Origin of the sequence: Collinsella aerofaciens (assembly GCF_040910185.1) — a bacterium.
Taxonomy (GTDB): Bacteria; Actinomycetota; Coriobacteriia; order Coriobacteriales; family Coriobacteriaceae; genus Collinsella; species Collinsella aerofaciens_BF.
This window is the reverse complement of record NZ_JBDGBA010000015.1, coordinates 1-50,202: the sequence shown is the minus strand read 5'-3', so window position 1 is coordinate 50,202 and position 50,202 is coordinate 1. Positions and strand designations below refer to the sequence as shown.

The following is a 50,202-nucleotide window of genomic DNA, read 5'->3' as shown; positions in this document are numbered from 1 at the left end:
CTTGCGCATTCAGCGAAATGCAGGGTATGGACGGCCGGTCCGGGTCCAGCCCCGTAATCCGGCATAGTTTTGAAATGATACTAATTCACTAGCAGGAAAACTAGGTCGTTCTAGCGCCTTGTCGCCGGCTAATTTCCGAGTTCCAACCAGTTGCACAGAACATTTGCTCGCAGTCGCGTCTCGGCGCGCTTCATTGCCTCGGATTTGGCTTTATATCGAATCCCCAAACGACTGCAGACGCTTTTGACTATGGCGTCTAGCTGTTTTTTGTCGTTAAGCATATCGTGGGTTACCAGGAACACATCGAAACCCATGCTCTGGAGCGCAGTCATGCGCTCCGCATCTTGGTCAAGTACCGCGCCTGACCCATGGATGACCTCACCTTGGATTTCGATAATTGCTGCCTTCATTAGGATTGGGTTTACAATCACGATGTCACCGTAGCAAACCTTTTGACCTGCGATGCTTTGGGCTTCCTCGGATAGAGGGGTTAAATCGTTGAGGTATACGTATCTGAATCCTGAACCACCTAGACTTCGAGAACGACTTAGAAGCAGGACCCCCGCGACCTCGAGTGGAGATGCAGCAATGCCGATAACCTGCTGAGCGGCATCATAAAACTGCTTTCCCCACATTTGACTTTTGACCTTTTCGGCGAATCGATGCAAGTCGCTCAGTTCGATGAGTGGCTTTCTCATCCAAAGCGAAGTACCTTTGAGTTTCGTAACCTCTCTTCCATCCTCGTGATTGTTCGTTTGGCCTTCATTTGCTGGGACCTTTACGGTTGTGCGGGCATAAACTCGTTTCCAAGGAATCTCGTCTTCGCCTTCTCCAAGTTCGAACAGATTCTGCGTGCTGGAATTGCGATTCTCCTTTAACGCGATTTTTAACTGCATTTCGACAGCGGGGGTCGGCTCGAAAACAGAAAACCAGCCGCAAAGTTCGTACATAGCCAGTACGAGATCTATTTGGGACACAAAGCGTGTCATAGTAAATAACGTGTTAAGCGGATTGGTGACGCTAAAGCCTAAATGAGTGTCGGTTGTTGTGCCGGTATCCGAAGCCCCTTCCCAGCGAATAGTGGAGCGCAATCCCGAGTGGTGATTACAACAACCTGGCGAAGCAACAGCGATAATCGGGGTCTTGAGGATATCGGTTACGAAAGGGGCTTGGGCTAGGGCTCGCCAGCCGTCTTCTGGGCTTGGCAGTCGCGGGTAGAGGTTGCGCGCTTGGGGCGGGCAGCGCCAGTAGCGGAATGCGGTGTTTGCGCAGACGATCTCGTCCATATGGCCTCCCCTGGTTTCGACCGTAGGCCGTGCGGATTGCGGGCATGGCCGATTATCTACGTGGCCGTCATGCGGGTAAGTACGGGAAACTGACCAAACGCTGACCAAATAATGGACGGGATGTGTTGAAAGGTTGTAACGAGGCGAGAACGTGCTGGTACGAGCTGTGAGCCAGTGGTCTCTGTCTCCACATTTGCGCGCGGATCACATGGGGAATTCAATGAAAATCCGCATGCGTTTTATACAAAACATGCAATGGCGTCAGCAAAAAGGGTGCGAAAAAAATGACGCCTTATACGACTACGATTCGTTTTGGAGTCAGCCTTGGTGTCAAAAAGAAAAAGGCCAGAGGCTTAACACCTCTGACCTGTGCTTTAGATGGTGGGCGATACAAGATTCGAACTTGTGACCCCATCCGTGTGAAGGATATGCTCTACCCCTGAGCCAATCGCCCGTCGCCTTTCGGCAAAAGAGATACTAACATAGCCACGCGCGGTTTACCAAGAACTTTTTACCCTCGATTTTAAATTCGTGGGAGCAAACCGTGCAACCGCAATCAGGGTACGCGATAAACCACCAGTTCAACAGCCCTTTATCGCTTGATCCACGAAGTCTCAGGGCGGCAGATGAGTCGCGCGTTGTTGTAGGCCATGTCGAGCGTGAGGCAGGTGCGCGCGGCGTAGAAACCGTCCTCGCGTTGGATGGTCAGCGCCAGCTCGGGCTTGTCGCCGGTCAGGCACAGCGGTAGGAGTAGCTGGATCCGGCCGCCGTAGAACTGCGGCACCGCGAGCGTATAGTTGGCTGCGGCGCGGCGGGCGGCCTCGACGACGGCGCTCTCAAAAGCGCGCGCAGCAGCAGCGAGTTGTCCTCCCCCATCAGGCTGGCGGGGATGCGCGTAAGGTTCTCCTCGTCGCCCAGAATGTGGTCGATGTTGGAGCGGATGGGCAGTCGGTAGTCAAAGACCAGCTCGGAGGGGTCCTCGGCAAAGCGCACGCGGCACGGCAGGTACTCAAACGAGACCAGCATGGGGTCGCTCTCCTTAAAGAAGCCCTTCAAAAACCAGCGCTGGCGCGCGTCGGGCTTGGTGTTGGGCTCAAACAGGCCGTAGATGGTCTCGTAGCGACGCGTGTACAGGCCGGTATTGAACAGGCAGCGGTCATTGTCGAACACCAGCGGCAGGTTGGACGGCCCGGTTTGGTCCAAGTCACGCTCGGTCAGGAACACCGCGCGGCTAAACGAAAACGACAGGTAGTTTTTGAGGATGCGGTTGCCGGGACCCCAGTCCTCGGGGTCGGCGAGGTCGACCAGGCGGTCGTAGCAGGGCTCGGGGCAAAACGCGAAGTCGTACACATTACTGCACAGGGTGCTAGGGAGTTCCATGTGGTGTCCAATCAATTCATTAACCGGCGTGCGGATGCTTAGATTCTATACGAGCGACAGATCGTCCGTGCCCGCAACGAATCCGCAGCGCAGCTCTTCGGCTAGCTCGCTGTTCGTGCGGCGACTGGAAACGAGGTCCTGGATCCAGGCGTAGTACTGGTTGTCTTTTGGTTCGGGGCTGTCAGACAGCACGACCGGAGTGCCTGCGAACCTTAAGACGGACAACGCAAAGACAAGGCTGGTGCGTTTGTTGCCGTCCTCAAAGATGTGGTCCTTGACCATGTGATCGGCCACATAAGTGACCTGGTCAAAGATGTCTGCGAAGCGATCGGCCGGCGATTGGCCGAATATCGTACAGAATGCACCTGCAAGCACGGACTCGACGCGTCCAAGCTCAAGCGCGGCACGGTCGCCCGTGGCGTCGGTTGTATAGCAGCGCCCGACCGTCATCAGCGTGCTGTGCAGGCGCATCACGGCCGCGGCCATATCTTCGAGCGAACCGGCATCATCGAGCACGAGCGGGGCGAACGGATGAGCGCTCCGCTGCATAGCCGCCATCATGAGTTCTCCAAGAGCCTGAGCGCGTTGGGCATGTTCGAAATGGTCAGCCGAATAGCTTCGTCGATTGACGTGGCGCCGCCGAGCAAAATCGGTGATGCTGAATTTGCCACGTGCGCAGTTGAATGATCTTCTTGAGCAACGCAATCAGCACCGTCATCTTGTTGAACATAGCTCCAAGGCATGTCTGACTCCTCTATAGCTTTACAGACGAAATAGCCTGCGAGTCGTACTCCAGAGCAATCGGTTGCCATACGAGGTCTTCGATGGTGCAGTTTAGGGTGTCTGCAAGCGCCAATGCCGAGGAAACCGAGGCACGGCGTAGGTCGAGCTGGTTCTGCTCGTAGAGTTGTATGGCGCGAAGCTTAACCCCCGATTGGGCGGCGAGCTGTTTTTGCGTTAGTCCGGCAGCCTTTCGTGCCGCCTTGAGGCCCTTTTTGTCTGCCTGGGCGTTGTTCCATTTTTCGATGACAATCTGGGCGAATTTATCTTCGGAGGCCTCGTGGAGCGGATGGTACGAGCCGATGATCCAATCGAGCGGAGCGACTTCGAGTAGCTTATTAAAGCCCAAGCTGCTCATCCATTGCGTATAGGCCATAACCCACCCCGCCCAATACTGAGGCGAACGGTCGAACGGATAGGTCTCCCTACATTTGACGGGGGTCAGTCCCGCATGGGCGATAATATCGCGCGCGAGCTCGTCGCCCGCCATGCCGCAGACGACGCGAGGCATACCGCGCTCAAACTGTTTCATCTCAAGAGCGTTCGACAGGATCGCCGTCAACTCGGCTGGAGTCAGCCCTTGGTCACAGAGAGCAAAATCGACCGCCTCGCCCAGCGTTCTCATTGCATCCTCGAGATACATCTCACTGTAGGCGTGGGTCATCGCCCGTCATCCCCTCTCGAATGATATCGACGATACGTATTCCCTCAAACGGGTTTTCGGCAAGGAGCTCCCGATACTGCGCCCTTGCCGCTTCATCTCGTTCCTTGGCCAATGGACCATACAGAGCTTGCTGCGCACGTTCAAATCCAGCAAAACGAATGCTCTTAAACGCACGCTCGCTTTTGAGCACAATCTGCTCCCCCAGGTTACCGAGCCTCATAGATCGTCCAAGCTGATCGACGGTGATCGTATTGTTTACAAAAGCTCTGGCATAGCTAAAGTACGAGTCGTCCGCACGCCACCCCCTTATTACGTCGCAAGTGCTCGTCTGAGGTAGAAAGTGATCATGGAGATATTCGCACGCCCCCGCGGCAATGGCGGTATCTTTGCGAAAAGAACGATGCTCAACGAGCAACGCTATCCAATGCAGGACGCAATATTGCGGCGATAGCAAGTCGAGAACTTTGAGATCGGCTATATCGAGTTCATAGCGATTCGCAAAGCCATCGGCATCGCGCGAGCATGCCCATTCCCTTGCAAGGTCGAGGCTCTCTGTGCAATAGAATCCCTGTCCATAGTCGTTATGGATTTTCCCCAGGCCAAGTTGGGGAGTCTCAATGATTTTCTGAGAACCATGCCATAGTTCCACGCGAGTCTCCTAACAGGTATCGCTCTAGCGATAGTATAACATACTATCGCTAGAGCGATACCTGTATTCAAATAGCAAGAGGGTGTCTGGAACCGAGTCTGAGTTCAATACTTGCTTCTAAGGCTCGCCGAGTCCGGAAGTATGCGACAAAATTCAGACTTGCTGATCATGCCGGAGCACACTAACGCCTCGTCCTGCTTACAGAGCTTCATAGACACGCACCTCATCTTGCTCGATGCTTTTGCGGAATGCTGGGCGCATGTGCTCTGGTGGGTTGGTGACGATTTCAACCTTTCGCCCAAGTTCCCTCTCGAGCTCATGGGAGAGTTCGTAAAGCGTGCCGAACGTCATGGCGTTGCCGCAGACTAGGCGCAAGTCAATATCGCTATTGGGCGTTTGCTCGCCTCGGGAAAACGAGCCAAATAAATATGCTTCGCTGACGTCGTATTGAGCAAGCACGCGGGAGGCGGCGGTGGATATGTCGGTAGGCGTAATCATGGGTTATTTGCCGTTCAACAGTAGACGTCAGGGGGCCAGCGCCGAAACCGCCGGTCCGGCTTTTTGCCGTTCTGCAAGCTCGAAGATAAATGGGGCGTTTGATCTAACGAACTCGGTCAAAAAATCCAGATCGTCAATAGAAAATCCTTCGACATTGAACCAATTAACCGCAGGCAAGAAGCATTCTGCATGGTCAAAGCCAAGGTCAACCGGACGCTCGACGGCTACGCGAACGGTCCCGTCATCTCTTGTCTCTGAGTAGGCAAACTGAGTGCCGTCATCAAGCTGAACATAGCTCCAAAACACGTCTACCTCCTTAGTGTTTATATCCGAGTATAAAGAGCAGACTAGATGGTTTGGATGATCTTTGTAGAACGAGTTTGTCAAAAAGACGATTTTAGAATTCATGCAGACCCTCCGAAAAAGAAAATGCCTCCAACCCAAAGAGATTGAAGGCATCTTCTCAGTGGGCTTTCTTTTGATTCCGTTGGTCGCGCCCTACGACCAATTTCTGATTCAAGTATACCCAAGTTATAAAGGAAATGAGTGAGATTTCGAAAAATGAATGTGGCAGAATTAGGCAGAGTCAAATAACGAATGCCTCGTGTTATTTCTTACCCTTCGTTCGGAAGCAGAAGCTTGGTATATATCTGGAAGACAGTAAGAAGAAATAGGTCTTCCATGGTCTCGATTCTCTCGCCATCGAAACCGCCGGGGCACCCGTAGTACCTATTGTTGGCCTCGTCACAAGAGCCGTAGGTTGCCGCGTAGAATGCAACGGTCGACGCGAACCGGCAGGCCTCTATCTCGGGGCTCGATTCGAAGCAATAAGCCTTTTCTAGACAGGATATAGGAGTGAGGGAAGCGTCCTGCGACTCAAAAGCCCTAGACAGAACTTCAATGATAAAGAGGTTGTACTCGGGAGTACGGCTATCGGAGATCGGACGGTATGCGTCCAGACACTTTGGAAGATTGCCAATTCGCACGGCCGGTATTTTCTCCCCTGCGTACCTGTCGAGGCTGCGTAGGACGTATTTCCCGTCGTCATAGAAAGCCGGTTCATCTTTAGGGAAACGATCGCGGAGGGCGGCTTCGACTGCGGCGATGCAACGGACGAACAGGTCATTCTCTTTCCTGACCCGCAAGTCAAGATCACAGTATTTAAGAATCAGATTCTGCACCTCCGGCACAAGGCAGCAGAATTCCCAATACATCTTACGTGAATAATGGAAAAGATCATTGTACATGGCGGCGACAGCGCAAAGCGGAATTAAGCCTCTGTCTGTGTAATACTTCGAGATAAACTCGACCGCCTGCGCCTTATTCCCTTCGGCGTGTCTGCGTTCGTCTCTTTCGTCCTGGCGACGCTCGAATTCTTCCATGCGCTTACTCTGGCAATACTGTTTCATGCCAATGATGGCTATTACAAGTAAAGAGATAACCGCGCATATTAATTCAGCCCATTCGTTAAACTTCACAAGATGCTCCCAGAATACTTAATGATGTTGCAATTCTATATACCAAGCAATTCTACGCATGGGACGTAGACTTTGACTGCATCAGCCGGGTATACGCAAAAGAGGGGTTATACCATACTGCTCGCACTAAAAATGAACTCAGCGAATTTAAATCCGCCTTGTGCCCGACCATGATCGCCGTATTGCGGAGCTCCGTGTACTGCCGATATTGTGCTTGAGCACCGGAGCCTACATAGGTCCCGGTGCCCTTATTGTTGCTTGTGGTCTGCCCCACTTTATTGTTAATTCTTTTCTCGCGTATATTATCCCGGGTCTCGTTGTCACGATTCGGCCCATGGCTGCGTCCGTATGGCCTCTGCCTTCGATAATTGGACGCCTATACGCAAACAAACAAATAGCTATCCTTGTGGATGTTAGCGTCGGAATAATTTAGCCAAATATAGTCGGCCGAGATTGACCAATCCCGGCCGACCCATTTTAGCCAACACGCCCGCATCTATGACTTTCCTATCGCTTCCCTACATCCCCTCGGGCTGGATCCCCCTCACCTTCACCGCCTGGGGGACGGCCTCCACCGAGTAGGTGTCGAGCCCCCTGCCGCGGTAGCTCGGGCCCCGCATCACGAACACCGACGCCTTGTCGAACAGCCTGTCGAGGGCGCAGAGGAGCGTGTCGTCGCCCGTGAAGAACTCATCCCACCCGCTCGGGGCGATGTTGCTCGTGAGGACCATCGCGTTCGGCCCCTCCTTCTCGTAGCGCCTGTCGACGACATCGAAGAACAGGTCGGTGCACGGCCTGTCGTAGACGCATCTCCCCACCTCGTCAACGATGAGGCACGACGGCTTGACGAGCGAGGAGACGACCCGCGAGGTGTTTCCCCGCTGGACGGCCTTCTGGAACCTGTCCCTGAGCTCGGTCGCCTTTATGTAGTAGGTCTTGAGCCCCCGCATGCAGCACTCGCGCCCGTAGGCCTGCGCGAGGTGCGTCTTCCCTATGCCGCCGGGCCCGACGAAGGCGACGTTGCGGTGCGCGTAGAGGTCGGCCAGCGACGGGAGCTTGCCCAGCGCGGCCGCGTCCCGGCCCTGGATCCTGGAGAAGTCGAAGCCCTCGAAGGTCTTGGGCTCGCGCCTGGGCAGCCTGCTCAGCCTCAGCAGCGTCTCGATGGAGGCGAGCCTCCTCTTCTCCGCAAGGTAGGAGAAGGTGGCTGCCACGGCGGCCATCTCCCCGTCGCCGAGGTCGAGGTCCGAGGCGAGGGTCGCGAGCTCCTCCGCCCCGACGGCGATCCCGAGCCTCGACGCGGCGTCGCTCGCGAGCTCGTAGGGGCTCGCCCCCGCGCCCGCCATCATTCGGCCCTCCCGAAGTCGAACCTCTCGAAACCGGGTTTCGTCCTGGGCGGGGCGATTTGCTCGACCACGGTCCCCACCGGCTGGGTCGGCAGCTCCTCGGGCTGCGCCGGCGATGTCTCCCACTGCCCCTCGCACCAGCTGTCGGCGCCGGTGCCGACGGCGTGGGCGACGAGCTCGCGGGAGAGGTCGTCGCTGTATATGTGCACCACGCGCCCCTCCCGGTTCACCCTGCACTCGCGGCGGACGTACCAGTAGGGCACGCCGTAGCGGTGCCCCTCGAAGCTCACGAAGCCGTCGAAGGAGATCTTCCGGCGCGGGCACAGGTACCGCTCGACCTCGGCCGTGACCTCGAGCGGCCTGGTGTTCGCCGAGCACGCCGCCTCGTGCTCGCGCATCGGGACGCATGCCGCCGCGCGCCGCCAGCGGCCTCCCTGCTCGGCGCACCAGAGGGCGGCCTCCCGGTTGAGGGCGTCAAGGTCGGTGAAGGACCTTCCCGCGAGGAAGTTCCCCTTCACGAAGCGGACGAGCCTCTCCACCTTGCCCTTCGTATAGGGGTGGCGCGGCCTGCACAGCCTGGTGCGGAAGCCGACGACGCCCATGAACTCGGCGTAGTCGGCCTGCCAGACGGGCCGGCCGTCGGCATCGCGGCGGACGACCACGCTCTTCATGTTGTCGGTGAGCACGGTCGCGGGCACGCCCAGCGCCGAGAACGCGTGCAGCATCCCGATGAGGAGGTTCTCCTGGCGCGCGTTCGGGAAGAACTCGACGTGGGCGCCCCCGCAATGGTGGCAGACCATGGCGAAGCAGGCGATCCGCGCCCGCTCGCCGCCGGGGCGCTCGACCGCGACGAAGCCCCAGTCCATCTGGTAGGCCTCTCCGGGCGCCGTCCTGAAGCGCTGCCCGCGGCAGCCCTGCGGGGCCGCCTGCCGCCTCTTCGCGGGCACGAGGTCCCGGTGCGCGGCGATGTAGGTCTTCACCGTGGTGAGGCCGCCGGCGTAGCCCTGGCCGAGCAGCCGCTCGAATATCACCTGCGAGTTGGTGACGCCCTTCCGCAGGAGGTCGTCCACCAGGCCGGTGTGGCCGGCGAGCACGCCCGGCGCGGCCCTCCTCCCGCTGTTCCCGTGGGGCAGGGCCCTGAACCCGTGTGCCCTGACCGTCCTCGCACGGGAGCGGGTGAGCCCCGTCCTCCTGCAGAACTCCGCGAGGTTGCATGCCTGCGGGTCGAACCCGTCGCCCTCCTCCGCGGCCATCTCCCGGAGCGCCGCGTCTATAATCTCCTGTAGGTCATCGTGTCTCTCGTTCACCTCAATGGTCCTCCTAACGCCGGCGTGTTGGCACCACCAGCGTAGTGGCGGCGGGGAGGCACGGTGGCCATTATTCGGTGACCGGGATTGGTCAAAATAGTTTGACTATTAGCGGCTAAAATCGCCCGGCGCTAACATGGATGTCCCTTTCTTCCAAAAGGCAGCTATCTCAATAGCGACATGCGGCAGCTAGAAGCACTGCACCAAGCAGGAAACGCATCACGGAAGCGGGGGTCCAGCAGTTGTCGCCGGTCTTGGGGAGCGTCGCAGTGGTCGCGGTGGCGGCCTTGGGCCTGGAGGACGTGGACACCGTGGTCTTGGCTACTGTCGTTGTTGTCTTGGTTGTCGCGGCCGCGGGCTTCGGCGCGGGATTTGCCTTGGGCCCCGTGGTGGGCTCTCCGGCAGCGGGGTTAGCATCGGTGGGAGACTTGTCCGCGCTATCGCCGGGCACGTCGTCTCCATCGGTCTCCCCCACCGGAGGTGTGGCCGCATCGGGCTCAACCACCACATGCGGTGCCACAGCATCGGAGGCATCCACCACGCCGCTAGCACCAAAAGCCCCACCGGCAGGCATCACAAGCCGCGCGGACACAAGCGACCCGCCCGTGCACGCAACACCGCCGTCGGCACCGGTCGCATCGAGCCACGAGGCGTCGACGGAAAGCCGGCAGCCGGCCGCGCCAGCGCCAAGGCCCGCATCCTGCAGATACACTCCGTAGGCGCGCACGCCCGCTCCGGACCCGGCGCCCGCCGCAACGACGCGTCCGCCGCCGCGCACGGCCATGTCGCCTGCGATCACGCCGGCGACCGCCTCGTCAGTAATATCGGCCCCGTCCGCCCGGGCATCGACGGTGCAGCCGTCCACCGCGAGCGCCTGCGAGGCGTGGATCCCGCACTGCGAGCCCGTGGCCGTCAGGGTCCCGGTGCCGCGAAGCGCCAGGTTGCCCCACACCTCCATGCCGCACAGCGTGATGTCCGCATCGGGCGCATGCGACTCCGTCACGGAGTTCTGCCCGGCAAGCGTCAGCACCAGGTCGCCCTCGGCGCCGATGGCCCCACCCGCGTAGCCGTCAAGCTCCAGGTGGTCGGCATCGGTCCAGGCCCAGCCGGGGCCCGACGCGCCCGGCTCGCAGTACGTCGCGCCCGCGATGATGAGGCTCTCCGCGCCCGCGGCATAAGAAGGCCCGCCCAGCAAAACGCATAGGCAGGCCATGGCGGTAAACATCTTGCAGTCCCTTTTAATGAGAAGGCAAATCGCTATAACCGAGTTTGTCCGAACATCGCGTAAGGCATGAGTCAGGTCGAAGGTGTTCATTGAGACGACAGGGACAAAGATGCCTTAATAGGTCGTCTCGATCTGGGCGAACCCCTCGTACCTAGGATCGACGCACCTCGATAGAGAACGCGGGGGCGCAGTTTGCCGCATTCCGCTCATCGACAGTGTTGGGCCATCGCTTTAAGGAACCTGTCGATGAAAAGGAAGAGTCTGGTAGCGTATGGCCACACGCAGGATCTACCGGCGAGCACATTGCGCAACCTTTTGCAGAGCAAACCGCTGCCAGGGCCTGGTTTGGAGACGATATTCCAGCCTAGGATGGGAGGCAATCATCATTGCGCAGCTGAATCTCCAACAATGTTGAACAAATAGGATGTCATTTGCTTGAAATCCGGATAGCTTTGGTGGTGTCGATATTAAGGGAGCTATCGGAACAGCTCATCATGGCTGCCGGTGCGTTCAAAGAAAGCTACCTCTTCGTTTGATGACCATATGACAAGCCAGTCGCCAGAGTTTGCTACGTGACATTCGATTCGCCCTGCCCAGTTGCCGCTTAGCCGGTGCATATTATGACGTCGTTTTAATATGTCCATTGACTCGGGTGTATTCTGTAGCACCAGGTCAATTAGCTTTTGAAGCTCGGATAGATCCCATTTACGGCGCTTTGCTTTTTTCTTTAAATCGCGGGAGAAGGCTGCAGAGAACTCTGCGGTTAACGTGCTCATTGTGCCATCGCCGCAGCGATAAGATCGGCGCCATTGTCAAAACGTCCTTTTTTGCCAGATGCAAGAAACGCGTCCCCCTCGCGAATGGCCTCAAGGCTTTCGGCATTGGGCTCCTCAGGGGCAAAAGTCAACGGGATGCGATGGGTGTTGACCATTTGCTTGAAGAATGCGCGCGTCACGGACGACAAATCAAGTCCATAGTAATCAGCCACTTCTGCTGCCTCGCGTTTGAGGTCATCGTCAACCCTAATGGTTAATGTTGAGCTTGCCATTTTTAGACCCTCCAATCATGTGAGTGCAACCTTAGTATAACGCACATACAATAGTAGATTATGTAATTACAATCAATTAACTAAGCCTTTTAGTGGTACGGCACCTCATACATTGCATGCAGTAAAAAGGCAACGCTCCCTTTCGGAAAGCGTTGCCTTTAAAGCTTCTACAGGGCCTTTGTATTGCAGCTAGGCATGCCGCACGCCCCAACAGCGATATGCGGCACCTAGATGCCCCAGTCCCAACAGGAGTAGCGTAAAGGACGCGGCGATCCAGTTGCTGTCGCCGGTCTTGGGGAGTACCGCAGTGGTCGCGGTGGCAGCCTTGGGCTTGGCCGTTTTGGCGACCGTGGTCTTGGTTACTGTCGTTGTTGTCTTGGTTGTCGCGGCCGCGGGTTTCAGCGAGGGATTTGCCGTGGGCCCCGTGGTGGGCTCTCCGGCAGCGGGGCTTGAATCGGCGGGAGACTTTTCCGCCCCACCGCCCGGTACCTCGCCCCTGTCCGTCTCCCCCGCCGGAGACGTGGCTACATCGGGCTCAATCACCACATGCGGTGCCACCGCACCGGTGGCATCCACCACGCCACCAGCTCCAAATGCCCCACCAGCAGGCGCCATAAACCGCGCGGAAACAAGCGACCCGCCCGTGCACGCAACGCCGCCGTCGGCACCGGCCGCATCGAGCCACGAGGCAGCGACGGAAAGCCGGCAGCCAGCCGCGCCAGCACCAATGCCCAGATCCTGCAGATACACGCCGTAGGCGCGCACGCCCGCTCCGGACCCGGCTCCCGCGGCGACGACGCGCCCGCGGCCGCGCACGGCCATGTCGCCGTCGATGCCCGGGCGGCCACGGCCTCGTCCGTGACGTCGGCCCCGTCCGCCCGGGCATCGACGGCGCAGCCGTCCACCACGAGCGCCCGCGAGACGTGGATCGCGCACTGCGAGCCCGATGCCGCCAGGGACCCGGTGCCGCGAAGCGTCAGGTCGCCCCACACCTCCATGCCGCACTGCGTGATGTCCGCATCGGGCGCATTCGACTCCGTCACCGAGTTTTGCCCGGCGAGCGTCACGACCAGGTCGCCGTCGGCGGCGGTGGCGTCGCCCGCGTAGCCGTCAAGCTCCAGATGGCCGGCATCGGTCCAGGCCCAACCGGGGCCCGACACGCCCGGCTCGCAGTACGTCGCGCCCGCGATGAACAGGCTCTCCGCGCCCGCGGCGCAAGTTGGCCCGCCCAGCAAGACGCATAGGCAGGCCATGGCAGCGATCGCAATGTGATGACGGCTGGTGTGGGACTCGGCGGCAAACATACCCGCTCCGATCTTCGCGGGAGCCAATAGGATGTGCACCAGAAAATGCCCTGGTAGCAGCAAGTATTAGTTTAGCGAGATCAAGGCACAAACAAAGGAAATACCCCTGAACAGTGACAATAATTAGGTGTAAATCGTTTTGCCAATCGGTGAAAGGAAATTGGATATCGTCAAGATGGCAAATCAAAATACCTTAGGCTTCGGAATTTTCTAGAGATGCATTGATAGAATCGACGGCGTTGTCAAGGCGACTGGGCTCCCCCGTTGTCAAGAACGCCTCTCCTTCGCGAATAGCCTCAAGGGTCTCTGAGCCAAGCGCTCCGTAATCAAAATGGCTCGGGATGGAGTCCGTATCTTTTAAATCAGCTGCGGCTAGCTTTACGGTTTTCCATTTCCCAGTTTTCGGGTCCTTCCATATCCGAGCGGAGACAACATCATCAGCCGCAACAGCATCCACTACGCTTATCCACTCCTTCAGGCCGCAATAGCACAAGTGCTTTTCATAGTCCTTGTCAGAGACAACAAAAAAGCCAAGCACGCAATCTGATTCATCATATGAAAACATAACAACGACCTCGGAATGAATTAGTTGGTTCGTGAGTTGTCGTAAGGAAATGGATGAAGATGTGGATTTAGTTAAGTCGAAATATCGTTCATCAATAAAGCGTTTGTTCAAGGGCGAGATGTCTTTTTGGGCTTCCTTCTTTGCAGGATATAAGTCGACCTTTAGGTTAAGCGAACCGATGCCGTCGCTTAGCTTATTTGCATCCAAGAGTAAGCGAACGGTAAAGACGGACAACAGGAGAGCCTTTTCCAGGCGATAATCACGGTACTCGTCTTCCAGAGTGGTACAAGTGGAAAAGTCCCGTAATTCTGTTGCGTATGATCGTAAGTCATCTTTCCAATAACAGGATTCGTAAACCATCTGATATAACTCCTAGTCACAATTTGACATTGCGATTTTTGCGTAATGTCAATAAAAAGAAATGGTCAGACTATATATGTGAAATTAGCCTGGCAATAGTTTCTCCTTCAAATCGGCGACCCCATCTTCGAGGCCAAGAGGGTGGCGAGGCGGATAATTTGCCGAAGCAATACTTTGCGTCGCGCCATCGTTGACCACCGACGAGGCCGAACCAGCGGTATTCTTATGCAGTCAGCATTACGTGAGAAAGGCTAGCGTTGCGAGACTTCAACCACACTAGGATTGTTTCCTATGGCCGCAATGACTGGGCTGCAGGAGTTTTCATGGACCGTTGTCTTCATATCCTGAAGGAGGGTCCTCGCATTCAAATCGCGACGATTAATGACGCGATAGAGGCTCATCAGCTTAAGCTCACTTTTGAAACGGTCCCCGAACTGTTTAAGGAAGCTGAAGTCGGCGACGCCGCAAGTGCCGTCGCTGCGCTCTTCGCGAACGCCTGCAAGTATACGAGTGAGGCATTCAAGTCTTCGGGAATCCTCGATATTTACGAGGAAGTCGAGATTCAGTACGCCACTCAATTCTGGAGCCTGCTGCACGCCTGCGGCGCAGAGACGCTGATCTCCGGCGAGGAAATTGACGAACTTCTCTCGCGACATGTCGAATGCTTAGCTTCTATCTTGGAGAACGACAAACTCGTCAAATTATTTGATACAGAGCTAGGAAAATCACTGATCGACAATCCGTATTATTCCGCTGAGTTGCTCATCCGCGAGTACGCGACGGAATCAAGGGGCCAGAACGCAATTCACCTCCCCAAATGCCTTTCCCAAGTCGACTTCGATTCGATAATGGCAGGCTACCTTGACGACCAGCGCGCCAACCCGAATTATATGGAGGCCCTTTTCAATTGGCCTTCCGGCGCAACAAAATGCAGATTCTCACCGTCCCCGGACGTTAAAGTGCGCGCAAAGCAGGCCTACGATGAGGCCATGGATGAGCTATTCCGACAAGACGCTGGACTTGAGTACGGAGCCGGGGTACAGATCGACCCTGAACAGATTGCTTGCAAGGGCGTAAAGGTCGAAGGCCTAACCTTGACCTACAGCTTTAGCGAAACGTGGCTCGCCAAATACACCGATAATGCAAGCATCATGAACAATTGCAGATACCTACTGGACGTAGTAGATCGAAGCGGTCTCATGGCCTCGCCTGCTCACTCCCACGAGGAGAGCGGCCTGCTTGCGATGCTGGGTTCCCACGTGCTGGGGGAATACCGAATGAATACGATCTCCAACATGCGGGAATCTCTCGCCAATGTCGAAGTTGTAGCATACGCGAATTTCCTCGAAAGCCGAGGTAAAAGGCTCGAAGATGCACTCGAATGGACGTACAACGTTTATTTTGCAGAGGAATACTCAATCAGTGGATTCAGCTTGGCGCTGCCGTCAAGCGGGGCTTCGTGGCTCGACAAATGCAAGTCGATAGGGCCAGAGATTGAGCGCGCCGTTAAGTCCTATTCAATATATTCGAGGATTGGAAAAATCGACGGAGACTATTTCCCCTATGAAAGCTTTAAAACTTTTGGAACCCTCAACGCGCTCTCTGAGAAAAAGTACGCAATCGACGGAGCCTGCTTTAACAGATGGGGATTCTATCTGTTCTCCGACCAGTGCATGCTGACATACAGAAGAGGCCATAACGACCGTGCTCGCTGCTTCTTCGATTTAATTTCGAATGCTATGGTCACCTTCGACGATTATGATGCTGTATACGCCGAGGTGCTCCAGCAATTAGTTGACCGACAGCTGGTAAGTGCGTGCGAAGAAACAGGCGCTCTCTCCCCAACCCCTCGATCAATTTGCCTGAAGGCCGTTTGGGATAATGGCGCAATTGCGCTTGGGGGATGCGGAGACGGCGATTTAGCGCTCATCGATGGCCTTGTCTCAGACGAAATGCTGTCGTACTGCGGCAAGCTGTTCACACCCGACGAGGCTGCATATCTCGATTACATGTTCAACGACGCCTCTTTCCCTAACTCGCAGGGTCTCAGGAACAGATACGACCATGCGCATTCACCGATCGCCGACCCCGATGCGGAAGGAATTCAATCCGATTACTATCGCATGCTGACCTTGCTCGTCGCGATTACGCTCAAGATAAACGATGAGCTGTCGGCCGCAACTGGCCGCGGGTACCTCGAAAACTTCGTAGACTGGCCATATTACGACGAGAGCGTCCTCGAACTCGCTAAAAAGCTGATCGAGAAGAGGCGTGATACAGGCTGTGATGCTGAGTCTGAATAGCTCCAATTACGACAGATCCGAACCGGGTTGATTAAGAGCATCTGCCCAGACTTTTCTCGAGTGACAACACTAAGAGCACTTCTGTCGGAATCGAAAAACCTATTGCATGGAATGTAAGCACCAAGATCGGCCAGCAGTAGTATCTCCTTTTATCCTGGTCAATTGAGTGTTAACCAATCGTCAGCGTAATGAAAAGCTCCTCATTACCTAACTTAAAGAGATCCTGAGATAGTTCTTGAGAAGTCTTCGTTCCAAAGCACCCTCTAGTCAAATAGGGGACTGAACAACCGTGCACCCGTTGCAGATCATCAGTAAGCTCCGTTCTCCTAATCAAATGAGCGATATCAGTCAAATCGCCAAGCTTAAGAATTAGAGGCTCATATGACCGTTCATTCCTATTAACGGCGATACGCCATTCTGCTTGGTTTGCATAACGAACATTCTTTACAAACACTCCTGCATTAAAATGTGGAATTCCATTTGGAAAAACCATATAAGCAGGTAATGGTCCATGAGATTTTAAATCCATTGTTGATTTAACAATTTCAGAGGGATTCAACTGAACGCTATCTCTATATTCAACCGGAGCGGCTACAAAGTCATAACCCAATTGCAGAACGACTGCCCTAAGCCTCGATATAAGTTCACAGGGATTGTCAATAACCACAATCCATGAACCAAGGTCAAGGCCCGGATCGGGCAATTCAATTAAGTCGACTCTCGTATCTACTTGCTTAATGAGGACACACGAAAAGCAGCACACATTACAGTAGCCAGCGCCTCTCGGTATTGCATACGATTCTTTTGCAAGGACGCCGAGTAAAACTTTAGGAAAGCCCCGCATGATATGGGGGTCAAAAGATGCGCAGGCCCCCTCAAGAAAGTCCTGCTGCTCCATGTTTCCCTCATTCCAAAAATACCCTAGGGTATTCATGTATATATCGCCACGCAAAAACTGCTCAGCCCACTTTTGTTCTTTAAAACCACGGACAAGGCGAATCATAGGGAGAACAGACCGGCAGGATAAACGGTGCATAGACATCTTCTTTCACATCGAAGGTTAAGACGTCAAATATAAACAAAGGCTACATCCGAGCTTAGCCTAACAACCCGTGCGGACTAATCTAACGCTCCGTATTCTTGTTCAACTCACCCGTCTCTTCCAGCTCCGACATATCCGGATGCCCCCTCCTTACACACTCGTGATCCGCTATGTACTTCAACCTCGTCGTCACCAATGCAAGCATGGAGCTTTGCAAATTGTTTGGGATGACCCACGCGGAGTTGACGCATTGGCTGAGCCGCGAAGTCGGAAGCCTGTCGGGCTGGATCAAGAGGCCCGACGCAGTCGATTGCAGCACGGGCGATGTCCCGTTCTTGGTGCTCAAGGCTAAAAGCAGGGAAAATGGTGTTCGTTGCTTAACGTGCTATATACATCGCATCGCTCACCAGCTGCAAAAGGAATCAGACTTATACAAAAAGAGGTCATATCGGCTAACGCCGATATGACCTCTTTCTTAACAATGCGACTTGTAGATAAGGCTAAAAATCGCGGTTGGAAACCCTCTCCCCTAGTCCCGCTTAAACAGATCCCTCGTGTACACCTTGTCCGCCACGTCCGCGAGCTCGTCGCTCCAGCGGTTGGCCACGATCACGTCGCACTCTGCCTTGAAGGCCTCCAGATCGTGGGTCACCTCGGAGCCGAAGAACTCCGGCGCGTCCAGCGTGGGCTCGTAGACCACCACGGGCACGCCCTTGGCCTTCACGCGCTTCATGACGCCCTGGATGGAGCTCGCGCGGAAGTTGTCGGAGTTGGACTTCATCGTCAGGCGGTACACGCCCACGACCGGCTTCGGCTTGCCCTCGTACACGCGGTCCCACACCATCTGCAGCACCTCGTCGGCGACGAAGTCCTTGCGGGTGCGGTTGGCGTCCACGATGGCCTCGATCAGGTTCTGCGGCACGTCTTTATAATTTGCCAGCAGCTGCTTGGTGTCCTTGGGCAGGCAGTAGCCGCCGTAGCCGAAGCTGGGGTTGTTGTAGTGGCTGCCGATGCGCGGCTCCAGGCACACGCCGTCGATGACGTCGCGGGTGTTGAGGCCTCGCACCTCGCAGTAGGTGTCGAGCTCGTTGAAGTAGGCGACGCGCAGCGCCAGGTAGGTGTTGGCGAAGAGCTTGACGGCCTCGGCCTCGGTGGTGCCCAGCACGAGCTCGGGGATGCCAATAGTTCCGTCGGCGTTCACGCGCTCCAGCTCGGCGGGGTCCGCCCCTTGGGCGAGAAGGCGTGCGAAGCGCTCGGCGGCCGCGACGGCGTCGGCGTCCTCTTTGGGCGCACCGACCACGATGCGGCTGGGGTGCAGGTTGTCGTAGAGTGCCTTGCTCTCGCGCAGGAACTCGGGGCTGAAGAAGATCTTGCTGTCGCCCAGCCTCTCGCGAAGGCCCGCGGTGTAGCCGACGGGGATGGTCGACTTGATGACGATCCAGGCGTCCGGGTTCACCGAGCGCACGGCGGCGATGGCGGCCTCGACGGAGCTCGTATCGAAGAAGTTCCTGTCCGAGTCGTAGTTGGTGGGCGTGGCGATGACGGCGTAGTCGGCGCCCGTATAGGCCTCCGCCACGTCGACGGTGGCGTGTAGGTCGAGCTGGCGCTCCCCCGCCTTGGATTCCGCCAGGAATCGCTCGATCTCGTCGTCCTGGATGGGCGACTCGTAGTTGTTGATCTTCTCGACCTTCTCGGGCACGATGTCCAGGGCGTGCACCTCGTTGTGCTGCGAGAGCAGGACGGCGAGGGACAGGCCGACGTAGCCGGTACCGGCGACAGCGATCTTCATGTCATTCTCCAATTGTCAAAGAACAATAATTCACATTAAAAATGGCCCTTGTTACAGGGCCATGATTTCCTAAATGTTGTAGTAGCGCTTATACCACTTGGCGAAGGCCCTCAGGCCGTCCTCGAGCGGCGTCGCGGGCTTGTAGCCCAGGTCGCGCTGGAGCGCCGTGGTGTCGGCGTAGGTGACGGGCACGTCGCCGGGCTGCATGGGCACGAGCTGCTTATGGGCCCCGAAGTCGTAGTCCGCAGGCAGCACGCCCTCCTCCACCAGCACGCGCTGAAGCGTGTCGACGAAGTCGAGCAGGTTCTCGGGGTGCGAGTTGCCGATGTTGTAGACGCGGTGGGCGGCGAGGGGCAGCCCGTCCTCGCCCATCTTCACCTCGGGCGCGGCGTCCATTACGCGCCTCACGCCCTCGACGATGTCGGCGACGTAGGTGAAGTCGCGGCGGCAGTCGCCCATGTTGAAGATCTTGATGGTGTCGCCGCGGCGCAGCTTCTCGGTGAAGCCGAAGTAGGCCATGTCGGGCCTGCCCATAGGTCCGTACACGGTGAAGAAGCGCAGGCCGGTCGCCGGGATGGAGTAGAGCTTGGAGTAGGCGGCGGCCATGAGCTCGTTGGACTTCTTGGTGGCGGCGTAGAGCGACACCGGCGAGTCCACGCGGTCCTCCTCGGAGAACGGCACCTTCTTGTTGCCGCCGTAGACCGAGCTGGAGCTGGCGTAGACGAGGTGCTTGACCGGGTGGTGGCGACAGGCCTCGAGCACGTTGAAGAAGCCGACGAGGTTGCTCTCGAGGTAGGCACGCGGATTCTCGATTGAGTAGCGTACGCCCGCCTGGGCGGCGAGGTTCACCACGACGTCGAAGCCGTTCTCCGCGAACAGGCGCTCGATGAGGGCGGCATCGCACAGGTCGCCGCGCACGAAGGTGAAGCGGCCGTCGGTGTCGGCCTCGGCCAGCATGTGCAGGCGGGCTTCCTTGATGCCGGGGTCGTAATAGCTGTTAAGGTTGTCGAGGCCGACGATTGTGTCATCGGTCTCCTCGAGCAGCTTCTTGACGAGGAAGGCACCGATGAAGCCGGCCGCTCCGGTGACGAGAATTTTATTTGACATATCGCTCCTTTGGATGATCGAAATAACTAGTCGCGAATTGAAAGTACTGAATTGAGAAATGATGAAAAAGAATCTATATAATTGTCAGATTCAAAGAGTTTTAAGGCCTTTTCTAGCGCAGCTCGTTTCATGCTTGTCAACTCATGGTCAGTCAAATTGCATGCGCTTGTGATTCCGTCTAGAAGAGCTTGATTGCTTAAATCTGGGATAACAATTCCATCAATCATATTCTCGAGAATAAGATCGGCTCCTCCGACCGCGTTGCATAACATCGGAACACCGTTCGACATGCACTCAGCGAATTTTGTTGAAAATCCGGCGCGAGAATATAAATCAGGAGTTCTAAATAGAATTCCAAAGTCAGATTCTTGCAGCATTTTGATTACGCTGTCATGGGAAACACGACCGTGAAAATGAACCTTATTAGATCTGGCAATGTTTCCCATTAAACTGACTGCCTGGTTTAAATCAATTCCAATTACATCGAGTACTGGTTGAGTGATTGCAGGAATAGCGTCATTACTTATAAGCGAAATAAACTCTGTAAGTGAGTCTTTTCCCCCAGCGGGAGAACCTGCATAGACAAACTTGGTTATAGTTCTCCGCTTCAATCCTTCTAGAGAGCAAGGGTCACTAAGTGAGTCTCCGGCCCTATTTAAGGGTGGTAAATAAAAAACCTTTGGATATCCTTGGGAGGAGTAAAGTGAATCGAAATGTTTTTTAAAAAAGGGCGAGATTGCGATAACTCCATCTAGCAATCTGTCCACTTCAGCCACCCGTTTAGAACGAGATTTCTCCACAAGCCAAGCAGCTAAATCTCCTGTAAATTTCGGAGTAAACCAATCGGTCTCATCAACGATTACGGGAACGTTAAAATCATGGCAATGATCTAAAACCCGTTTTGCAAGCTTATGTTGTATCCCGTAATAAATAACCAAGTCGGGCTGTATTTGATCGAAACATCGAGTGAAGGCTTTAAAGCTGAAGGAAGAAGAGATCCGCTCGTAATACTTTTTGGCTATTTGATGGTGCCCGAATTTCACCTCATACGGAAAATCAAAGGGATAGTCGTAATTACTGCTTATGGCGTTGGATGACGGCTCAATTATTCCAGCAAGAACAAAATGGACGTTGAAGCCACATTTAACCAGCAAATCGGAAATTGCGAAAGCATGTTTTGTAGGAGCATTATCCCCCGGAATTGATTGAACTAAATATAAAACCTGTTTATTCATTCTGTAGTTCATTCCTGATCGATTCATTAATGCCGTTAACAAAAAACGGTTAATTCCGACGAAGGGACAATTTGTCCATAAGCAAATTAAATCCTTCGATATTCATCAGCTTAGATAGCACGATGTAACACCCTAAGGATCCGAGAGGGGCAACGATTAACGAAATAAGATTCCCGTTTGAAATGTGGATTAATAATAATGCGATCACCACGGAAAACAATGTGGCAATTGATGGCTTAAGAACGTCAATAAGCTGCTCAAATATGCCATAGCCGAGCACTTTTTTATTCGGGGTCATGTTAATTAACATTGAGACAAATCCGCAAAAGGCACTTGAAAGGGAGATCGCAAATACACCAAAAGGAATCGACATAATTAAAACGATGAACGAAATAGCTTTCTTAATGACCTCAAGCTTAAAACAAAGGGCGCCTTGACCTGCTGCTTTAAGTGCCTGCCAATTCATAGATTGGAGGGGCTGAAATAAGTAGAACAAGCACGCAACTTGAAGATACGGGACGCATTCCGCCCATTTTTGACCCAAAAGAACAAGAACTAGAGGATGCGCACACGCAGCCAAAATTCCCATCATGGGGAAAACGAGATAGGCAGAAAGCTGCATCGCTTTTCTAAGAACTGATTTGAGCGCGTATTGGCTGTCTTTCTTTTCAGCCATTAGAGGCAACATTACATTACTAATTGGAGTGTTTAAGTTGCCTACAATTAAAGCCGGGAATTGGTTGCCGCGATTAAAGAAAGCCAAGTCTGCGGAGGAATAGAATTTACCGATGACTAAAGAACGACCTTCTGTATAAATAGAATTAATAAGATTGGCACTTGTAAATTGTATTCCAAGGGGCAACAGCTCTCTTGCTGAACCAACCACGAATTTTAGTCTAGGCGTCCATTTTGTTAACCAAGCCATTAGTACCGTTGTCATCAAAACTGTAAGTATCTGCTGAATGATTAGCGCATAAATACCAAAACCCAACATTGCAGCTACGATAGCTGCTAATCCTGAGATCAAGGAGCTGAGGAACGATGCAGAAAATTGCAATCTAAATAAAAAGTTCTTTGCGATATAGGCCTTTTGAATTGCATTCAGTGCCGAAAGAGGAAGACGTAATGCCAGAACTCTTAGGTAAAGACACATATTTGCATTTCCATAGAAGTCTGCAATGCTTGGAGCCGCAAAAAATATCAATACATATAAGATGCTCGACAATGCAATTGAACATGACAACATTGTCGAGTAGTCAATTTGATTGATATCAGACTTTTGTATCAGCGCTTCGCCTAGTCCATTTGTGACGAGCACGTCTGCCAAATTTGTAAATACAAGCAGCAGCGAAAGAGTACCGTAATCACTCGGGGACAGCAAACGCGCCAAAATTAGGGAAATAACAAATAGGGTACCTTGCGTGGCAAATCTCTCACCTATTGCCCAAAACATACTGGTTGCAGCCTTGTTCGAAGCCATTATTTTTCACCATCCGCATTGCGCATACGATTAGATCTTTCTGGTTCAATGTTGTTTAGGGCAAAACCAAAGGATGAAAATAGAAGCACGACCCCGACATTAATTGTGTAAGAGTAGTAAGTTGATAATCCCAGAATCGCCATGAGATAAAAGAGGGCAACAAATTTGCACTGGCTATTTTTGGAAGAACCAAATAGGCATCGCAACAGGACGTACAAAAGCGGAACAACGGCTAAAACGCCAAAATGAAACATCAAATAAATTATTTGATTATCAAAAAAAGGATAATTTGAATTCGTGCCATATCTATATCCAGCGCTAATTCCGTTGCCGAATATAAGCGATGCCGGTTCAACCTGGCTATAGAAAATATCATATTGGTTAGACCGTGTATCTTCTCCGATTCTGTTTAAAAACGAATCAAGAACTTCAGGATAGATCAACGACAATGCCAAAAGTGCCGTTCCAGTTGCAAAAATAACAATTACTGTTCGTTTAAAAACTTTGTCAATTCCTTTAGCCATAAAAGTTGCAACAAGCATGACTAGCATTGGTTGGATTAACCAACTTCTGGTTGCCAGCATTAATGCGGTGATGCAGGCCAGGATGCCTATGCCCATCGTTATGAAATAGGCGTGTTCATCATTAGATTTAAGCACCACGGTTGACCAATATAAACTGATGCCAAATGCAAAATAGTCCCTCGCAGGACACCATCCGATATAAGATCCAAAGCCACAAAGATATTTAAATTTAATAATTGATGCTAGTGAGGCGATAAAACAAATCAATGATAGCAGCGGGACCCATTCTTTAATCAACTGCTCGATTCTTGGATCCTCTGTTAATAGGTAGAATAGAGGAATGATAAATACAGTGGTTGGAACATTTCCAAAGAGCACGCTGGTTAAGTCGCCCGCATTATTGACTACGGCCATTAAGCTATAAATTATTAGTCCAAAAACTGAACAAGATATAACGAGCCAATTAGCTTTTCGTGATTTACTAATTGCACGCAACAAGAGAATCGAAAAGCTGATCTGTTGAATCAAATCAAATAAAGAAGCAAAGCGTCCGTTTGAAGTACTGAATGCAAAGCGGTTAACTTCCCAGTCAGTAGCAAGTGAGTATGATGACCCCAAATCTCGAAGAAAGGGAACCATGAGGCCGGAAATCACTGCTATTGCTAACAACAGGTCAGTGATTCTTCTATTATGATTGTATTGTTTCAACTGATAATGCAATTCTGTTTTCCTTATTGGAGACGTTTGGGCGATTCTATTTAAAGAGAAGATTTGCCCATTCATTGCCAATAGTTTCTAAAGATAGGGACTGCCTTAACATCAGGGCATTATTAGACAGTAGATTCGAGAATGATTGATCTTCAACGATCCTGTTGAACGCTTCGCTCTCAGCAAGATCGTCATCAATATCGACCAAAATGCCGTTCACGCCATTCCGAATAACTGCTTCTGCTCCACCACCGCCACATTTGGTGCAAATTGTTGGAACCCCCATGCACAAGGACTCAAGCATCGAATTAGATAGACCCTCGAACTTTGATGACATTACAAAAGCCGATGCAGTTCTAATGTGCATAAGAGCGTCAGAAGAAAAGCCCATAAATTTGATTGAATCATCCATGTCAAGGCTATGAACAAGGCTTTCTAGTTCTGATTTAAGACTTCCCTTGCCAAAGATTTCAAGAGTATATTCAGGGTGTTTTTTATGAAACAGCGCAAATGACCTGATTGTCATCGAGTGATTTTTTTGAAGTTCAAGCCGTCCCGATGTGACGATTGCTTTTCTTCTAAGCCCAGAATACGGTTCAGGAAGTTCACTAGATATTGGATTTAAAATGATTTTGGAATTCGCCTGAAGGTATCTCGGCATTAAACTTGCCTGGCTATTTGTCTGGAACACAATTGCATCGGACCTGCGATACAACATGTTTCTAATGAATGCGAGGATCTTATTGCCAGGAAAATCGAATCTCGGATCGTTTCGCACTGAAACAATAACCCTGTTTGGAAGTCCGATGGTCGCGATAAGCGTATACATGTTTTGATGAGGTAAAAAGGAAATAACCGTAGCATTGGGCCGCTCGGAAATAAAACGTCGTATAAGCTTAATTTGGTCGAATGGCTTGAGCGTAGCGCTTGCAAACTCAGAACGCACCTCGACTCCTTCGGGAACATCGTATTCAACAACGTTACTTTTAGTCAGGAGATAGGTAAACCTAATACCATGAGCAACGAAGTACGACGCGAGCGCAAGCGAGACGCGCTCGGCCCCGCCACCCATCAGGGAAGGGTGAACAAAAACAATATGCCCAGCTTCATGTGTTAACTTATTTGAATTCAATTTAATCCTCTAATTACCGCTGGTAGCATTGCAGTAGATGTCGAGTATTTCGCTCAAGAGTAGATTGATATCGAATGAGCTGAGTATCTTTTTTCGGGCCAAAGATCCCATTTCTTTTCTAAGCTCGCTTGATTCGAGAAGATGACTCAATGCAACGGCCAGAGCTTGATGGTTATCAACCGGAATCAGAACCCCATCAACACCATCATTAATTACTTGAGGAATTCCGCCAACGGGAGTGGCGACAGTTGGAATTCCTCTAGCCATGGCTTCAAGAACGCTCATGGGGAGCCCCTCGTTTTTGGAGGGGAGGCAGTACACCGCGGCCCGCTCAAAGAGCTCTTCGCGTTCTGCGCCCGCGACCCAGCCGTGGAACTCGCAGCGGTCGGCAATACCGAGCTCTGCCGCAAGAGATTTATTCTTTTCGACCTCTCCGTCTCCGCCGAATACGACCTTGGTGCCGGGAAAACGCGACAGCATTTCTCTTGACGCGCGCAAGAGCACGTCAGGGCTCTTGCGCGCGTCAAGACGTCCTAAAAAAAGGACGTCTTGACGCGAACAAGGTGAGCACGGCTGGTCTGGAACTTTGACACCGTTATGAACAACGTCAATCTTCTCCAGGTCGCAAACGTTTTTTGAAAAGTAGTCGCGCCACTCTTCCGACAGAACCACAACTCGGTCGGCGATACTAAAGGTCTTTCTTACATCACGACGGTAGGGATCTCCGCCCTCTTCGAAAGCCTTCTTAAACTCGCCATCGTGATCGTGGAGTATTACGTACTTGCCTGCTTTGTGGGCCATACGAGCCATAATTGACTTACGTTTGTAGGAGCCACGGGCGCTAATGTGTAAATGAATGATGTCATAGGATGGCATGATCATCGCATAGCGAATCAACGCTCGGGAAAATGCGACGGATTTACCGAGCTTTGAGGAACCGATGCCCGTCCCCAGGTACTCAAAGGCATCGCATGCCTCAGGGAGACCTGCGTCTAGATAACCTTTCACGACTGAGACAATTCCGCCGTGAAGAGAGAGATCGGGTCCGACCATCAGCACCTTTGCATGGACGTGCGGATAACCTTTAGTCATTAATTTCCTCTTACCGAAAGCTTAGACGGCGAGCTGGAAGCCCCCCCCAGATTGAAAACTCCGGGCCAACGTCTTTTGTCACTACCGCACCGGCAGCAATCACACAATGGTCGGCAATTCTAACGCCCTTAAGAATCGTTACGCCGCTGCCAATCCATACATCATTGCCGATGACGACATCTTGGTCATTCTCTGGAAGCTTGTCCGACTCATCAAGCGTCATCATGGGTCGGTCGAGAACATCTGTACGATGGTCTCCAGTAATAATTGTGAGATGAGGGCCGCTCATGACGTAATTGCCGATATGAATCTTCGCACGGGTCGTCAGAAACGTTGCTCCTGGGCCAATATATACATCATGTCCCATGTAAATATTTTCAATCCCCTGAATTTCGCTACGACGACCGATGGTTACGTTTTTACCGCATGATGCAAAGGAACGTCGTAGGGCAGGAAGCAAGAGCAATTTGTTATAAGCTCGCGAGATACCATCAAGCAATCTGTACCCAGCGCCCATGGCTAAGATTTCCTCCACACCATCTTGTCCACGACGCCGGTGTAGCTCTGGATGATCTTGACCACCTTCGTGGACACGGTCTCGTCGGCGTAGTCGGGAACGGGCGCCTCGGGCAGCGACCCCTCCGCGTCGAGCTCGACGGCGGTGCGGACCGCCTGCAGCAGGCCGCGCTCGCTGATGCCGGCCAGCGTGAAGCACGCCTTGTCCAGTGCCTCGGGGCGCTCGGTGGAGGTGCGGATGCACACCGCCGGGAACGGGCGGCCGACGCTAGCGAAGAAGCTCGACTCCTCGGGCAGCGTGCCGGAGTCGGAGACCACCGCGAAGGCGTTCATCTGCAGGCAGTTGTAGTCGTGGAAGCCCATGGGCTCGTGCATGCGCACGCGCGGGTCGAGCTGGAAGCGGGTCGCCTCCAGGCGCTTGCGGGAGCGCGGGTGGCAGGAGTACAGGATCGGCATGTCGTACCTCTCGGCCAGCGCGTTGATGGCGGTGAACAGGCTCGTGAAGTTGGCCTCGGTGTCGATGTTCTCCTCGCGGTGGGCCGAGAGGAGCATATACTTCTTCGGCTCCAGCCCGAGCTCGGAGAGGATGTCGGAGGCCTCGATCTTGTCGAGGTTCGCGCGCAGGACCTCGGCCATGGGCGACCCGGTGACGTAGGTGCGCTCGGGGGCGCAGCCGGTGTCCTTCAGGTAGCGGCGGGCGTGCTCGGAGTATGCCAGGTTGACGTCGGAGATCACGTCGACGATGCGGCGGTTGGTCTCCTCGGGCAGGCACTCGTCCTTGCAGCGGTTGCCCGCCTCCATGTGGAAGATCGGGATGTGGAGCCTCTTGGCCGCGATGGCGGACAGGCAGCTGTTGGTGTCGCCCAGGATCAGCAGCGCGTCGGGCTGCACCTGGACCATCAGCTTGTACGAGGCCGCGATGATGTTGCCCACCGTCTCGCCCAGGTCGGCGCCCACGGCGTCCAGGTAGACGTCCGGGTCGTCAAGCGACAGGTCGCAGAAGAAGATGCCGTTGAGCGTGTAGTCGTAGTTCTGCCCGGTGTGCGCCAGCAGGCAGTCGAAGTGGCGGCGGCACTTCTTGATGACCTCGGACAGGCGTATGACCTCGGGGCGCGTGCCCACGATGATCAGCAGCTTCAGGCGGCCGTCGTCCCTGAATGCGATATCGGAATAGTCCTTGCCCATGCGGCTAGACCTCCTCGTAGTAGGTGTCGGGGCTCTCGGGGTCGAAGGGCTCGTTGGCCCACATGACCGTCACGAGGTCCTCGGTGTCGGACAGGTTGGTGATGGAGTGCGTGTAGCCGGGGACCATCTCCACGGCGCGCATGTCGGAACCGGAGACGGTGTACTCGTCGACGGGGAACGGGTTGCCATCGGCGTCCGCCCCCACCTTCCTCAGCTTGATGCTCGCGGTGCCGGAGACCACCAGGAACCTCTCCCACTTGCTCATGTGCCAGTGGTTGCCCTTGGTGATGCCGGGCCTCGAGACGTTGATCGAGACCTGGCCGCGCTCGGGCGTGCGCAGGAACTCGGTGAACGAGCCTCGGTCGTCCACGTTGGGCCTGAGGCCGTAGGCGAAGTGCCCCGGCTCGTAGTAGGACAGGAACGTGCTCCACAGCTTCTTGGAGAAGGACCCATCCGTCAGGTCGGGCACCGAGAGCGTCTCGCGGCTGTCGCGGAAGCCGTCGAGCAGGCAGACGATCTCGCCCAGGGACTTCACGTCGGTGACGGGGACGTAGCAGAACCCGTCACCGTCGACGCGCTCGAGGCCCTCATAGCCGCAGCGGTGCTCCTCGCCCAGCAGGGCGCCCAGCATCTCGTCGACGAGGTCGTCGATGTAGAGGAGCTCCAGCTCCACGGAGGGGTCGTTGACGGTGTAGGGGCGGCCGTTGGCGATGGCGTCGCAGAAGGTGGCCACGGCGGAGTTGTAGCGCGGGCGGCACCACTTGCCGTAGAGGTTCGGGAAGCGGTAGATGAGCACAGGCGCCCCCGTGAGCTCGGAATAATCGCGAAAGAGCCCCTCCCCCGCGAGCTTCGACTCGCCGTATACGGAGCCCTCGAAGCGGCCCGACAGGCTCGCCTGCGCGGAGCTGGAGAGCATGACGGGGCATCTGTTGCCGTGGCGCTCGAGCGTCTCGAGCAGCGTGGAGGCGAACCCGAAGTTGCCCTCCATGAACTCGGACTGCTCCTCGGGGCGGTTGACGCCGGCCAGGTTGAAGACGAAGTCGGCGCGCGAGCAGTAGTCCTCCAGCTCCCCTGGGGTCGAGTCGATGTCGTACTCCATGACCTCGAGGGGCAGCAGGCCCGCGTACTTCTTGCGGCGGTCCTTGCCGTCGCGGATGTTCTTCAGCGCGCAGCAGAGGTTCCTGCCGACGAAGCCCCTGGCGCCGGTGACGAGGACGCGCACCCTACTGCACCGCCTCGTGCTCGCGGCCCTCCAGGGCCAGCTGCACGTACTCGGCGGTCTTGATCTTGGCGATGGTGCCCTCCACGTCGAGCCTCTCGGTGTTGTGGGAGGTGTAGGACTCGTCGGCCTGGGTCTCCACCTCGCCGTCGACGACGAACTTGTCGTAGTTCAGGTCGCGCGAGTCGCAGGCCACGCGGTAGTAGCCGCCCATGTCCTCGGCGCGCAGGCGCTCCTCGCGGGTCATGAGGGTCTCGAAGAGCTTCTCGCCGTGGCGGGTGCCGATCACCTGGGTGCCCACGCGGCCGAAGACCTCCTGGACGGCCTCGGCGAGGTCGCCGATCGTGGAGGCCGGCGCCTTCTGGATGAACAGGTCGCCGGGGTTGGCGTGCTCGAAGGCGAACTGCACCAGGTCCACGGCCTCGTCCAGGTTCATGAGGAAGCGGGTCATGTTGGGGTCGGTGACCGTGAGCGGCTCGCCCTTGCGGATGCGGTCGATGAACAGCGGGATGACGCTGCCGCGCGAGCACATGACGTTGCCGTAGCGGGTGCAGCAGATGGTGGTGCGTCCGGCGCCGTTGCGGGCGTTGGCGTAGATGATGGACTCCATCATGGCCTTGGACTTGCCCATGGCGTTGATGGGGTATGCGGCCTTGTCGGTGGACAGGCACACGACGCGGTCCACGCCCTCCTCGATGGCGGCGTGCAGCACGTTGTCCGTGCCGATGACGTTGGTGCGGACGGCCTCCATGGGGAAGAACTCGCAGGAGGGCACCTGCTTGAGGGCGGCGGCGTGGAAGATGTAGTCCACGCCGTGCATGGCGTCGCGCACGCTCTGGGCGTTGCGGACGTCGCCGATGAAGAAGCGCACCTTGGAGGCGAGCTCCGGGGACCTCTCCTGCAGGCGGTGGCGCATGTCGTCCTGCTTCTTCTCGTCGCGCGAGAAGATGCGGATCTCGGCCAGGTCGGTGTTCATGAAGTGCTTGAGCACGGTGTTGCCGAACGAGCCGGTGCCGCCCGTGATCATCAGGGTCTTGTCTTTAAAGGTGGTCGAATCTTTCATCTATTTGCCTTCCTTACGTTTGGCTTTTGTAAACTGGTAAAAGAGGAATTTCGTATTGGTTACGAGGTATCGTTTGAAAAGCCGTTTTGGCTCTTGAATAAGTCTGTATAGCCACTCGAGACTCAGGTTTTGCATCCATATCGGCGCCTCTGGCACCACGCCAGCGAGAACATTGAACGCGCCTCCAACGCCTATCATCAACGGTTGAGGGCCGCCTTTAAGCTCATGCATGAGGACTTCCTGACGGGGTGCGCCCAAAGCGATCCATGCAAAGTCTGCGCCCGATTCTGCGAGGCGTCGCGATAGGTCTTGTTTCTCGCTATCGGAGAGTGGGCGGAAGACCGAAGGCTCCATGCCGGCGATTTTCAAACCCGGATATTCCTCTTGCAGTGATTCTTTGAGAGCCTCGAGATTCTTCTGCTCGTTACCGTAGAAGTAATGAGTCCATCCTTGCTGCACGGAAATGCTAAATATTTCACGCATCAGGTCCGGTCCGGTCACGCGCCCCATTGACTCGATTGTGTTTCGTCCGACAACCGATAAGGGCTTACCGTCGGGAACGGACATGAGGGAGTCAGCTTGGCAGGCCCAATAGGAAGGGTCGTCATGGGCCATAACCGATGTGTGCGCATTGGAAACGCAAATATACTCACCGTGAAGCTCATCTATATGACGAGTAAGAAACTCGACACACTCGTACATATTGGTTCCCGTGATCGGAACATCGATTACGGGAACGCGATTCAACTCAGAGTATTTCGAATAGTCCTCGAGCATTAGCACGCACCCTTACCGGTGATGACCTCAATAACCGTGAGGATCACAATCTTGAGGTCGGTGAAGATGCCCCGGTTGGCGATGTACTCCAAGTCTCGGCGGACCATGCCGTCGAAGCCGGTCGAGTTGCGCTCCGTCACCTGCCACCAGCCGGTTATCCCGGGCTTGACAGCCAGGCGCTGCAGGTCGAACTCGGTGTACTCCGCGACCTCGTTGGGCAGAGGCGGGCGCGGGCCCACGACGGACATCTGGCCCAGGAATACGTTCAGGAACTGCGGGAACTCGTCGATGGAGTGTTTGCGGATGAACTTGCCGATCTTGGTTACGCGCGGGTCGTCCTTCATCTTGAACATGGCGCCGGCGATCTCGTTCTGTCCCTTGAGCTCTGCGAGGCGCTCGTCAGCATCCCTGTACATGGAGCGGAACTTCCACATGCGGAAGGTGGACAGGCTGCCGTCGCGGTGGGTCTGGCCCACGCGGATCTGGCTGTAGAAGGGGTTGCCCTCGCTCTCCAGGCGAATGGCCGCGGCGAGCACAAGGCTCGGCACGGCTATGACGGCCAGCACGCAGCCGCTGAATACGATGTCGAAGACGCGCTTGGCGGTGCGGTAGGCCAGGCGCGTGCGGTCCCAATCTTTAATTGAATGCATGGCCTTGTAGCGCATGCTTACGTCGCCGCTCTTCATGGCCTGGGCAACCAGCGCAGCCCCCACTGGCGCTCCTTCTGTATATTCAGTTTTTTCTGACAATATTTCCTTCAAACCTACGTCCCCGCCCCCCGGGGATCCTCCCTGTCCCTTTAAACAGTCGCCTACAGTTAGGCGATCGCCTTTTTAAGGTTTCGCATTGTGCGCTGCTCGGCCGAAAGCACGGCGAGGCCAACGCGGGTGGTTACGCGTCGGCCGCACAGGTTGAGCTCCAAAAAAGCAGTGCTCTTGCGTCTGTTAATGGTTTTGATAAGCCCTTCGTGGCCCAGCAGCGGACCCGCCGTCACTACGACCTGGTCGCCGTCCTTTAAGGCTTCGCTCATAGGAACTACGCGGTCTCCCTTATGCGTAAAACCACCAATAAGCTGGACCTCTTCTTTTGCCAACGGCACAAACCGACCGTCCTGGGATAGCACCCGGGCAAAGTCGTCCATGCGCAGCAGATACTGTTGCACGGTGCGAGGATCTGCCGTATCGCAGATAAGATATCCGGGAAAGAGCGGCTTTGTCGTATCGACCCATTCGCCGTGTACCTTAATCTCGGTTTGAAATTGGGGATAAAAGAGCTCCTGTATGGCGCCAGCCGGCACCACGTGCTCAATGCGCTCGCGCACTACATCTTCGCGACCGTTAATGACCTGAATCACATACCACACGAGCACCACCCCCTTGCTGTCTTACGTGTGACTCACGGGGTTTGGGTATGGCTTCGCCAGGGCGCTTGTGCGCGAAGGCGCTCCATATTCAAACCCTGAGCCCAGTTAGACAAGCACGTGGCTCTGCCCCACCGTGAACGGTATGTATGAGTGCAGTGGCTAGAGTCGCGGACGTGTATCGCAAAAATGACCGCGACTCAAGCTGGCTGCGTGCGATCCAGTCAAGCGGGAACAAAACTGGACCGCACGCAAACAACTGCAGGACTGCTGCGAATTGTCACGAAATATCGATTCGAATGAGCAGTCTGTACAGAGAAAAGAACAAAGCCATTCAATACGATACGCATGACGACGCTATTGGAGTTCGTGGTTTTTCTGGCACCGCCGTTACGGCCGGATGCTGATCGACCCTGCGCTTTGCGGCCTGCTGAAGCCGTGAGCACAGTTGAACCCATGTGTCTTAGGTATCCTAGCACAGCAGGTGGCCCATACGTTTTGGGGTGTGTTGAGCAACATATCGTTTATTTGCCGTGATTATGAGGGATATTGTACCGTCTTGCGCACATAGCCGCAGGTTTATGGGGGTGTGTGGGTTGGTGAGCACCGCCTGAGTTGTATTGCTGAGGGCGTGAATTGCTCAAACTATTAAGTTTGGCTAACAAACTTTGTACAAAACCGGGAAGGTAATTGCGCAACTTTTTGCGGGGTGGGCGCGAGTGTCGATTGCGAGAATGCTCATCGCACAATAGACACGCCTGGCTACGGAGTCAATGCATTTTGAGGCAGATTGTTGGACAACTTTTGGGATGCAGCTAGTTGTGGGCGTAATGTCTATCGGGCGGGGTTGACGATCACGTCTTCCAGTGCGAGGTTCACCGAAAATGAAAGAAAATACATATAGAACATGCGTTCTATATGTGATAGAATGGTATTAAAGGTATACGGGCAACGTGAGCCGGTACGGAGGCCCCCAATGGTACGTATCGGCGAGATGGATGCTTTATTCACAGCGACCGTCACTCAGAGCCCTTAGGCAGGTTCGCGCCCCTGCTGGCCGACACCCATAAAGCTCGGCAGACAATCGAGTACCGAATTGGGCATGCATGTGCCCAATGGATTGATGTGGAGCGCGAAAATGAATGACAATCAGATAGTTCTCTTTGAATCCAACGACCGAGAGGTCACGATTCCTGTCAACCTAGACAGCCAAACGGTTTGGCTGACTCAAGCCCAAATGGCACAGCTATTTGACAGATCTATCGGAGTGGTTTCGCGCCATATTAAAAATGTCTTCGCTGAAGGTGAGCTTGAGCAGAAAAGCAATTTGCATATTTTGCAAAAATGCAGCTCAGACCGCCCAACTACTCTGTATAGCCTTGATGTAATTATTTCTGTAGGTTACCGCGTTAAATCCCAACGTGGCGTTGAATTCCGACGTTGGGCAACCAATGTGCTCCACAGGTATATTATTCAAGGGCATGTCGAAAACGAGCGCAGACTCGAGCAACTAGGGACGGTCGCTCAGATTATCGAACGTCTACCCGAGGACCTCGGCTCTCGTGAGATACTCGATATCGTTGAGAGCTATATAGACGTCTTTAAACTGCTCGATGAGTACGATCGTGAATCCATTGATCGGCCCAAGGGACAAACTGGGATATACACACTCGAATACGAGCTCTGTATGAGATTAATAGCCCAAATGCGCAGCCGATTTACGAGCGACCTGTTTGGCGTAGAAAAAGATGAGTCCTTCCGCAGCAGCATCTCGGTAATCAATCAGTCGTTTGGAGGCCAAGACCTCTACCCATCCGTACAGGAAAAGGCAGCAAATCTGTTGTACCTCATCATCAAAAACCATTCATTTCTCGATGGAAACAAGCGAATCGGATGCAGTCTCTTTCTCTACTATCTAGATCGCAACGGACTGCTTTTTCGCGGCTTAGACAAACGAATCGCAGACAGCACGCTTGTTGCTGTTGCGCTCATGATTGCTGAGTCGAGACCTGAAGAAAAGGAATCTATGATCTCTCTGGTTATGAACTTTTTGGAGTAGACAGGACGTCGAAGCATAATCTCCCACTTGGAGGCAGACATCGATGTGGTGGTTTCGAACACACACAACGGAAGCCAATCCCCAGATAGGAGACTGAGAGTTTAAAAATAAAAAGACCACTCAATTGAGTGGCCTTGCATTCACGATGGTGGAGACGAGGGGGATCGAACCCCTGACCTCTTGACTGCCAGTCAAGCGCTCTCCCAGCTGAGCTACGCCCCCGTGACGAGGAGATACTATAAGGGAAGATTCTTAGTTGTGCAAGAACTTTTTTGGATTGATTCTCGCACTTACGGGTTTTCCTGGGACGGGGCAGAAATAATCACTCTTCGAGCAATTATTTCTATCCACCGTCCCGATAAAACCCTGATGCGATAGACCTTACTTGTAGAGGTAAGCGATGACGGTGCCGGTGTGGACTTGGATCTTGGCGGTGGATCTTACGACATTACTGATGCCGGTGTCGGCTAACAGGCCTAGAGGGCTGTGGTCTAGCTCCCACTCTAGGCCGCGTTCACTTACCTTGGTGTTGGGAGCGATGGCGATGATGGAGAAGGTTTTGCCCTCGGCGCCCTCGATGGTCCAGGTCTCGTCCTTGTGCAGGATTCTGGCCGTCACTTCGTCTTCTTCGATCCAGACAGGAGCGTCCGCATAGCTTGCCAGTAGCCCTAGCACAGACAGGGCCATGTCCGGGCGGCCGCCGGTGGCGCAGGTTGCTACCACTTCGGCGGCTGGCCAGCGACGACGGATGGTGTCTAGGGCCAGTGCTAGATCGGTGTAGTCCTTGTAGGGGTCGTGGCGTTCCACTTCAAAATCGGCAGCGGCATCGACCAGAGCTCGTCCCTCATCACTAACGGTGTCGGCGTCGCCCACGTAGACGTCACAGCCCAGCCCCGCGCCCAGCAGGGCGTCCAGGCCGCGGTCTACGGCTACGATGTGGTCGCACTCCCCTGCCAGCTGCTGAAGCAAATCCGTGCTCGCCACCACCGGCGAGCCGCAAACAACTAATACTTTGCAAGCCACGGCCCTCGCCTAGCCCTCAAACGAAAGCACGTGGGCCAGGTCCAGGTCCTCGTAGCTGTCGATAAAGATGTCGCAGTTGGCACGCACCTCATCGCGCTCCATACGGCCGTGCGGGTCATAGATACCAACGCGCTTAAAGCCAGCAGCGCCAGAGCTCTTAAGTCCAAAGACTGCGTCCTCAAACACCCACGCACGCTCAAACTTGTGCCCATGGCGATCTTCCATGCGACGCAGCGCCAGCTCGTACACATCGGGGAACTGCTTAGAGCGCCCCGCCTCGCCCGTCGTGGTAATAAACTCCATGTAGCGATCAAGGCCAGCACTCGCAAGGGCGGACTGCACCAGGTCGGTCGGCGTGGACGTGGCCACGCACATGGCAATACCCGTCGCCTTCGCCTGCTCCAAAAATGCCAGGAGCCCCTCGCGCGGCGGCACCTTGGAGTACCCATCAATCAAAATCTCGCCCAGCTCGCGATACAGCTCCTCGCCATTCGCGCCAACGCCCCAGGTGTCGTGGTAGGCCTCGCACTCGTCCTCGAGCGACAAATGCTCAAACTGGGCAAAATCGTCGACCGTTACATCAATGCCATGACGGCGCAATAACTCGGTCTGCGCATGGCCCCAGACGGGGGAGCTATTAACCAGTGTTCCGTCGCAATCGAAAATAAAAGCAACACTTGGGGCAGCGATGTGGTCCATAAACGAGCCTTTCGATGTCAAATGGTAAACAACCTGCTAAAAACGTTTTACCAAACGTAAGCCTATCAGTTTTGAAACCCTAATTGGTAAAACTGTCAAGGGTTTTACCACGGCAATTCTGCCAGTGGTATAAACATGTCGCTTACCGATTAAACGCCCTCGCAAATCCGCTTTCGTCCATAAAACTAACGTACAGGTGTTATCGTAGTTTCTGCCGAAAGTTCCACCGAGCACGCGAGGTGGAACGGATCATAGAACTATCGCCGTCCCTTCGATTCGTGCAGCCTTGGACCTTTCGCATCTAGTCACCAAGGCAACACGCTGCCGCGTCATGATGGGATCAAACGTGAGCGATACAAAGCTAAAGCCAGCAACCAAAAAGCCTGCTACCCGCAAAGCCGCCCCGCATGCACCGGAGCTCACCAAGGACGATGTCTACCTATTTGGCATCGGCACGTGGGAGCGCAGCTGGGAAAAGATGGGCGCGCATCCCGACACGCAGAACCGTACGCGCGGCTGGCGCTTTTGCGTTTGGGCGCCCGATGTAAAAAGCGTCCATGTCATTGGCGAATTTAACGACTGGGATGAGGAAGCCAACCCGCTGGTGCCCATGCATACGAGCGCTATTTGGGAAGGCTTTATTCCTGGCGCCGAGCAAGGCCAACTCTATAAGTACCTTATCGAGACCAACGAGGGCGAGAAGCTCTACAAAGCCGATCCGTATGCCTTTAAGGCCGAGTGCCCTCCGGGTACCGCCAGCGTGCTGTGGACCCTCGATGGCTACAAGTGGAACGACGCCGCGTGGCTCAAGCGCCGTGCCGGCCACAACCATATGACGCAGCCCCTTAACATCTACGAGGTGCATATTGGCTCGTGGAAGCGCCACGGCGACGCGCCGCAGGGCGAGCCCGACGAGTACGGCAACTACCCCGGCCCCATGGACCCCTTCCCCGCGCAGCGCGGCGAGTTCTACACCTACGACGACCTGTCGGTGGAGCTCGTAGACTACGTGCGCGACATGGGCTATACGCATATCGAGGTCATGCCGCTTATGGAGCATCCCTTCGATGGCTCCTGGGGCTACCAGACGACCGGCTACTATGCTGCCACGTCGCGTTACGGCAATCCGCAGCAGCTTATGCACTTTATCGATGCGTGCCACGAGGCGGGCATCGGCGTGATCATGGACTGGGTACCCGGCGGTTTTTGCGCCGACTCCCACGGCCTTGCCACCTTTAACGGCCACATGCTGTTTGAGCACGAGATTCACCCCAACTGGGGCACGCACAAGTTCGACTTCGCCCGCGGCGAGGTCCGCTCCTTCCTGGTCTCCAACGTGCTGTACTGGCTCGAGAACTTCCACGTGGACGGCATTCGCATGGACGGCGTGTCCAGCATGCTGTACCTCAACTTTGGCATCGACGATCCCGGCCAAAAGAAGTTCAACAAGTACGGTACCGAGGAGGACTTGGACGCCAGCGCGTTTATCCGTCAGGTCAACTGCGCCGTGGAGGCGCACTACCCCGACGTGATGATGATGGCTGAGGAGTCCACCGCGTGGCCGCTCGTAACCTATCCGCCGCAGGACGGCGGCCTGGGCTTCCACTACAAGTGGGACATGGGCTGGATGAATGACACCCTGCACTACATGCAGACCGATTTTCCGTGGCGTCCCGGCAACCACGGGCTGCTCACGTTCTCCATCATGTACGCCTTTACCGAGAACTTCATTTGCCCGCTGAGCCACGACGAGGTCGTGCACGGCAAGTGCTCGCTGATCGGCCGCATGCCGGGCGACTGGTGGCGCCAGTTTGCCGGCCTGCGCACGCTGGCCTTCTACCAGATGACGCACCCCGGCGCCAAGCTCAACTTTATGGGCAACGAGATCGGCCAGTTCATTGAGTGGCGCTACTACGAGTCAATCCAGTGGTTCCTGACCGAGGAGTACGAGACTCACAAGCATCATCAGGCGTTTATCAAGGCGCTTAACCACCTGTACACCGCCGAGGCCGCTCTGTACGAGCGCGGCTACACCGACGACGGCTTTACCTGGATCGATGCGGACAACTCCAAGCAGTCCATCGTGAGCTTTGTGCGCCAGGGCGAGGACATCGACGACGACCTGGTGATCCTGATCAACTTTGACCCGGCGAGCTACGAGAGCTTCCGCGTGGGCGTGCCACGCGAGGGCGACTGGGAGGTCATCTTCGATTCCGACCGTCCCGAGTTTGGCGGCAGCGGCTATGCCGGCGATGAGCCCTACACCTGCTCGAGCGAGCCCTATCCCTGGAACGGGCAGATGGACTCCATTGAGATTAAGGTGCCCGGCCTGGCAGGCGTGGTGCTTAAGCGCCGCGGTCCCAGCAGCTACAAGCCGCCGGTGGTCGAGACGCCCAAGAAGGCGACGCGCAAGCGTGCGTCCTCGGTGAAGCCCAAGCCTGCGGCTGCCAAGAAGGCTCCGGCTAAGGCGAAGGCCACGACCGCCAAGGCCAAGACTAGGGCTGCCGCAAAGCCCGCTGCCAAGGCTACCGCGGCCAAGAAGCCGGCTGCCAAAAAGGCCACTACCAAGGCCAAATCTGCTTCTGTTAAGTCGTCTGCCAAGAATGCGTAACAAAGCCGTTACAGCTGTAATCACCCGCCCCGATGGGGCGTAGGATACAAGTCATAACCGTTCCGGGAGAAACATCCCCGGGGGAAAGGAACGTATGAATAAGATCTTCGACAACAAGCAGGAGTTTACCGAGCTCTATCGCGATGCCGTCATGAGCATCAGCGGCAAGAGCGTCGAGGCCGCCAGCGACCTTGACCGCTTTAACGCCCTGGCCAAGCTCGTGGCCGAGAAGGCGCGCACCGTTGCCACCAAGAGCGACGCCCGCGCCACCGCCGAGGGCAAAAAGCGCGTGTACTACTTCTCGATCGAGTTTTTGATCGGCCGCCTGCTCGACAACTACCTGCTCAACTTTGGCGTGCGTGACATGGTCGCCGAGGCGCTCGACGACATGGGCTTTGACCTGTCGGTCATCGAGAACCAGGAGCCCGATCCGGCGCTGGGCAACGGTGGCCTGGGCCGTCTGGCCGCATGCTTCCTGGATTCCATGGCAGCCGAGGGCATTGCCGGCTACGGCAACGGCATGCGCTACCGCTACGGCCTGTTTAAGCAGGAAATCGTTAACGGCAGCCAGGTCGAGGCAACCGACGAGTGGCTCACCCACGGCTACCCCTGGGAGGTCCGCCGTCAGGACAAAGCCGTGACCATTAAGTTTGGTGGTCACGTCGAGGGCTTTGAGGAGAACGGCCGCACGTTCTACCGCACGGTGGACACGCAGGACATCCTGGCCGTCCCCTACGACATCCCCGTTGTGGGCTATGCCGGCGAGACCGTCAACAAGCTGCGCGTCTGGGCCGCAGAGCCGGTCGAGGAGCACTTTGACCTGGAGGCCTTCAACCGCGGCGACTATGCCCTGGCCGACGCCGAGCGCGCCGAGGCCGAGGCCATCAGCGCCATCCTCTACCCCAACGACGCCGGCGAGCACGGCCGTCTGCTGCGCCTGAAGCAGGAGTACCTGTTTGTTTCGGCCGGCATCTACAGCCTGCTCGACACCTTTGAGAAGGAGCACGGCGAGAACTGGGAGCTGCTGCCGCAGTTTGTGGCCATCCATACCAACGATACCCACCCCGCAATGTGCGGCCCCGAGCTCATGCGTATCCTGATCGACGAGAAGAAGCTCGAGTGGGACGACGCCTGGAACATCGTGACGCAGGTCGTGAGCTACACCAACCACACCATCCTGCCCGAGGCCCTGGAGAAGTGGCCCATCGGCATGTTCTCCAAGCTCCTCCCCCGTGTGTACCAGATCATCGACGAGATCAGCCGTCGTTGGCACGAGTCGTTCGACACCACGCAGGAGGGCTGGCAGGAGCGTCTGCGTCAGACCGCCATCCTGTGGGACGGCGAGATTCGCATGGCCAACCTGTCCGTGATCTGCAGCCACAGCGTTAACGGCGTGGCCAAGATCCACTCCGACATCATCAAGAACATCGTGCTCAAGGACTTCTATGCCCTGACGCCCGAGAAGTTCAACAACAAGACCAACGGCATCTCGCACCGTCGCTTCTTTGCCGAGGCCAACCCCACCTACTCCAAGCTCGTGACCGAGGCCATTGGCGACGGCTGGCTCAAGGACGCCTTTGAGCTGGAGAAACTCAAGGAGTTCCAGAACGACACCGAGTTCCTGAAGGCCGTGGGCGCCTCCAAACGCGCCAACAAGGAGCGCCTGGCCGCCTACGTCAAGGCCGAGACCGGTCTGGTCATCGATCCCAGCACCGTCTTCGATGTCCAGGTAAAGCGCTTCCATGCCTACAAGCGCCAGCTCATGAACATCATGAAGGTGATGGACATCTACAACCGTCGCATCGCGAATCCCAACTTCCACGTGACGCCGACGACCTTCATCTTTAGCGGCAAGGCTGCCTCGAGCTACACCTTTGCCAAGGAGACTATCCGCCTCATTAACTCCGTGGCCGACGTCATCAACAACGACCCGCGCGTCAACGAGGTCATGAAGGTCTGCTTTATCCCCAACTTCCGCGTGAGCAACGCCCAGCTCATCTACCCCGCCGCCGAGATCTCGGAACAGATCTCCACGGCCGGCAAGGAGGCTTCGGGCACGTCCAACATGAAGCTCATGATGAACGGCGCCATTACGCTGGGTACCCTCGACGGCGCCAACATCGAGATCGCCGACCTGGCCGGTCGCGAGAACGAGGCCATCTTTGGCCTAACCGCCCCCGAGGTCGAGCAGCTCTGGGCGTCGAACAGCTACTTTGCTTGGGATACGCTCAACAACGATCGCGAGCGCCTGGGCCGCGTGATGGACGAGCTCAAGGACAACACGTTTGCCGGCCTTTCGGGCAACTTTGAGAGCATCTACAACGAGCTCATGAACAACAACGACCCCGACCTGGTCATGGCAGACTTCCGCAGCTACGTGGATGCGTGGGAGAAGCTCACCGGCAGCTATGGCGACCAGGAGACCTGGAACCGCAAGGCGCTGCTCAACACCGCCTCGAGCGGCTGGTTCTCGAGCGACCGCACCATTCGCGAGTACCGCGACGAGATCTGGCACGCTTAAAGGCGCGCGAGCTCCCCTATGCCAGCACGGCATTACTCGACGGGCGTGACGTTGCGCCGCGCCCGTCGCTAATGGGTTTAGGAACATCGATGACAGAAGGAGAAATCGATGAGTAAGAAAGAATGCATCGCGATGCTCCTCGCAGGAGGACAGGGCAGCCGATTGGGGGCACTCACCCAAAAGATCGCTAAGCCGGCGGTTAGCTTTGGTGGCAAGTTCCGCATTATCGACTTTTCGCTCTCCAACTGCTCCAACTCGGGCATCGACACGGTGGGCGTTCTGACGCAGTATCGCCCCTACCTGCTGCATGCCTACGTGGGCTCCGGCGAGGCGTGGGATCTGGACAGCCGCGACGGCGGTGTGTCGATCCTGCCGCCGTACGAGACGCAGACCGGCGGCGCCTGGTATGCGGGCACGGCCGACGCCATTACGCAGAACCTCGACTACATCAAGGCCAACGACCCCAAGTACGTCCTGATTCTTTCGGGCGATCACCTATATCGCATGGATTACCGCAAGATGCTCAAGACGCACATTGAGAACAACGCCGACCTCACGGTGAGCGTTATGCCCGTGCCCTGGGAAGAGGCCAGCCGCTTTGGCATCCTGACCACCGACCCCGAGGATGGCCGCATCACCAAGTTCACCGAGAAGCCCGATAAGCCCGATTCGAATCTCGCGTCCATGGGCATCTACATCTTCTCGGCCGATGTGCTGATCGAGGCGCTCGAGGAGGACGCTCTGGACCAGCGCTCGAGCCACGACTTTGGCAAGGACATCATCCCCAAGCTGCTCGGCGAGGGCAAGCGCCTGTACAGCTACGAGTTCCACGGCTTTTGGAAGGACGTCGGTACCATCGCCAGCTTCCACGAGACCTCGATGGACCTGCTGGGCAACAACCCCGAGTTCGATCTGTTCGACAAGCACTTCCCCATCATGTCCAACATCACCACGCGTCCGCCGCACTACATTGGCCCGGACGGCCGCCTGGACGACTGCCTGGTCTCCAACGGCTGCAAGATCTACGGCACCGCTCGCCACTCGATTCTTTCGACCGATGTCATCATCGAGGAGCGCGCCGTGGTCGAGGACTCCGTGCTGCTGCCGGGTGCGCACGTTAAGAGCGGTGCGCACATCTGCCGCGCTATTTTGGGCGAGAACTCCACGGTCGAAGAGGGCGTGAAGCTCGGCTCTGTCGATACCACCAAGGATACGGCCGTCGTTGGAAATGACGTCGTTATCGGGAAGGGGGAATGATCCGATGATCAATCGCAAGGCCATCGGTTATATCACCGCTAACTACTCTTCGACCTACGGCAGCGTGCTGCTCAAGGACCGCCCTATCGCGTCCGTTCCGTTTTTGGGCCGCTACCGCCTGATCGACTTCCCGCTGTCCAACATGATGAATGCCGGCATTAAGACCGTTGGCGTCGTCATGCCGGGCAACTACCGCTCGCTGATTGACCACGTGGGCTCGGGCAAGGACTGGGGCCTGGACCGCAAGAAGGGCGGTCTGTTCATGGTGCCCGGCAACGCGTATGGCACCACCAAGGGCGGCATGCGCTTCCTGCTGCGCGATATCATCTCCAACAAGACGCTGTTCCAGCGCTCGGACAAGCCCTACGTCGTGATGATGGGCACCAACATCATCTTTAACATGGACCTCAACACCATCATCGACGCGCACGAGAACTCCGGTGCCCAGATGACCGTGGTGTACTGCAAGGCCACGCGCAACGTCGACGACGAGACCAAACTCGAGATTAACGAGAACGGCCGCCTGACGGGTGTGAGCGCCGGCGTCGTGTACGGCGACAACGCCTCTATGGACTGCTGCATCGTCAACCGCGAGACGCTGCTCGAGATCATCGACCACTACCAGGCCGCCGACTATCTTGACCTGCTCGAGGCACTCCAGGGCGACTTTGGCAACATCGACGTGTGCAGCTACGAATACAAGGGCGAGGTCGTGGGCGTGTTTAGCGAGAAGTCGCTGTATCGTCGCAGCATGGACCTGCTCGACCAGACCGTGGCCGACCAGCTCTTCGATCCCGAGCGCCCGATCCTGACCAAGGCTCACGACGTGCCGCCTTCGCGCTATGCGACCGGCAGTCACGCCTGCAACTCGATCATCTCGGCCGGTTGCATCATCAAGGGCACCGTGCGTAACTCGATCCTGTCGCGCGGCGTCGTGGTCGAGGAAGGCGCTTCGGTGACCAACTCGATCATCAACCAGAGCTGCATCATCAAGAGCGGCGCCCGCGTCGAGAATGCCATTCTGGACAAGAACAACGTGGTTCCCACCAACACCGAGCTTCGCGGCACACCCGAGAACATCCTGGTGCTGGGCAAGGCTCCGTTAACTTCCGACACCACCATCGTACGTTAACGTTGACACCGCAACATCGCTCGTAACATGTAGAATAGCCGCCCGGTTAGCGCCAGGCGGCTATTCTCGAATTGGAACATGGGAGACAATATGGCAGATTCCAGCAAAAAGATGCAGATCGTGTTTGCCTCGGCCGAGTGCGCACCGTTTGTTAAGACCGGTGGCCTGGGCGACGTGGCGGGCTCGCTGCCTGCGGCACTCGTGCGCGCCGGCGCCGAGGTCATCGTGATGGTGCCCAAGTACACCACCATCAAGGACGAATACAAGGCGCAAATGGAGCACTTTGCCGACTTTTACGTGAGCCTGGGCTGGCGCAATGAGTACTGCGGACTCGAGAAGCTCGAGCACGACGGCGTCACCTATATGTTCATCGACAACGAGCGCTACTTCGCGCGCGACTATCCGTACGGCTTCTTTGACGACGGCGAGCGCTTTGCGTTCTTCTCCAAGGCCATCACCGAGAGCCTGCAGCACCTGCCCGCCGGCTTTGAGTGCGACATCCTGCACTGCAACGACTGGCAGACGGCACTGGCACCCGTGTTTTTGCGCGAGTTCTACCAGGGCCTGCCGCTGTATGACCGCGTAAAGACCGTGTTCTCGATCCACAACGTGGCGTTCCAGGGCCAGTTTAGCGACACCGTAATGGAGGACATCCTGGGTGTGGCGCATATTCCGGCGGCTGCCTCGCAGCTGCGTTGCGACGCCTGCAGCATCAACTACATGCTGGGCGCCCTGCGCTATGCCGACGCCATTACCACGGTGAGCCCCACCTATGCCAACGAGATCCAGACGCCCGAATTTGGCGAGGGCCTGGACGGCGTTCTGCGCGAACGTTCGTACGCGCTGCAGGGCATTTTGAATGGCATCGACGTTGCGGGCTTTGACCCGGCGACCGACAAGCGCATTGCCGCCAACTACACCGTGGAGGACCGTTCCGGCAAGGCCGTGTGCAAGGCCAAGCTGCAGGAGGAGCTGGGCCTCGAGGTTCGCGACGACCGCCCGCTCATGGTGATGGTCACGCGCCTGACGCGCCAGAAGGGCATGGACCTGGTCATGTACGCGCTCGACCGCATCCTGGCTGGCGGCGTGCAGGTGGCGGTGCTGGGCACCGGCGACCGCGACTACGAGGACGGTCTACGCTATTTCCAGGACAAGTACCCCGGCACCATGGCCGCACGCATCGAGTTCGATCCGGCGCTGTCGCAGCGCATGTATGCTGCCGCCGATATGTTCCTGATGCCTTCGAAGTTTGAGCCCTGCGGCCTGTCGCAGATCATCGCCATGCGCTACGGCACGCTGCCCATCGTGCGCGAGACCGGTGGCCTGAAGGACACCGTGATCCCGTACAACGAGTTTACCGGCGAGGGAACGGGCTTCTCGTTTAGTAACTTTAACGGCGACGAGATGGGCGACGCGGTGTTCCGCGCGGCGCGTCTGTTCTGGGATAACCGCGAGGCCTGGAACCAGCTGGTCACACAGGCCATGAGCCAGGACTTTAGCTGGACGCGCTCGGCCGATAAGTATCTGGACCTGTACTTCTTTATGCATCCGGAGATTGAGAGGCCGGCGGCTGTTGTCGACGAGCCTGAGGCTGCAGCTGAGCCGGTGGCCGCCGAGAAGCCCAAGACCGAGGAGATGCCGGTTGAGGCTGAGCCCGCAAAGGCCGAGCCTGAGGTGAAGGCTGAGGTTGTTCCTGAGGCAGAGGCCGAAGTCAAGCCCGCTGCAAAGCCCGCAGTTAAGAAGACCACGACCCGCAAGACGACCGCTAAGAAGGCTACGACGACCAAGGCTGCCACGACAAAAACAACGGCTGCCAAGGCAACGACCACGCGCAAGCGCACGACCGCCGCTGCCAAGAAGGCCGCCGATGTCGAGGCTGCTCCCGAGGTAAAGGCAGAGGCCGCCGAGGCCCAGCCGGCCGCTAAGGCTCCGGCCAAGTCCACTGCCAAGAAGTCGACCGCGTCCAAGACCACGACCGCCAAGAAGGCAACGGCAGCCAAGAAGACCACGGCAAAGAAGTCAACGACCACGAAGGCCGCCACGACCAAGGCAGCCGCAAAGCCGGCCGCCAAAGTCGAGGAGACGCCCGCCGAGACCAAGGCCGAGGCATCCGTCGAAGCCAAGCCGGCCGCCAAGACCACCACGCGCAAGCGTGCCACGACGACGGCCAAGAAGACCACGACCAAGGCTGCTGCTCCCAAGGCAGAGGCTAAGCCCGCTGCTGCCAAAGTGAAGCCCAAGGCCGAGGTAAAGGCCAAGCCGGCGCCGAAGACCGCTGAGGTCAAGGCCGCCCCGAAGGCAGAGGCTAAGCCCGAGCCTGCCAAAGAGACCCCGGTCTCCCCCGCCGCTCCGGCCGAGGAAAAGGCTCCGACCAAGAAGACGTCCGTCCGCAAGGCAACGGCCACCCGCAAGCGCCGCTAGTCCACAGACGATCCAAAACCTCATCAAACCCTTAGCAAGGGGCGCTCCAACCGGGCGCCCCTTATCTGTAGATAGTTGGTAAAACGATTTTCTAGGACAACCGTTCGCCGATGGTAAACGGATGTTGTTTATACAGCCTGTGTTCAACAGATATACTTACATCCTGTGCGTAAAGCCCATGGCCAGCAGGTCATGATTCTATTGAACTGGACCGTACTATGAGATTGATACACAACAGCCGTCTGCCGCAGTTTCGCACTCCGTTTGGCGCTGTGACCACAGGAACTACCCTTTCGCTCTCCGTGATTCTGGAGGATGCCGACCCCGCGCAGGCAACGCTTACGCTGCGCACCTGGGTCGATGAGATCGGTGAGTCTCTGTATCCCATGACGCACGAGGGCGACGGCATCTTTACCGCCGAGCTGGAGTGCGCCGAGCCCAGTCTTATCTGGTACAGCTTTATCTGCAATATCGAAGGCCAGCCCGAGGTCCGCTTGGGCGCACCGCAAGGACGCACCGGCGGCGAAGGCGTAACCTACAACTACGCCGAGGTGCCGTCATTCCAGGTCACCGTCTACAAACACCGTGAGAACCGTCCCACCTGGTACGAGCGCGGTATGGTCTACCAGATCTTCCCCGATCGCTATGCCCGCGACGAGCACTGGCGCGAGCGCACACTGGCCGAGGTCGAAAAACCGCGTAAGGGCATTCAGCGCCGCATGGTCGAGGACTGGAACGAACCGCCTGTGTACGAGCGCGCCGAGGACGGCTCCATCAAGACCTGGGACTTCTACGGCGGATCGCTCAAGGGTATCCAGGAAGACCTGCCTCGCATCGCCGAGCTGGGCTTTACAGCCATCTACCTCAACCCCATTTTTGAAGCCGCGAGCAACCACCGCTACGACACCGCCGATTACACCAAGATCGATCCGATTCTGGGCACCGAGCAGGACTTTACCGAGCTGTGCGAGGCGGCCGAGAAGCTGGGCATTTCCATCATTCTGGACGGTGTGTTCAACCACACGGGCGACGATTCGATCTACTTCAACCGCTACGGCAACTACCCCGGCGTGGGCGCGTGGCAGAGCGAGGATTCGCCGTGGCGCGATGCGTTTTATTTCCACGAGGACGGCTCATACGACTGTTGGTGGGGCGTGGGCAATATGCCCGCCATCAATGAGAGCTCCGAACTGGTACGCGAGCGGCTCTTGGGCAAGGACGGCGTGATCCGCAAATGGCTGCGTGCCGGCGCTCACGGCTGGCGCTTGGATGTGGCTGACGAGCTTTCCGATGACTTCCTGGCCGAGATCAAAAAGGCCGTGCTCGCCGAAAAGCCTGACGCACTGTTACTCGGTGAGGTCTGGGAAGACGCCTCCAACAAGATCAGCTACGGCCATCTGCGCCGCTACCTACAGGGGTCCGAGCTGGACTCTGCTATGGATTATCCCTTCCGCGACATGGTCATCGGCTTTTTGATGGGCTACAAAAACGCCTACCAAGCTGCCGAGGATATCGAGACCCTGCGCGAGAACTATCCGCGTGAGGCCCTGTCATGCGCACTCAATCTGCTTTCGAGTCACGACCGTCCGCGCATTATCTCGGTGCTCGGCGGAGGTCCCGACGAGTCGCAGCTGCCCGAGTGCGAGCGCAGCAAATGGCGTCTGGACGAGAACGCGATGGGCCTGGCCAAGAGCCGTTTTTGGCTCGCGACGCTCATGCAGATGACGTTCCCGGGCGTTCCCTCGATCTATTATGGCGACGAGTACGGCTTGGAGGGTCTCACCGATCCGGGCAATCGTCGCACCATGCCGACCAAGGAAGACCTGCACGACTTCGATACGTTTGCGATCGTCAAGAACGCATCTGCTGTACGCCGCGCGTTGCCGTTTATGATCGACGGCGAAATCAAGGCCTTCGCGCTCAATGACGAAGTGCTGGCCTACAACCGCACCGGTAACGACGGCGAGTCCGCGACCGTCATCATCAACCGCAGCCTGCGCAATTCACACCGCGTGACGATTCCGGCGCTCGGCGAATGCGCGAGCGATGTGATTAGTGGTCACGAGTGCGAGATCCACAACGGTACGGTCACGCTCGATCTGTATCCGCTGGGCTCGTCGATCATCTATCACCATGCCGAGCAGCGCCTGCAGGAGCCGCTCGATCACGGTGCGGGTGTTGTGTGCCATATCACATCGGTGCCGACCGACGACGGCAAGCCCGGTACGATCGGCGCGCCCACGCGTCGTTTTATCGACCATCTGGCCGCCATGGGCATGCGCTACTGGCAGGTTCTCCCCGTCAACCCCACGGACTTCTTCCGCTCCCCTTACGCCGGTCCTTCGGCCTTTGCAGGCAATATCGACCTGCTGCCCGAAAGCCACGAGGAGCTGGCCGCCGACTTTGAGACCTGGAAGACCCGCGGCGGCGAGGATGCCGACCCGCTGTACACAGCGTTTAAGCATCGCAATGCCGATTGGCTCGAGAAATACTGCGTCTACATGGCCGTTAAGAAGTACTTTGAGGGCGAGTCGCGCCACGATTGGCCGGCAGATGTCGCGCGCTACAACGAGCATCTGATCGACGACAAGCGCTTCCACAACGAGGCCGAGCTTCAGGCGTACATGCAGTACCGCTTTGACCTGGCTTGGTGCGAGCTCATGAACTATGCGCACAAGAAGGGCATCGAGGTTATCGGCGATATTCCTATGTACGTGTCCGACGATTCGGCAGATGCGTGGAGCGAGCCCGAGAACTTCTGGCTGTCCGATACCGGCAAGGCGATTGAGATTTCCGGTGCGCCGCCCGACAACTTTGCGCCCGAGGGCCAGGTGTGGGGCAACCCGACGTTCCGCTGGGACCACATGAAGCAGAACGGCTATAGCTGGTGGATGGATCGCCTGCGTCGTGCGTTTTCGCTCTACGACCGCGTGCGCCTGGATCACTTCTTGGGCTTCCACAGCTACTTCAGTATCCCCGCAGGTAAGGCATGCGCCGATGGCCGCTGGCTTGCGGGCCCGGGCAAGGACCTATTCCAGACCGCCTACGACGAGCTGGGTCCGCTCAACTTTATCGCCGAGGACCTGGGCTATTTGACGCCCGGTGTTCGCGCCATGGCTTCGACCTGCGGCTTCCCCGGCATGGATGTGCTGGAGTTTAGCGACTACGACGTTCGTTGCGGTGTGCATCCCACGCCAGGAAAGATCCTGTACACCTCGACGCACGATACTTCGACGCTGGCCGGTTGGTGCACACGTTCCTTTGCGGGCGGCGATGAACCGAGCGGTGTTGAGGTGGCGGCAAAGCTGATGAGCGACGCGCTTGCAAGCGACGCTCCCCTAGTGATGATGCCGCTACAGGATATCCTGGGGCTTAGCGACGACGCGCGCATGAACGTTCCGGGCGTGGCAACGGGCAACTGGACCTGGCAGGCTGACGAGGCGGACATTGCAGCCGCCGAAAACAAAACCGCACAGCTCCTGCGCAACAACCATAGATTCTGGGGCGAAGCGTGATAAAACCCCCGATATAGGGTACAGTTACAATCGTTTGAATTTTTGCGGGCAGAGTAATCTGCCCGCTTTGTGCTGAAAAGGAAGTATTATGGCGCGCTACGATTACAAGTGCTCGAGCTGCGGCAACGTGTTTGAGGTTGAGCATCCCATGTCCGAGACTCCCGAGGTCGTGTGCCCGAGCTGCGGTGCCCCGGCGGCCAAGACGTTCTCGGCCAGCGGCATTAAATTTGAGGGTAGCGGTTTCTACAACACCGACCAGCGAAGCGGCGGCGCCAGCACCAGCGCCACCAGCGGCTGCTGCGCCAACTGCCCGCATAACCACTAGAAACCAAATAGCCCCGCGACCGATACAGATCGCGGGGCTACTTCTTTGAGCTATGAGTAGCTAATAATCTACCTAGGTTTCCTTATGAGTTGCGGTGAAATAAGGACTGTTTGGCGGGCAAAAGCCGCTATTCAATCCCTATTGGGGGTGCGGACGATTTCTTGGACCGCGCCTAGGCGTATCCAAGCTTCCTGCGGTACTCCATCGGGCTGAGCCACCC

The 50,202-nt window shown here is 56.3% G+C and carries 42 protein-coding genes, 2 tRNA genes and 2 pseudogenes; 9 read left to right on the top strand and 37 right to left on the bottom strand.

All coding sequences use genetic code 11. The features are described from left to right. Positions 1 to 128 precede the first annotated feature (128 nt). The 19 genes and pseudogenes from AB5Z54_RS07050 to AB5Z54_RS06960 form a co-directional block, all read right to left on the bottom strand. Positions 129 to 1,286: a putative endonuclease domain-containing protein gene (locus tag AB5Z54_RS07050; protein WP_368135533.1), complete on the bottom strand. Its 1,158-nt coding sequence runs from the start codon at positions 1,284 to 1,286 to the stop codon at positions 129 to 131. 379 nt (positions 1,287 to 1,665) lie between these two features. Then, positions 1,666 to 1,740 (bottom strand) — tRNA-Val (locus tag AB5Z54_RS07045). Positions 1,741 to 1,878: 138 nt separating this feature from the next. Continuing rightward, positions 1,879 to 2,082: pseudogene (locus AB5Z54_RS07040) on the bottom strand (DUF3825 domain-containing protein); the annotation flags it as partial. Beyond that, the gene (locus tag AB5Z54_RS07035) at positions 2,019 to 2,666 is read right to left on the bottom strand and encodes a DUF3825 domain-containing protein (RefSeq protein WP_368135534.1); all 648 of its coding nucleotides are present in this window, start codon (positions 2,664 to 2,666) and stop codon (positions 2,019 to 2,021) included. The gene AB5Z54_RS07035 and the pseudogene AB5Z54_RS07040, both read right to left, overlap by 64 nt. A gap of 45 nt (positions 2,667 to 2,711) precedes the next feature. Continuing rightward, complete coding sequence (locus AB5Z54_RS07030; protein WP_368154466.1) at positions 2,712 to 3,227, bottom strand: Fic family protein; 516 nt, start codon at positions 3,225 to 3,227, stop codon at positions 2,712 to 2,714. Beyond that, positions 3,224 to 3,409, bottom strand: a complete 186-nt coding sequence (locus AB5Z54_RS07025) for a hypothetical protein (protein WP_368154465.1) — start codon at positions 3,407 to 3,409, stop codon at positions 3,224 to 3,226. The genes AB5Z54_RS07030 and AB5Z54_RS07025 overlap by 4 nt, the downstream gene beginning before the upstream one ends. Before the next feature lie 11 nt (positions 3,410 to 3,420). Continuing rightward, positions 3,421 to 4,110: a helix-turn-helix domain-containing protein gene (locus tag AB5Z54_RS07020; RefSeq protein ID WP_368135536.1), complete on the bottom strand. Its 690-nt coding sequence runs from the start codon at positions 4,108 to 4,110 to the stop codon at positions 3,421 to 3,423. Next, positions 4,091 to 4,759 carry a DUF3990 domain-containing protein gene (locus AB5Z54_RS07015; RefSeq protein ID WP_099431746.1) on the bottom strand — a complete coding sequence of 223 codons (669 nt, stop codon included), beginning with the start codon at positions 4,757 to 4,759 and terminating at the stop codon, positions 4,091 to 4,093. Before AB5Z54_RS07015 ends, AB5Z54_RS07020 begins: the two co-directional genes overlap by 20 nt. 198 nt (positions 4,760 to 4,957) lie before the next feature. Further along, positions 4,958 to 5,257 carry a nucleotidyltransferase family protein gene (locus tag AB5Z54_RS07010; protein ID WP_368135537.1) on the bottom strand — a complete coding sequence of 100 codons (300 nt, stop codon included), beginning with the start codon at positions 5,255 to 5,257 and terminating at the stop codon, positions 4,958 to 4,960. A gap of 27 nt (positions 5,258 to 5,284) precedes the next feature. Next, entirely contained in the window at positions 5,285 to 5,665 is a 381-nt protein-coding gene (locus AB5Z54_RS07005; protein ID WP_368135538.1) for a hypothetical protein, read from the bottom strand. Positions 5,666 to 5,871: 206 nt separating this feature from the next. After that, a complete protein-coding gene (locus AB5Z54_RS07000) occupies positions 5,872 to 6,735 on the bottom strand; it encodes a hypothetical protein (protein ID WP_368154464.1) in 864 nt (287 codons plus the stop codon). 518 nt (positions 6,736 to 7,253) lie between these two features. Continuing rightward, the gene (locus AB5Z54_RS06995; RefSeq protein ID WP_006234068.1) at positions 7,254 to 8,081 is read right to left on the bottom strand and encodes an ATP-binding protein; all 828 of its coding nucleotides are present in this window, start codon (positions 8,079 to 8,081) and stop codon (positions 7,254 to 7,256) included. Beyond that, on the bottom strand, positions 8,078 to 9,385 hold the full coding sequence (istA, locus tag AB5Z54_RS06990; RefSeq protein ID WP_035138955.1) for an IS21 family transposase: 1,308 nt from the start codon (positions 9,383 to 9,385) through the stop codon (positions 8,078 to 8,080). Before istA ends, AB5Z54_RS06995 begins: the two co-directional genes overlap by 4 nt. A gap of 169 nt (positions 9,386 to 9,554) precedes the next feature. Next, positions 9,555 to 10,610 carry a hypothetical protein gene (locus tag AB5Z54_RS06985; protein ID WP_368135210.1) on the bottom strand — a complete coding sequence of 352 codons (1,056 nt, stop codon included), beginning with the start codon at positions 10,608 to 10,610 and terminating at the stop codon, positions 9,555 to 9,557. 476 nt (positions 10,611 to 11,086) lie between these two features. After that, positions 11,087 to 11,386, bottom strand: a complete 300-nt coding sequence (locus AB5Z54_RS06980; RefSeq protein WP_368135211.1) for a type II toxin-antitoxin system RelE/ParE family toxin — start codon at positions 11,384 to 11,386, stop codon at positions 11,087 to 11,089. Next, positions 11,383 to 11,658 (bottom strand): type II toxin-antitoxin system RelB/DinJ family antitoxin, encoded by a 276-nt coding sequence (locus AB5Z54_RS06975; protein ID WP_055310766.1) that lies wholly within the window; start codon positions 11,656 to 11,658, stop codon positions 11,383 to 11,385. Before AB5Z54_RS06975 ends, AB5Z54_RS06980 begins: the two co-directional genes overlap by 4 nt. 189 nt (positions 11,659 to 11,847) lie before the next feature. Continuing rightward, positions 11,848 to 12,237 carry a hypothetical protein gene (locus AB5Z54_RS06970; protein WP_368135212.1) on the bottom strand — a complete coding sequence of 130 codons (390 nt, stop codon included), beginning with the start codon at positions 12,235 to 12,237 and terminating at the stop codon, positions 11,848 to 11,850. Further along, positions 12,198 to 12,962 (bottom strand): hypothetical protein, encoded by a 765-nt coding sequence (locus tag AB5Z54_RS06965; RefSeq protein WP_368135213.1) that lies wholly within the window; start codon positions 12,960 to 12,962, stop codon positions 12,198 to 12,200. Before AB5Z54_RS06965 ends, AB5Z54_RS06970 begins: the two co-directional genes overlap by 40 nt. Before the next feature lie 193 nt (positions 12,963 to 13,155). Continuing rightward, a complete protein-coding gene (locus AB5Z54_RS06960; RefSeq protein WP_368135214.1) occupies positions 13,156 to 13,887 on the bottom strand; it encodes a hypothetical protein in 732 nt (243 codons plus the stop codon). A gap of 323 nt (positions 13,888 to 14,210) precedes the next feature. Here AB5Z54_RS06960 and AB5Z54_RS06955 point away from each other — a divergent pair, with 323 nt between their 5' ends. Further along, the gene (locus tag AB5Z54_RS06955; protein ID WP_368154452.1) at positions 14,211 to 16,190 is read left to right on the top strand and encodes a hypothetical protein; all 1,980 of its coding nucleotides are present in this window, start codon (positions 14,211 to 14,213) and stop codon (positions 16,188 to 16,190) included. Positions 16,191 to 16,359: 169 nt separating this feature from the next. Here AB5Z54_RS06955 and AB5Z54_RS06950 read toward each other — a convergent pair whose 3' ends face one another. The 15 genes and pseudogenes from AB5Z54_RS06950 to loaP form a co-directional block, all read right to left on the bottom strand. Continuing rightward, a complete protein-coding gene (locus AB5Z54_RS06950; RefSeq protein WP_368154451.1) occupies positions 16,360 to 17,226 on the bottom strand; it encodes a hypothetical protein in 867 nt (288 codons plus the stop codon). A 535-nt stretch (positions 17,227 to 17,761) separates the two neighbouring features. Beyond that, the gene (locus tag AB5Z54_RS06945; protein ID WP_368135217.1) at positions 17,762 to 19,021 is read right to left on the bottom strand and encodes a nucleotide sugar dehydrogenase; all 1,260 of its coding nucleotides are present in this window, start codon (positions 19,019 to 19,021) and stop codon (positions 17,762 to 17,764) included. A 69-nt stretch (positions 19,022 to 19,090) separates the two neighbouring features. After that, entirely contained in the window at positions 19,091 to 20,128 is a 1,038-nt protein-coding gene (locus AB5Z54_RS06940; protein ID WP_368135218.1) for an NAD-dependent epimerase/dehydratase family protein, read from the bottom strand. A gap of 26 nt (positions 20,129 to 20,154) precedes the next feature. Further along, positions 20,155 to 21,363, bottom strand: a complete 1,209-nt coding sequence (locus AB5Z54_RS06935; protein ID WP_195544557.1) for a glycosyltransferase — start codon at positions 21,361 to 21,363, stop codon at positions 20,155 to 20,157. A 49-nt stretch (positions 21,364 to 21,412) separates the two neighbouring features. After that, positions 21,413 to 22,843 (bottom strand): lipopolysaccharide biosynthesis protein, encoded by a 1,431-nt coding sequence (locus AB5Z54_RS06930; RefSeq protein ID WP_368135219.1) that lies wholly within the window; start codon positions 22,841 to 22,843, stop codon positions 21,413 to 21,415. After that, positions 22,843 to 24,150 (bottom strand): hypothetical protein, encoded by a 1,308-nt coding sequence (locus AB5Z54_RS06925; RefSeq protein ID WP_368135220.1) that lies wholly within the window; start codon positions 24,148 to 24,150, stop codon positions 22,843 to 22,845. The genes AB5Z54_RS06930 and AB5Z54_RS06925 overlap by 1 nt, the downstream gene beginning before the upstream one ends. Further along, on the bottom strand, positions 24,122 to 25,207 hold the full coding sequence (locus AB5Z54_RS06920; RefSeq protein WP_368160950.1) for a glycosyltransferase: 1,086 nt from the start codon (positions 25,205 to 25,207) through the stop codon (positions 24,122 to 24,124). The genes AB5Z54_RS06925 and AB5Z54_RS06920 overlap by 29 nt, the downstream gene beginning before the upstream one ends. 9 nt (positions 25,208 to 25,216) lie before the next feature. Beyond that, positions 25,217 to 26,299 (bottom strand): glycosyltransferase family 4 protein, encoded by a 1,083-nt coding sequence (locus AB5Z54_RS06915; protein ID WP_368154454.1) that lies wholly within the window; start codon positions 26,297 to 26,299, stop codon positions 25,217 to 25,219. 28 nt (positions 26,300 to 26,327) lie between these two features. Further along, positions 26,328 to 26,480, bottom strand: a pseudogene (locus AB5Z54_RS09875) (DapH/DapD/GlmU-related protein); the annotation flags it as partial. 338 nt (positions 26,481 to 26,818) lie between these two features. Beyond that, positions 26,819 to 28,000 (bottom strand): non-hydrolyzing UDP-N-acetylglucosamine 2-epimerase, encoded by a 1,182-nt coding sequence (gene wecB, locus AB5Z54_RS06905; protein WP_368135224.1) that lies wholly within the window; start codon positions 27,998 to 28,000, stop codon positions 26,819 to 26,821. A 4-nt stretch (positions 28,001 to 28,004) separates the two neighbouring features. After that, positions 28,005 to 29,222 carry a polysaccharide biosynthesis C-terminal domain-containing protein gene (locus AB5Z54_RS06900; protein WP_368135225.1) on the bottom strand — a complete coding sequence of 406 codons (1,218 nt, stop codon included), beginning with the start codon at positions 29,220 to 29,222 and terminating at the stop codon, positions 28,005 to 28,007. Between the two features lies 1 nt (position 29,223). Then, the gene (locus tag AB5Z54_RS06895; RefSeq protein WP_368135226.1) at positions 29,224 to 30,282 is read right to left on the bottom strand and encodes a polysaccharide biosynthesis protein; all 1,059 of its coding nucleotides are present in this window, start codon (positions 30,280 to 30,282) and stop codon (positions 29,224 to 29,226) included. Further along, positions 30,283 to 31,059 carry a WecB/TagA/CpsF family glycosyltransferase gene (locus AB5Z54_RS06890; RefSeq protein WP_368135227.1) on the bottom strand — a complete coding sequence of 259 codons (777 nt, stop codon included), beginning with the start codon at positions 31,057 to 31,059 and terminating at the stop codon, positions 30,283 to 30,285. Beyond that, positions 31,059 to 31,772: a sugar transferase gene (locus AB5Z54_RS06885; protein WP_368135228.1), complete on the bottom strand. Its 714-nt coding sequence runs from the start codon at positions 31,770 to 31,772 to the stop codon at positions 31,059 to 31,061. The genes AB5Z54_RS06890 and AB5Z54_RS06885 overlap by 1 nt, the downstream gene beginning before the upstream one ends. Positions 31,773 to 31,876: 104 nt before the next feature. Further along, a complete protein-coding gene (gene loaP / locus AB5Z54_RS06880; protein ID WP_368135229.1) occupies positions 31,877 to 32,428 on the bottom strand; it encodes an antiterminator LoaP in 552 nt (183 codons plus the stop codon). A 1,129-nt stretch (positions 32,429 to 33,557) separates the two neighbouring features. Between loaP and AB5Z54_RS06875 the strand changes: the two genes are divergently transcribed. Continuing rightward, on the top strand, positions 33,558 to 34,478 hold the full coding sequence (locus AB5Z54_RS06875) for a virulence RhuM family protein/type II toxin-antitoxin system death-on-curing family toxin (protein ID WP_368135230.1): 921 nt from the start codon (positions 33,558 to 33,560) through the stop codon (positions 34,476 to 34,478). A gap of 146 nt (positions 34,479 to 34,624) precedes the next feature. Here AB5Z54_RS06875 and AB5Z54_RS06870 read toward each other — a convergent pair. The 3 genes from AB5Z54_RS06870 to AB5Z54_RS06860 form a co-directional block, all read right to left on the bottom strand. After that, positions 34,625 to 34,700 (bottom strand) — tRNA-Ala (locus AB5Z54_RS06870). A 159-nt stretch (positions 34,701 to 34,859) separates the two neighbouring features. Further along, on the bottom strand, positions 34,860 to 35,501 hold the full coding sequence (locus AB5Z54_RS06865) for a thiamine diphosphokinase (protein WP_368135231.1): 642 nt from the start codon (positions 35,499 to 35,501) through the stop codon (positions 34,860 to 34,862). Between the two features lie 9 nt (positions 35,502 to 35,510). Next, positions 35,511 to 36,200, bottom strand: coding sequence for an HAD family hydrolase (locus AB5Z54_RS06860; RefSeq protein ID WP_368135232.1), 690 nt, complete (start codon positions 36,198 to 36,200; stop codon positions 35,511 to 35,513). A gap of 331 nt (positions 36,201 to 36,531) precedes the next feature. On the opposite strand from AB5Z54_RS06860, the gene glgB reads away from it, so the two are divergent. From glgB to AB5Z54_RS06825, 7 genes are all read left to right on the top strand, one after another. Continuing rightward, a complete protein-coding gene (gene glgB / locus AB5Z54_RS06855) occupies positions 36,532 to 38,811 on the top strand; it encodes a 1,4-alpha-glucan branching protein GlgB (RefSeq protein WP_368135233.1) in 2,280 nt (759 codons plus the stop codon). 94 nt (positions 38,812 to 38,905) lie between these two features. Beyond that, positions 38,906 to 41,332 (top strand): glycogen/starch/alpha-glucan phosphorylase, encoded by a 2,427-nt coding sequence (locus AB5Z54_RS06850; protein WP_368135234.1) that lies wholly within the window; start codon positions 38,906 to 38,908, stop codon positions 41,330 to 41,332. Between the two features lie 108 nt (positions 41,333 to 41,440). Further along, entirely contained in the window at positions 41,441 to 42,589 is a 1,149-nt protein-coding gene (locus tag AB5Z54_RS06845) for a glucose-1-phosphate adenylyltransferase (protein WP_006233920.1), read from the top strand. A 4-nt stretch (positions 42,590 to 42,593) separates the two neighbouring features. Next, on the top strand, positions 42,594 to 43,721 hold the full coding sequence (glgD, locus tag AB5Z54_RS06840) for a glucose-1-phosphate adenylyltransferase subunit GlgD (protein WP_117736345.1): 1,128 nt from the start codon (positions 42,594 to 42,596) through the stop codon (positions 43,719 to 43,721). A 90-nt stretch (positions 43,722 to 43,811) separates the two neighbouring features. Beyond that, positions 43,812 to 46,142 (top strand): glycogen synthase GlgA, encoded by a 2,331-nt coding sequence (gene glgA / locus AB5Z54_RS06835; protein ID WP_368135235.1) that lies wholly within the window; start codon positions 43,812 to 43,814, stop codon positions 46,140 to 46,142. A 218-nt stretch (positions 46,143 to 46,360) separates the two neighbouring features. After that, positions 46,361 to 49,657 carry a 4-alpha-glucanotransferase gene (locus AB5Z54_RS06830; protein ID WP_368135236.1) on the top strand — a complete coding sequence of 1,099 codons (3,297 nt, stop codon included), beginning with the start codon at positions 46,361 to 46,363 and terminating at the stop codon, positions 49,655 to 49,657. Positions 49,658 to 49,745: 88 nt separating this feature from the next. Continuing rightward, a complete protein-coding gene (locus tag AB5Z54_RS06825; RefSeq protein ID WP_022094966.1) occupies positions 49,746 to 49,982 on the top strand; it encodes an FmdB family zinc ribbon protein in 237 nt (78 codons plus the stop codon). The last annotated feature ends 220 nt before the right edge of the window (positions 49,983 to 50,202 follow it).

Coding starts and splice junctions, on each gene's coding strand:
- AB5Z54_RS06890 (WP_368135227.1), bottom strand. CDS start 31,059: ATGCTCGAGGACTATTCGAAATACTCTGAGTTGAATCGCGTTCCCGTA.
- AB5Z54_RS07005 (WP_368135538.1), bottom strand. CDS start 5,665: ATGAATTCTAAAATCGTCTTTTTGACAAACTCGTTCTACAAAGATCAT.
- AB5Z54_RS06930 (WP_368135219.1), bottom strand. CDS start 22,843: ATGGCTTCGAACAAGGCTGCAACCAGTATGTTTTGGGCAATAGGTGAG.
- AB5Z54_RS06940 (WP_368135218.1), bottom strand. CDS start 20,128: ATGTCAAATAAAATTCTCGTCACCGGAGCGGCCGGCTTCATCGGTGCC.
- AB5Z54_RS06860 (WP_368135232.1), bottom strand. CDS start 36,200: ATGGACCACATCGCTGCCCCAAGTGTTGCTTTTATTTTCGATTGCGAC.
- AB5Z54_RS07030 (WP_368154466.1), bottom strand. CDS start 3,227: ATGATGGCGGCTATGCAGCGGAGCGCTCATCCGTTCGCCCCGCTCGTG.
- AB5Z54_RS06945 (WP_368135217.1), bottom strand. CDS start 19,021: ATGAAGATCGCTGTCGCCGGTACCGGCTACGTCGGCCTGTCCCTCGCC.
- AB5Z54_RS06830 (WP_368135236.1), top strand. CDS start 46,361: ATGAGATTGATACACAACAGCCGTCTGCCGCAGTTTCGCACTCCGTTT.
- AB5Z54_RS06825 (WP_022094966.1), top strand. CDS start 49,746: ATGGCGCGCTACGATTACAAGTGCTCGAGCTGCGGCAACGTGTTTGAG.
- AB5Z54_RS06915 (WP_368154454.1), bottom strand. CDS start 26,299: ATGACTAAAGGTTATCCGCACGTCCATGCAAAGGTGCTGATGGTCGGA.
- AB5Z54_RS07025 (WP_368154465.1), bottom strand. CDS start 3,409: ATGCCTTGGAGCTATGTTCAACAAGATGACGGTGCTGATTGCGTTGCT.
- AB5Z54_RS07050 (WP_368135533.1), bottom strand. CDS start 1,286: ATGGACGAGATCGTCTGCGCAAACACCGCATTCCGCTACTGGCGCTGC.
- AB5Z54_RS06980 (WP_368135211.1), bottom strand. CDS start 11,386: ATGAGCACGTTAACCGCAGAGTTCTCTGCAGCCTTCTCCCGCGATTTA.
- AB5Z54_RS06845 (WP_006233920.1), top strand. CDS start 41,441: ATGAGTAAGAAAGAATGCATCGCGATGCTCCTCGCAGGAGGACAGGGC.
- AB5Z54_RS06995 (WP_006234068.1), bottom strand. CDS start 8,081: ATGATGGCGGGCGCGGGGGCGAGCCCCTACGAGCTCGCGAGCGACGCC.
- AB5Z54_RS06960 (WP_368135214.1), bottom strand. CDS start 13,887: ATGGTTTACGAATCCTGTTATTGGAAAGATGACTTACGATCATACGCA.
- glgB (WP_368135233.1), top strand. CDS start 36,532: ATGATGGGATCAAACGTGAGCGATACAAAGCTAAAGCCAGCAACCAAA.
- glgD (WP_117736345.1), top strand. CDS start 42,594: ATGATCAATCGCAAGGCCATCGGTTATATCACCGCTAACTACTCTTCG.
- AB5Z54_RS06975 (WP_055310766.1), bottom strand. CDS start 11,658: ATGGCAAGCTCAACATTAACCATTAGGGTTGACGATGACCTCAAACGC.
- AB5Z54_RS07010 (WP_368135537.1), bottom strand. CDS start 5,257: ATGATTACGCCTACCGACATATCCACCGCCGCCTCCCGCGTGCTTGCT.
- wecB (WP_368135224.1), bottom strand. CDS start 28,000: ATGGGCAAGGACTATTCCGATATCGCATTCAGGGACGACGGCCGCCTG.
- AB5Z54_RS06950 (WP_368154451.1), bottom strand. CDS start 17,226: ATGCACCGTTTATCCTGCCGGTCTGTTCTCCCTATGATTCGCCTTGTC.
- AB5Z54_RS06850 (WP_368135234.1), top strand. CDS start 38,906: ATGAATAAGATCTTCGACAACAAGCAGGAGTTTACCGAGCTCTATCGC.
- AB5Z54_RS07035 (WP_368135534.1), bottom strand. CDS start 2,666: ATGGAACTCCCTAGCACCCTGTGCAGTAATGTGTACGACTTCGCGTTT.
- AB5Z54_RS06925 (WP_368135220.1), bottom strand. CDS start 24,150: ATGAATGGGCAAATCTTCTCTTTAAATAGAATCGCCCAAACGTCTCCA.
- glgA (WP_368135235.1), top strand. CDS start 43,812: ATGGCAGATTCCAGCAAAAAGATGCAGATCGTGTTTGCCTCGGCCGAG.
- AB5Z54_RS06965 (WP_368135213.1), bottom strand. CDS start 12,962: ATGTTTGCCGCCGAGTCCCACACCAGCCGTCATCACATTGCGATCGCT.
- AB5Z54_RS07020 (WP_368135536.1), bottom strand. CDS start 4,110: ATGACCCACGCCTACAGTGAGATGTATCTCGAGGATGCAATGAGAACG.
- AB5Z54_RS06875 (WP_368135230.1), top strand. CDS start 33,558: ATGAATGACAATCAGATAGTTCTCTTTGAATCCAACGACCGAGAGGTC.
- AB5Z54_RS06985 (WP_368135210.1), bottom strand. CDS start 10,610: ATGTTTACCGCCATGGCCTGCCTATGCGTTTTGCTGGGCGGGCCTTCT.
- AB5Z54_RS06935 (WP_195544557.1), bottom strand. CDS start 21,363: ATGAATAAACAGGTTTTATATTTAGTTCAATCAATTCCGGGGGATAAT.
- AB5Z54_RS06955 (WP_368154452.1), top strand. CDS start 14,211: ATGGACCGTTGTCTTCATATCCTGAAGGAGGGTCCTCGCATTCAAATC.
- AB5Z54_RS06895 (WP_368135226.1), bottom strand. CDS start 30,282: ATGAAAGATTCGACCACCTTTAAAGACAAGACCCTGATGATCACGGGC.